49 protein-coding genes (2 of these 49 running past the window's edge) are annotated in these 57,671 nt (G+C 33.1%); 26 read left to right on the plus strand and 23 right to left on the minus strand.

What is annotated here, in order from left to right; translation table 11 throughout:
* Positions 1 to 573 carry the 5' portion of an efflux RND transporter periplasmic adaptor subunit gene (locus CXF54_RS13840; RefSeq protein ID WP_090837661.1) on the minus strand. 564 nt of this gene lie to the left of the window's left edge, so 573 of the gene's 1,137 nt are visible here — the first part of the coding sequence; its start codon is at positions 571 to 573; its stop codon lies beyond the left edge, outside the window.
* An 80-nt stretch (positions 574 to 653) separates the two neighbouring features.
* Complete coding sequence (locus CXF54_RS13845) at positions 654 to 2,558, minus strand: ABC-F family ATP-binding cassette domain-containing protein (protein WP_101203972.1); 1,905 nt, start codon at positions 2,556 to 2,558, stop codon at positions 654 to 656.
* 109 nt (positions 2,559 to 2,667) lie between these two features.
* On the opposite strand from CXF54_RS13845, the gene CXF54_RS13850 reads away from it, so the two are divergent.
* Positions 2,668 to 3,072 (plus strand): DUF983 domain-containing protein, encoded by a 405-nt coding sequence (locus CXF54_RS13850; RefSeq protein WP_090837664.1) that lies wholly within the window; start codon positions 2,668 to 2,670, stop codon positions 3,070 to 3,072.
* Here the strand turns inward: CXF54_RS13850 and CXF54_RS13855 are convergent.
* The 7 genes from CXF54_RS13855 to topA form a co-directional block, all read right to left on the minus strand.
* Positions 3,069 to 4,109, minus strand: coding sequence for an NAD(P)/FAD-dependent oxidoreductase (locus CXF54_RS13855; protein ID WP_101203973.1), 1,041 nt, complete (start codon positions 4,107 to 4,109; stop codon positions 3,069 to 3,071). The two genes, CXF54_RS13850 and CXF54_RS13855, sit on opposite strands and share 4 nt — an antisense overlap.
* Positions 4,110 to 4,215: 106 nt before the next feature.
* A complete protein-coding gene (gldN, locus tag CXF54_RS13860) occupies positions 4,216 to 5,115 on the minus strand; it encodes a gliding motility protein GldN (protein ID WP_090837668.1) in 900 nt (299 codons plus the stop codon).
* Positions 5,116 to 5,157: 42 nt separating this feature from the next.
* Complete coding sequence (gene gldM, locus CXF54_RS13865) at positions 5,158 to 6,696, minus strand: gliding motility protein GldM (protein ID WP_090837671.1); 1,539 nt, start codon at positions 6,694 to 6,696, stop codon at positions 5,158 to 5,160.
* Positions 6,697 to 6,742: 46 nt separating this feature from the next.
* Positions 6,743 to 7,375 (minus strand): gliding motility protein GldL, encoded by a 633-nt coding sequence (gldL, locus tag CXF54_RS13870; RefSeq protein WP_090837674.1) that lies wholly within the window; start codon positions 7,373 to 7,375, stop codon positions 6,743 to 6,745.
* 60 nt (positions 7,376 to 7,435) lie between these two features.
* The gene (gene gldK, locus CXF54_RS13875) at positions 7,436 to 8,803 is read right to left on the minus strand and encodes a gliding motility lipoprotein GldK (RefSeq protein ID WP_090838327.1); all 1,368 of its coding nucleotides are present in this window, start codon (positions 8,801 to 8,803) and stop codon (positions 7,436 to 7,438) included.
* Between the two features lie 162 nt (positions 8,804 to 8,965).
* Complete coding sequence (locus tag CXF54_RS13880; protein WP_101203974.1) at positions 8,966 to 10,132, minus strand: formimidoylglutamase; 1,167 nt, start codon at positions 10,130 to 10,132, stop codon at positions 8,966 to 8,968.
* Between the two features lie 5 nt (positions 10,133 to 10,137).
* Positions 10,138 to 12,696: a type I DNA topoisomerase gene (topA, locus tag CXF54_RS13885; RefSeq protein WP_101203975.1), complete on the minus strand. Its 2,559-nt coding sequence runs from the start codon at positions 12,694 to 12,696 to the stop codon at positions 10,138 to 10,140.
* A 155-nt stretch (positions 12,697 to 12,851) separates the two neighbouring features.
* Here topA and miaB point away from each other — a divergent pair, with 155 nt between their 5' ends.
* From miaB to groL, 8 genes are all read left to right on the plus strand, one after another.
* Entirely contained in the window at positions 12,852 to 14,300 is a 1,449-nt protein-coding gene (gene miaB / locus CXF54_RS13890; protein ID WP_090837679.1) for a tRNA (N6-isopentenyl adenosine(37)-C2)-methylthiotransferase MiaB, read from the plus strand.
* A gap of 5 nt (positions 14,301 to 14,305) precedes the next feature.
* A complete protein-coding gene (locus CXF54_RS13895; RefSeq protein ID WP_101203976.1) occupies positions 14,306 to 15,226 on the plus strand; it encodes a hypothetical protein in 921 nt (306 codons plus the stop codon).
* Between the two features lie 17 nt (positions 15,227 to 15,243).
* Complete coding sequence (locus tag CXF54_RS13900) at positions 15,244 to 16,515, plus strand: sigma-54 interaction domain-containing protein (RefSeq protein WP_090837682.1); 1,272 nt, start codon at positions 15,244 to 15,246, stop codon at positions 16,513 to 16,515.
* Between the two features lie 31 nt (positions 16,516 to 16,546).
* Positions 16,547 to 17,050, plus strand: coding sequence for an LptE family protein (locus CXF54_RS13905; protein WP_090837684.1), 504 nt, complete (start codon positions 16,547 to 16,549; stop codon positions 17,048 to 17,050).
* A 5-nt stretch (positions 17,051 to 17,055) separates the two neighbouring features.
* Positions 17,056 to 17,970 carry a hypothetical protein gene (locus CXF54_RS13910; protein ID WP_101203977.1) on the plus strand — a complete coding sequence of 305 codons (915 nt, stop codon included), beginning with the start codon at positions 17,056 to 17,058 and terminating at the stop codon, positions 17,968 to 17,970.
* 13 nt (positions 17,971 to 17,983) lie between these two features.
* Positions 17,984 to 18,337, plus strand: coding sequence for a preprotein translocase subunit SecG (gene secG, locus CXF54_RS13915; protein WP_101203978.1), 354 nt, complete (start codon positions 17,984 to 17,986; stop codon positions 18,335 to 18,337).
* A 144-nt stretch (positions 18,338 to 18,481) separates the two neighbouring features.
* Entirely contained in the window at positions 18,482 to 18,760 is a 279-nt protein-coding gene (gene groES, locus CXF54_RS13920; protein ID WP_090837690.1) for a co-chaperone GroES, read from the plus strand.
* Positions 18,761 to 18,863: 103 nt separating this feature from the next.
* Positions 18,864 to 20,498: a chaperonin GroEL gene (groL, locus tag CXF54_RS13925; protein WP_090837691.1), complete on the plus strand. Its 1,635-nt coding sequence runs from the start codon at positions 18,864 to 18,866 to the stop codon at positions 20,496 to 20,498.
* Between the two features lie 288 nt (positions 20,499 to 20,786).
* On the opposite strand, the gene CXF54_RS13930 is transcribed toward groL, so the two are convergent.
* The 3 genes from CXF54_RS13930 to xrtF all read right to left on the minus strand — a co-directional run bounded on the left by CXF54_RS13930 (position 20,787) and on the right by xrtF (position 25,894).
* Positions 20,787 to 24,722 (minus strand): LamG-like jellyroll fold domain-containing protein, encoded by a 3,936-nt coding sequence (locus CXF54_RS13930; RefSeq protein ID WP_101203979.1) that lies wholly within the window; start codon positions 24,720 to 24,722, stop codon positions 20,787 to 20,789.
* 200 nt (positions 24,723 to 24,922) lie between these two features.
* Positions 24,923 to 25,351, minus strand: coding sequence for an exosortase F system-associated membrane protein (locus CXF54_RS13935; RefSeq protein ID WP_101203980.1), 429 nt, complete (start codon positions 25,349 to 25,351; stop codon positions 24,923 to 24,925).
* Positions 25,352 to 25,894: an exosortase family protein XrtF gene (gene xrtF, locus CXF54_RS13940; protein WP_101203981.1), complete on the minus strand. Its 543-nt coding sequence runs from the start codon at positions 25,892 to 25,894 to the stop codon at positions 25,352 to 25,354.
* Positions 25,895 to 25,974: 80 nt separating this feature from the next.
* Between xrtF and CXF54_RS13945 the strand changes: the two genes are divergently transcribed.
* Positions 25,975 to 26,430, plus strand: a complete 456-nt coding sequence (locus tag CXF54_RS13945) for a GAF domain-containing protein (RefSeq protein ID WP_090837698.1) — start codon at positions 25,975 to 25,977, stop codon at positions 26,428 to 26,430.
* A 174-nt stretch (positions 26,431 to 26,604) separates the two neighbouring features.
* Positions 26,605 to 28,134: a bifunctional phosphoribosylaminoimidazolecarboxamide formyltransferase/IMP cyclohydrolase gene (purH, locus tag CXF54_RS13950; protein WP_101203982.1), complete on the plus strand. Its 1,530-nt coding sequence runs from the start codon at positions 26,605 to 26,607 to the stop codon at positions 28,132 to 28,134.
* Between the two features lie 68 nt (positions 28,135 to 28,202).
* Here purH and CXF54_RS13955 read toward each other — a convergent pair whose 3' ends face one another.
* The gene (locus tag CXF54_RS13955; RefSeq protein ID WP_101204214.1) at positions 28,203 to 28,904 is read right to left on the minus strand and encodes an SIMPL domain-containing protein; all 702 of its coding nucleotides are present in this window, start codon (positions 28,902 to 28,904) and stop codon (positions 28,203 to 28,205) included.
* Between the two features lie 271 nt (positions 28,905 to 29,175).
* Between CXF54_RS13955 and CXF54_RS13960 the strand changes: the two genes are divergently transcribed.
* Genes CXF54_RS13960 through rodA form a run of 5 tightly spaced genes read left to right on the plus strand, consistent with a single transcriptional unit; the run spans position 29,176 to position 34,766 of the window.
* Positions 29,176 to 30,204, plus strand: coding sequence for a rod shape-determining protein (locus CXF54_RS13960; RefSeq protein ID WP_090837702.1), 1,029 nt, complete (start codon positions 29,176 to 29,178; stop codon positions 30,202 to 30,204).
* Positions 30,205 to 30,217: 13 nt separating this feature from the next.
* Positions 30,218 to 31,033, plus strand: coding sequence for a rod shape-determining protein MreC (mreC, locus tag CXF54_RS13965; protein ID WP_101203983.1), 816 nt, complete (start codon positions 30,218 to 30,220; stop codon positions 31,031 to 31,033).
* Complete coding sequence (locus tag CXF54_RS13970; RefSeq protein WP_090837706.1) at positions 31,026 to 31,532, plus strand: rod shape-determining protein MreD; 507 nt, start codon at positions 31,026 to 31,028, stop codon at positions 31,530 to 31,532. Before mreC ends, CXF54_RS13970 begins: the two co-directional genes overlap by 8 nt.
* Positions 31,529 to 33,505 carry a penicillin-binding protein 2 gene (gene mrdA, locus CXF54_RS13975; protein ID WP_101203984.1) on the plus strand — a complete coding sequence of 659 codons (1,977 nt, stop codon included), beginning with the start codon at positions 31,529 to 31,531 and terminating at the stop codon, positions 33,503 to 33,505. Before CXF54_RS13970 ends, mrdA begins: the two co-directional genes overlap by 4 nt.
* Positions 33,492 to 34,766, plus strand: coding sequence for a rod shape-determining protein RodA (gene rodA, locus CXF54_RS13980; RefSeq protein WP_101203985.1), 1,275 nt, complete (start codon positions 33,492 to 33,494; stop codon positions 34,764 to 34,766). Before mrdA ends, rodA begins: the two co-directional genes overlap by 14 nt.
* Here the strand turns inward: rodA and CXF54_RS15735 are convergent.
* From CXF54_RS15735 to CXF54_RS13990, 3 genes are all read right to left on the minus strand, one after another.
* Complete coding sequence (locus tag CXF54_RS15735) at positions 34,753 to 34,917, minus strand: hypothetical protein (RefSeq protein WP_157823473.1); 165 nt, start codon at positions 34,915 to 34,917, stop codon at positions 34,753 to 34,755. The genes rodA and CXF54_RS15735 overlap by 14 nt on opposite strands.
* A gap of 139 nt (positions 34,918 to 35,056) precedes the next feature.
* Positions 35,057 to 37,801, minus strand: a complete 2,745-nt coding sequence (locus CXF54_RS13985) for a TonB-dependent receptor (protein WP_101203986.1) — start codon at positions 37,799 to 37,801, stop codon at positions 35,057 to 35,059.
* A gap of 37 nt (positions 37,802 to 37,838) precedes the next feature.
* The gene (locus tag CXF54_RS13990) at positions 37,839 to 38,753 is read right to left on the minus strand and encodes a GLPGLI family protein (RefSeq protein ID WP_101203987.1); all 915 of its coding nucleotides are present in this window, start codon (positions 38,751 to 38,753) and stop codon (positions 37,839 to 37,841) included.
* Positions 38,754 to 38,914: 161 nt separating this feature from the next.
* Between CXF54_RS13990 and CXF54_RS13995 the strand changes: the two genes are divergently transcribed.
* Positions 38,915 to 39,694, plus strand: coding sequence for a hypothetical protein (locus CXF54_RS13995; protein WP_101203988.1), 780 nt, complete (start codon positions 38,915 to 38,917; stop codon positions 39,692 to 39,694).
* 2 nt (positions 39,695 to 39,696) lie between these two features.
* Positions 39,697 to 40,311: a deoxynucleoside kinase gene (locus tag CXF54_RS14000; RefSeq protein WP_090837716.1), complete on the plus strand. Its 615-nt coding sequence runs from the start codon at positions 39,697 to 39,699 to the stop codon at positions 40,309 to 40,311.
* A gap of 101 nt (positions 40,312 to 40,412) precedes the next feature.
* Here CXF54_RS14000 and CXF54_RS14005 read toward each other — a convergent pair whose 3' ends face one another.
* From CXF54_RS14005 to CXF54_RS14030, 6 genes are all read right to left on the minus strand, one after another.
* Positions 40,413 to 41,417 (minus strand): App1 family protein, encoded by a 1,005-nt coding sequence (locus CXF54_RS14005; protein ID WP_090837718.1) that lies wholly within the window; start codon positions 41,415 to 41,417, stop codon positions 40,413 to 40,415.
* Between the two features lie 70 nt (positions 41,418 to 41,487).
* Positions 41,488 to 43,908 carry a sodium-translocating pyrophosphatase gene (locus tag CXF54_RS14010; protein WP_101203989.1) on the minus strand — a complete coding sequence of 807 codons (2,421 nt, stop codon included), beginning with the start codon at positions 43,906 to 43,908 and terminating at the stop codon, positions 41,488 to 41,490.
* 246 nt (positions 43,909 to 44,154) lie between these two features.
* Positions 44,155 to 44,682: an inorganic diphosphatase gene (locus CXF54_RS14015; protein WP_101203990.1), complete on the minus strand. Its 528-nt coding sequence runs from the start codon at positions 44,680 to 44,682 to the stop codon at positions 44,155 to 44,157.
* A gap of 168 nt (positions 44,683 to 44,850) precedes the next feature.
* Complete coding sequence (locus CXF54_RS14020; RefSeq protein WP_317042594.1) at positions 44,851 to 45,945, minus strand: methyltransferase; 1,095 nt, start codon at positions 45,943 to 45,945, stop codon at positions 44,851 to 44,853.
* Between the two features lie 82 nt (positions 45,946 to 46,027).
* Positions 46,028 to 48,529 carry a DUF5686 family protein gene (locus CXF54_RS14025; RefSeq protein ID WP_101203991.1) on the minus strand — a complete coding sequence of 834 codons (2,502 nt, stop codon included), beginning with the start codon at positions 48,527 to 48,529 and terminating at the stop codon, positions 46,028 to 46,030.
* Positions 48,530 to 48,606: 77 nt separating this feature from the next.
* Complete coding sequence (locus CXF54_RS14030; RefSeq protein ID WP_090837726.1) at positions 48,607 to 49,584, minus strand: pyruvate dehydrogenase complex E1 component subunit beta; 978 nt, start codon at positions 49,582 to 49,584, stop codon at positions 48,607 to 48,609.
* A 241-nt stretch (positions 49,585 to 49,825) separates the two neighbouring features.
* Between CXF54_RS14030 and CXF54_RS14035 the strand changes: the two genes are divergently transcribed.
* The 5 genes from CXF54_RS14035 to CXF54_RS14055 all read left to right on the plus strand — a co-directional run bounded on the left by CXF54_RS14035 (position 49,826) and on the right by CXF54_RS14055 (position 55,228).
* On the plus strand, positions 49,826 to 50,572 hold the full coding sequence (locus CXF54_RS14035; RefSeq protein WP_101203992.1) for an electron transfer flavoprotein subunit beta/FixA family protein: 747 nt from the start codon (positions 49,826 to 49,828) through the stop codon (positions 50,570 to 50,572).
* Between the two features lie 81 nt (positions 50,573 to 50,653).
* A complete protein-coding gene (locus tag CXF54_RS14040) occupies positions 50,654 to 51,616 on the plus strand; it encodes an electron transfer flavoprotein subunit alpha/FixB family protein (protein ID WP_101203993.1) in 963 nt (320 codons plus the stop codon).
* 114 nt (positions 51,617 to 51,730) lie between these two features.
* Entirely contained in the window at positions 51,731 to 52,339 is a 609-nt protein-coding gene (locus CXF54_RS14045) for a bifunctional nuclease family protein (RefSeq protein WP_090837732.1), read from the plus strand.
* 502 nt (positions 52,340 to 52,841) lie between these two features.
* A complete protein-coding gene (locus CXF54_RS14050; RefSeq protein ID WP_232782625.1) occupies positions 52,842 to 54,173 on the plus strand; it encodes a NupC/NupG family nucleoside CNT transporter in 1,332 nt (443 codons plus the stop codon).
* 230 nt (positions 54,174 to 54,403) lie between these two features.
* Positions 54,404 to 55,228, plus strand: coding sequence for a thymidylate synthase (locus tag CXF54_RS14055; protein WP_101203994.1), 825 nt, complete (start codon positions 54,404 to 54,406; stop codon positions 55,226 to 55,228).
* A gap of 62 nt (positions 55,229 to 55,290) precedes the next feature.
* Here CXF54_RS14055 and CXF54_RS14060 read toward each other — a convergent pair whose 3' ends face one another.
* On the minus strand, positions 55,291 to 55,587 hold the full coding sequence (locus tag CXF54_RS14060) for an isoamylase early set domain-containing protein (protein WP_090837738.1): 297 nt from the start codon (positions 55,585 to 55,587) through the stop codon (positions 55,291 to 55,293).
* A gap of 262 nt (positions 55,588 to 55,849) precedes the next feature.
* On the opposite strand from CXF54_RS14060, the gene CXF54_RS14065 reads away from it, so the two are divergent.
* From CXF54_RS14065 to CXF54_RS14075, 3 genes are all read left to right on the plus strand, one after another.
* Positions 55,850 to 56,761 carry a dihydrofolate reductase gene (locus tag CXF54_RS14065; protein ID WP_101203995.1) on the plus strand — a complete coding sequence of 304 codons (912 nt, stop codon included), beginning with the start codon at positions 55,850 to 55,852 and terminating at the stop codon, positions 56,759 to 56,761.
* A 101-nt stretch (positions 56,762 to 56,862) separates the two neighbouring features.
* Positions 56,863 to 57,465 (plus strand): TetR/AcrR family transcriptional regulator, encoded by a 603-nt coding sequence (locus CXF54_RS14070; protein ID WP_101203996.1) that lies wholly within the window; start codon positions 56,863 to 56,865, stop codon positions 57,463 to 57,465.
* Positions 57,466 to 57,514: 49 nt separating this feature from the next.
* Positions 57,515 to 57,671 carry the 5' end (the start) of a haloacid dehalogenase type II gene (locus CXF54_RS14075; RefSeq protein ID WP_090837743.1) on the plus strand. 644 nt of this gene lie beyond the right edge of the window, so only the first 157 of its 801 coding nucleotides appear in the window; its start codon is at positions 57,515 to 57,517; its stop codon lies beyond the right edge, outside the window.

Raw genomic sequence — 57,671 nt, forward strand, 5'->3', positions numbered from 1 at the left:
AGAAATAGTGTACTTAGATAAACGTTGTTCTAGATTTTTTACATTGTAATAATTGGTAACAATACCACGACCAGTAATAAAATAGTTTTCTTTATCAGAAGTCATTTCTGGTAACTTTGGTGTGGTTTTATTTAAATCGAAACCACTTAAGTAAGATTGCCATTTTTGAAACACATCTGGAAAATCCAAACGTAAATCAGGCATTATAGCTGCTATAGAATTATATAAATTACTTTTTGAAGATTGTACACTGGCATAATACTCTGATGCATCCACACGAATTAAAGTCTGTCCTTGACGATAATTTTGACCAGGTTTAAATAAGTAACTACCACTTCTAAATATCCCTTGTACCTCAGAATATAACTCTACACGTTGCTTTGCGGTAAGATTACCATTTGATGCTATAACAATAGGAACTGTTGTGTTTTGAACAGTATCTGTAAACACTGTTTTTATAACTTTAGAAGCTACTGGTTTAGGTTTCTTTTTATTTGCTATTAAATTTTGAGCAATATAAAAGGAAGCAATAATAAATAAAACACCTAAAATAGATAGTATAATTTTGCGCATGAACTTGGTTTTGATAGTATGACCGCAAAATTAGACTTTAGTTTAGAGGGTAAACGTTAAAAAAAACCTAAAAGAACCGATTAAAACGCCTCTAACTGTGTCGTTATGTCTTCCCAATCTTCCATTAACTTAACTAATTGATCCTTTTTAGCTTGATAGTTTTCAAAAAAGTTGGGTTTGGCTACAACTTCATCATAGTTAGCTGCCATTTCTGCATCTATAGTTTTAATCTCTTTTTCAATTTGACCAATCTTAGATTCGCAATTACTTAATCTGTTATTTAAAGATTTTTGTTTTTTCTGGTCTTCGTATGATTGCTTAGGAGATTCTTTAGGTTGGCTTTTTATTACAGTACGTTTTTCTACCTCACGTAAATTCTCAACATTACGTTGCTCTAGGTAATAATCCACATCTCCTAAATACTTTTTAATGTTTCCATCTTTGAATTCAAAAACAGTATTAGTTAACCCTTTTAAAAAGTCTCTATCATGCGACACCAATATTAACGTCCCTTCAAAACGCTCTAAAGCATCTTTTAATACGTTTTTAGATTTAATATCTAAGTGATTTGTCGGCTCATCCATTATTAGAACATTAAAAGGTTGCAACATTAATTTAGCAAGCGCTAAACGGTTACGTTCTCCTCCAGATAATACTCTAACGTACTTCTCTGCTTCTTCACCTCTAAATAAAAACGACCCTAGTATGTCTCTAACTTTACTTCTGTTAGTTTCATTTGCAGCATCAATCATTGTATCTAACACGGTTTTACTACCGTCTAGATATTCGGCTTGATTCTGCGCGAAATAACCAATCTGTACATTATGCCCTAGCTTTAATTGGCCATCATGCTTTAAGTCTCCCACCAATATTTTAGCTAAAGTTGACTTACCTTGTCCATTTTGTCCAACAAATGCTGTTTTAACATCACGCTCAATTAATAAATCAACACCAGATAATACTTGATTCTCTCCATAGTTTTTAGAAACATCTTTAGCCTCTACTACTATTTTTCCTGGCGTAATTGAAACCGGAAAATTTAAAGTCATCACGCTATTATCATCTTCATCAACCTCAATACGATCAATTTTGTCTAATTTTTTCATTAAAGACTGCGCCATTGTTGCTTTACTGGCTTTAGCTCTAAACTTTTCGATTAACTTTTCAGTCTGCTCAATTTGTTTTTGCTGGTTTTTTTGAGACGCTAATTGTTGTGTTCTAATTTCTTCTCTTAACACTAAATATTGGGTATAAGGTTTTGGATAGTCATAAATACGACCCAAACTAATCTCGATAGTACGATTTGTAACGTTATCCAAAAACATCTTATCATGCGATACAATTGCTACCGCTCCAGCATAATTTCTTAAAAAACCTTCTAACCAAATAATAGATTCTATATCCAAGTGATTGGTCGGCTCATCCAGAAGCAATACATCATTATTCTGTAATAACAATTTTGCTAATTCAATACGCATTCGCCATCCACCAGAAAAAGTATCGGTCAATTTCTCAAAATCTTCACGTTTAAAACCTAAACCTTGTAGTATTTTTTCAGTTTCACCTTGGTAATTATAACCACCAAGGATCTCATATTGATGTTGGATATCACTAACCTCCACCATTAAATCATGATAGGCTTCACTTTCGTAATCCATACGTTCTGTTAACTGCGTATTGATATATTCAATTTTAGCTTCAATCTCCTTTATCTCCGTAAATGCTTGATATGACTCCTCAAGTACAGTTCTTCCTAATACAAAATCAATATCCTGCTTTAAAAATCCTATTTTAAGTGTTTTATCTGCAGCAATTTGACCCGAATCTGGCTCAAGCTCTTTAGATAAAATTTTAAGCATAGTAGATTTACCTGCACCATTTTTACCGATAAGCCCTACTCTATCTCCATTTCCTAATTTAAATGTGATATCTTCAAAAAGGTATTCTCCTTGAAATGAAATTGATAAATTATGAATATTTAGCATGAATTGTGACTTATGTTACTTAAAATTGAAAGAATAAAACTTAATTTTGTTATTGAAGTGACTTACTTCAACACTGATTTTTTTTGAATTGCAAAAGTACACATTTATTATGTTTAAAAAAGGCTCTAGATTATACTCAATTTTTACAGGCGTTTGTCCGAAGTGTCATGAGGAATCTATGTATACCGATACCAACCCATATCACGTTAGTCAACTTTTTAGTATGCACGAGCGTTGTAGCCATTGTAATACTAAATATAAGATTGAACCCTCTTTCTTTTACGGCTCTATGTATGTTAGTTATGGCGTAGGTATTGCGTTTGCAGTTGCTGCTTTTATTATTAGTTATTTCTTTTTGGGAAGTACACCTAATATTGCATTTATTGCCATTGTTGTCACATTAATTGTATTCTATCCGATAATAGTAAGACTTTCTAGAAATATTTGGATTAATATTTTTATGAGCTATGACAAAGTATTGGCTGCTAAAGCGAAGAAGAAAACTACTAATTAGAAAAAACGGCTACAATCAATTTCTTGATCAAGTGGTACATTTTTTTCTATAAAATCAAATAACTGATTGGCCACAAACGGAGCAATCATAACGCCTCTTGATCCTAAACCATTAAACAAATACACATTTTGATTGCTTTGATGTCTTCCTACTAAAGGTTTTCTATCTTTTACTGTTGGTCTGACACCCGCTACTTGACTAACCACTTGGAAATCGCAATCTACAAATGTTTTTAGCTTGTCTAACAGCATATCCTTAGCCTCCTGAGTAATTGTATTTGTTTTGTCTTTTTGCTCGTAAGTAGAACCTACTCGATACATATCATCACCTAAAGGAATAACAAATACACTTGATTTTAATACGTAGTCTAGTTTTAAATCTGGCGCATGGATAGTTAAGAGTTGCCCTTTTGTACCACCTAAAGGTAAATCTTTAAAAAAGGGGTTTTGTTTTATACCAAATCCTTCTGCAAAAACAATATGTTTAGCAGTAATAGTTTTGTAAATAACACTGCTATCTTCGATAACTAAGTCTGCATAATTAAAGCTATCTGTTACTAATAAATTATGTTCTAAAAGGTAACCTTTATAGCTTTCGCTTAATTGTTTTGTATCTAATCTTCCTGTTTGCAAAACTTCACCTAATTTAAAATCTGCATTAATTTTAGGATTAGCATTGTCAAATAAAGACGTGTTTAAAAATGGTTTTAACCCCACTTTATCTGAAGCTGCAAACCAATTATTCTGTTCTTCTAAAGAGGTAAATCTACGTTTGACAGGTATTTTATAATCAAGACTAACACCTAACTTATCTTCCAATTTTTTATAAACTGGTAAAGCAACTTCTAATTGTGTTTCACTTTTCCAAACTGGCGTAAAACGTTTTAGCGTTACAGGGTTATATAATCCACCTGCAACAATTGACGACTGCTGCGAACTATCATCAAAAACAACAAATGTTTTATCTTGTTCTTTAAGTTTTTCACAAAAAGAAATACCCGCTAAACCACAACCTACAATTATATAATCTACATTCATATTACAAAAATATACTATCTAAACGGATATTTCATTACTGTAATAAAACAAAAAAAACGCTCACTATAATAGTGAGCGTTTTTTAAATATTTTAAACTTGATTCTTTTAGTAAGACCACATGTCTAACTCAAAGTTTCTAATTTTTTCTTTAATTCTTTCAGACTCCATTAACTGCATTAATGCATTTTCTGCCACATACTCTTCAACCTTACGATCTCCAAATACATTTTCCTCTTTATAGATAACACTATTAAAACGTCTAGAGTTTAAAATGTGATCAAATGAGAATGGCATAGCACTATTCTTAGCATTAAACGCTTTTGCTTCATGCAATACATCTCTTGCGTCTGGAAAGAAAATCCAGAATAAAGGAATAGGCTCTTTGTTTGCTTCATCATTAGAGTTAACATAGTTAACATCTGGTGCAGCAGGAGCTAAACCTAATAACCTGTACTTTAATTCCCCTTGGCGCTTATCAAAATACCAAAGACCTTTAATTAAATAAGCAGAAACATCGTAAGACGAAATAGTTGTAGTTGTAATATATTCTGGATCTACATATCCATCAGCATTTAACTGATCATATCCAATATCCATAGTATCTACAGCTGTTCTAATTTGAGCTAATTCACTTTTAGTACGTCTTCCAGTAAAATAAGAATCGTTATAAACGTTTTCAATCTTACCTTCATCAATAGCCTTAGTCAATACATCAAATAAAGAACGTCTTTCGCTTCCAATATTATTTGTATCCACAGGATAGTATAAAGGAAAGTTTACACGCTCGTCCAAAATAACTTTTTCCCAAGTCATTTTAGCAAACATAATATCTCTATCATCAACATAACCATATTCTAAAGGTTTGTCATTATCCAACGCTTTTTGTTCTGCTGTTCTAACACCTATCTCTGATGGAGATTTAGCATTAAGAATATTAGATTGCGCAACTGATTGAGAAGCAAAACACACTCCGAATACAACTGCTAATAAAGATTTATAATTCATCTGAAAATTGTTTTTTAATATTTTATTAATCAAATAATTTGATTAGTTAGCTACTTCAATAGCTATTGGACTTGCTGGCTTAATTCTTGGTCCTCCTGAAGACTTCGATTTAATATCAAATATTTGAACAGCATCTCCACGTCTTGCTTTTCTTAAAGCAGCTTTAGCTTGACCATTTAATTTGTTACCAGATACGTTAACAGTTGCCTGTCCAGGTATCTTGATTTTAAATGATGTTACTGTTAATGGTAAATCAAAATCAAAATCTTCTAATTCTGCTTTAATTGTTCCAATTTCAATGTTATTTCTAGGTAAAGATCCTTCAGACTTCCCAGCAATAGTACCAGAAGGTTTTGGAATATCTTTAATTCTAAACTTAGCATTGTCTGACACTTTAGAACCATCAGGTAATGTTCCTGTAACGTTAATAGTTACTTCTTTACCTGTTCCAGGTGTCATTGTATACTTACCACCACCTCTAGATGTTAATCCAGAACCTGATGCATTTACTTTATTATCCGGTACACCTGCAAAAGAGATAGTCATTGGGTTAGAAACCCCTCTGTATACTACATTCATTTTGTCTGCAGAAATAGTTGCTGCATTAGGCTTAGGAATTACTGCATAAGAACTTGAGAATGGTAATGTAATGATAGAATCTCCTTCTTTAAATTGAAACTCTCCAGAAATTTTTTGCTCACCAACTCTACCTGCAGGAAACTTTAAAAGTGTTTCTCCAGCTTTCATTGCATCAGCACCTAATTCCTTACCATTTACAATTACTTTATCAGCACGTAATGTTTCATCTTTTTTTCCTAAAACAATCTTACCCGTAAACTGCTCTCCGTTAAAGAAAGCTGTTTTATCAGCTACTACAATTGCTTCAAAGTTTGTTAAAGATGCTTCTACTTTAAGCTTTCCAGCTAACATAGAAGATAACATCTCTGCTTCTGTTGTTTTAATATCAGACTGTAATTGCGTCATTTTAGTCATAGAAGCTACTAAAGGATAACCTTTATAGTGGTAATCTATCCATTCTAGATTTTTACCATCATTGTTAGTTACTTTATCTGTAGCAAATTTCTTTTCAACATCTGCTGCAATATCTTTAAGATCTGGATTATTTGCTAATACCGCTTTAACACCATTTCTATAATCTGCAATTTTTGCTACAAACTCATTTCCTGCTGGAGTAATTTTATCTCCATTAAAGAATTTTTGATCTAACCAAGCTGTACCATCCATAGTTTGATAGTTACTTGGATCTTTTACAGTAGACATCATTTCACCTTTTAAACCTTCTAAGTAAGTACTTAGATTAGATCCCAAAGTAGTAATTTGATCTGCTTGATCTTTTAAAGGTTTATACTTTGCTGGTTGTTCAGACACTTTATCTGCTAAACCTTGCATAAATTGTGCATTACGCACATCTGCTGATTGGTTGTTGTCTATTAACTTTGCATTCATTAAACCGAATGCTGATAATACTTCTTTTGACATATTCATTGCAATCATTGCAATAAATACTAAGTACATCAAGTTAATCATTTTTTGTCTTGCGGACTGTTTTCCTCCTGCCATTTCTAATTAGTTTTAGTTGTTAATATTAGTTGATATTAATCACTAATTAGTTTTTGTTCATTGCAGATAACATTCCACCATATACTCCATTTAAAGAAGATAAGTTAGACGCTAAAGATTGCATTTGCTCTTTTAATTTACCTGCATTTTCAACAGCTTCTTCGTTAATTGATGCTTGACGACTAGCGCTTTCCATCTGTACTTTATAAAGACTATTTAAAGACTCCATTTGAGCAGCAGCTAATGTCATTTCTTCACCATATTTTTTAGTTGCAGCCATAGAATCTACAGTAGGAGAAATTCCTTTTGCAGCTCCTTCGAAGTTTTTAATGCTTTCGCCTAAGCTAGCCATTAATTCACCATCTATTTTTGCGTCTTTTAATAAGTTGTCTAATTTTTTAGATAATAAACCTTCAGCATCTTTTGGCTCTTCTTTAGATTTTTTAGCTCCTAAAGAAGCACCTCCTGCTAATTCAGGATACACTAATGACCAATCTAAATCGCCGCCTTGCTTTTCGAAAGCTGAAATCATAAATACAATTGCTTCTACGATCATACCAAGAGTTAAAATTTCAGAACCATAAGGCCAGTGTTGAATTTTAAATAAAGCTCCAATAATTACAATTGCTGCTCCAATTCCATACACCATGTTCATTGTTGAAAATTTCTTTTGTGCCATAATTTCTAAGTTTTAGTTGTTAAGTTTTTTTTGTTAGTTAGGTTAATAGTATTGTTAGGATTATTGTCTTGCGTTAGCAGTAACATCTGTTCCCATATAATCTTGTACTGTTCTGAAACCAATATAGCTTCTTGCAGAATCTGAATATTCGTAATCTCTTGAACTTACTTGTAAGTAATAAGCAACATCTTTCCAAGAACCACCACGAACAACTTTACGTTTGTTACTAGGATCGTTTACACTTGGGTTAATTGTTGATGCATACTCATAAGATGCCGGATCGTAAGAAGAGTCTACCCATTCTGAAACGTTTCCTGCCATGTTATATAAGTTAAAATCGTTTGGCTCATAAGCATCAGCTTCTACAGTATATAAAGACTGATCTGCGGCATAATCTCCACGTAAAGGTTTGAAGTTAGCCATAAAACATCCTCTGTCGTTTTTAGCATATGGTCCACCCCAAGGGAAAGTTGCAGCTTGCAAACCTCCTCTAGCAGCATACTCCCACTGTGCTTCAGATGGTAATCTATAACGACCTACGTTATGGATTTTTCTAGATCTTCTGTAATCATTATGATATTTTGTTCTCCACTCACAAAACGCTTTAGCTTGTTGCCAAGACACACCAACTACTGGATAGTCACTGTAAGCATCATGCCAGAAATAATCGTTATGCATTGGCTCGTTATAAGAATAAGCAAAATCTCTAATCCAAGCTGTAGTATCTGGATAAATCTCTACTTCTTCTCTAACTATAACATCTTTACGTCTTAAGTTTTTGTTTTTTGCTGCTTTAGAAATATCCATGTATGTATACTGGAACTTGAATTTAGTTACATCCCAAGTACGTTGTCCATTATAAGATTCTTCTAAAGGTAAATACATCGTATCCATAACCTCAACATAGTATTCATCTGGGTATTCTGAGGTATCAAAAAGTAACTCAGCTTCGTAATTAAGCTTTCTACCTTCGTAACCTGTTTCACCTAAACCACTATAGTTATCAATCATGTACTTTTCGTAAGCAGACATATTGGTAGTATCTGCATCCTTAAATGCAAACTCTCCAACACCACCATCAGCAGGTGTCATCCCTACCTCATCAGCTAAAATTGCTAACTTAGTACGAATTGTTGAATCTCTTACCCATTCTACAAACTGACGGTACTCACTATTCGTGATTTCCGTTTCATCCATGTAAAAAGATGCGACAGTAACTGTTTTTGCTGGAGCGTCTTGGATTCCTGCTAAATCATCATCTGCTTTACCCATGATAAACGCACCACCAGGGACTAATGTCATCCCGTAAGGTTTTTCTGGGTGCCATTTTTTTCCTTTAGCACCTACTAGCTGACCTTTGTCTTTTGATCCACAACTTACTAATAGTGCGAAAACCGCTGTTAATAATACAAACTTCTTCATATTCATTGAAAACTCGAGGTTAATTTGAACTCTTAAATTATTTAAGAGCGTAAACATATTTATATATTTTTTAAAAAACAACTTTTTAATCAAAAATAAACCCATTTAATCGTAAAAATTTAACATTTTAACGATTTAAAATGTACTTTATCTATTCGTCTATAACGATTACACACTGTTTTTTTGATACGCCTTATACCATCTTTCTGGGATAATATCATTACAAGCATCCAAATAATCTTGATGGGTGCATGGTAATAACGTATGTTTTTTTAATTTATTATTAACATTTGCTAAAAATGGTATTTCTATCCACCAACGTCCTGTTTTTGTACTCTTATAAAATATTAATTCATGCGACTCCGCTAATGTAATAAATTTTTGATGATTTTCTGACTTAGAAAAATCATCATCATTAACTCTACAATTAACACCTTCTATAAAATACCAAATCATTTGTGATACTAACATTGCTGTTATCTCATCATCCTGAGATGGTTTGTATTCATAGATACCGAATGAACTAACCTTATTACTTATCCCTGCGTAACGCGCTACTGCACATATCTCTTTTCCATCCAATCCATTTGGAGACACCTTTTGCCTTAAACTAACTTCGGACGCCTTTAAAGCACCCAAATCAACGGTAACAATATTAGCATCTCGCATTACCGGCTCTACCAACGTAATGTCATTAGACACCTCTCCCAATCTATAAGATTCGAAATATAGGCGTTCCATTAAATCTATTTCCTCTTGGCTATTAAAATAAGTCTGATATCCGACTATCGAATAATTAAATAGGTTGTACGGCTGATCTAGTACAATTTTTCCTACAAAACTAGTGTTGTTTATCGGCTTAGACGTATCGCCTAAATCAAAGGATTTATCGACATTAACAATGTTTACCATTGGTATCAAACTATCATAAGCACGATAAGCAGAGTATGTAAGATCTTGACTACCTCCTATAATAATTGGAATAATTCTATTCTCAACCAATAACGTCAATGTCTCTTTTAATGCAAAATAAGTATCTTCTGCAGTCTCTCCCTTTTCAATATCACCTAAATCTACAATATTTGTACCCCAATTACCAGGATACAATGTGTACAGCGATTTTCTAATTTCGTTTAAATTAAAATCCTCACCGATGTAATTAATATCATTTCTGTTTTCTAAAACTCCTAGAATAACAATCTTAACGTTATTTAAATCTGGAATCCCCTGTTGCTCAGAATGAATTTTAATTTTTTGACCTAAACATAAAGGTGACAATAATTGATTATGCGCTAAAACAGTATCTGAAACTGGAGATAGAAAATTAAAATTCATTTATATTACTTCTTTTTTGCTGTAGTTTTTTTCTTTGCTGCCGGCTTCTTGGTAGCCGTCTTTTTAGTTGCTGCCTTCTTTTTAGCTGGTGCTTTCTTCTTTGCAGCTGCTTTCTTTTTAGGTGCTTTCTTTTCTATAATATCTTGTACTTCTTCCAAAGTTAAAGCTGCTGCATCAACTGTCTTAGCCAATTCTATCTTAACTTTTCCTTTTAGGATATTATGTCTTCCCCAACGTGCTTTTTCAACACGGATTCCTTCTTCTTCCCAATTATGGACAACCTTATCTATTTCTTTTTGAATTTTAGCATCTACTAACTCTTCAATCTCTTCATTAGTTAAAGTATCCCAATCGTATTTTTTATTAACGTTGATAAACAAACCGTTCCATTTAATAAATGGTCCAAAACGCCCTTTTCCTTTAGTTACACCATGATCTTTGTAATGGTATACTGGCGCGTCTGCAATTTCTTTTTCTTTAATCAACTCAATAGCATCTTTAAGCTCGATACTTATTGGATCTTGACCTGGAGCTAAAGACACAAACTTTTTACCATATTTTACATAAGGTCCAAAACGTCCATTATTCACCTCAATATCTTCATCTTCATACTGACCTAAAGTTCTAGGTAGTTTAAATAAGTCCATTGCTTCTTCATAGGTAATACTACCTAATTGCTGATCAGGACTTAAACTTGCAAATGTTGGTTTTTCTTCATCATCTACCGTTCCCATCTGTACCATAGGACCAAATTTACCAAGACGCACACTAACTTGCTTTCCTGTTTTTGGATCTTTACCTAAAATACGCTCGCCAGATTCTCTATCTGCATTTTCCTGAACATCTACAACTACTGGATGAAACTTCTTATAGAATGTTTTCATCATTTTTTTCCAGTCTTCTTTACCTTCGGCAATATCATCAAACTGACTTTCTACCTTTGCGGTAAAATTATAATCTAAAATACTTTCAAAATGGTTAACTAAAAAGTCTGTAACAATCATACCAATATCTGTTGGTACTAACTTACCTTTATCTGAACCTACTTTTTCCGAAAGCATGTTATCCTTTACTGTTCTTTCTTCTAATACTAATTGTGTATACTCGCGCTCCACACCATCTATAGCACCTTTTTCTACATAATTCCTATTTTGAATTGTCGAAATTGTTGGTGCATAAGTAGACGGACGTCCAATACCTAACTCTTCTAGTTTCTTTACTAAAGAAGCTTCCGTGTATCTGTAAGGCGCACGACTGTAACGCTCCGTTGCTGTAATATATTTATTTAGTAAGGTCTCATTAGTCTTCATTGCAGGAAGCATTCCTTCTTGCTCTAGATCCTCATCATCTGTCCCTTCTAAATAAACTTTTAAAAATCCATCAAATTTAATAACCTCTCCATTTGCTGTAAACGTTTGGTTATGCGTGTTTGCTTCAATTTTTACGTTTGTACGCTCTAATTGAGCTTCACTCATTTGCGATGCGATGGCGCGTTTCCAAATTAAATCATATAAACGTGCTTGATCGTAATCTATATCAACACTGTGTGTTTTAAAGTCTGTTGGTCTAATCGCTTCGTGAGCCTCTTGTGCCCCTTTAGACTTTCCTTTAAAATTACGCTCCTTACTATATTCTTTACCGTAAGCCGCTACAATTTCTTTCTCTGCTCCTTTTCTAGCTTCATCAGATAAATTAACACTATCTGTTCTCATATAAGTAATCAAACCGGCTTCGTATAAACGTTGTGCCATGGTCATGGTTTTACTAACAGAAAAATATAATTTACGTGATGCTTCTTGTTGTAATGTTGACGTAGTAAATGGTGCTGCAGGAGATTTTTTAGCTGGCTTTTTAGTTAAATCTGCTACTTTAAAATCTGCGCTTGCGTTACTTTCTAAGAAATCTAATGCTTCTTTTTTAGTCGAAAATGTTTTTGGTAATTTAGCTTTAAAAGACTGTCCTGCTTCATTTGAAAATTCAGCATCCACTCTATAAGACGCTTCTGGTGTAAAATTTTGAATGTCGCGTTCACGCTCTACAATTAATCTAACAGATACTGATTGTACACGACCTGCAGACAAACCTCCTTTTACTTTACGCCATAATACCGGAGACAACTCATAACCTACAATTCTATCTAATACACGACGGGCTTGTTGTGCATCTACTAAATCGTAATCAATTTGTCTTGGGTTTTCAACTGCTTTCTGGATTGCAGCTTTAGTAATCTCATGAAAAACAATACGTTTTGTTTTATCTTTATCTAAGTCTAGAGATTCTGCTAAATGCCATGCAATAGCCTCTCCTTCCCTATCTTCATCACTTGCTAGCCAAACCATTTCGGCTTTCTTGGCAAGTTGTTTTAATTTTTTTACTAGTGCTTTTTTATCTGAAGAGACTTCATATTTTGGATCAAAATCTCCTTCTACATCTACTCCTAATTCTTTAGATGGTAAGTCAGAAATATGCCCAAAACTGGATTCGACTTTAAAGTCTTTTCCTAAAAATTTTTCAATTGTTTTTGCTTTTGCAGGTGACTCAACTATTACTAAATTCTTCGCCATTCTTCGATTTTTATGAGTGCAAAGGTATATCAAAAAAAATTTATCATCCTAATTTAATAAGTATTAGCTAAAATTTTAGGTCTGTCAGATTGTCATAATTTTAAAATAATCCTATCTTTGCGTGCTTATTGGAGATGAGTGATTTCAATATATTTATGGAAAAGACAATAGACGAAAACAAACAAGGCGAAACATTAGTAATAGCTAAAAACGAAGAAAACACAAAAAAGCTTTTTATTGAAAGTTATGGTTGTGCAATGAATTTTAGTGATAGCGAAATAGTAGCCTCTATACTGCAAAACGAAGGTTATAATACAACACAAAATCTAGAAGAAGCAGACTTAGTACTAGTTAATACTTGCTCTATTAGAGACAAGGCAGAAGTAACTGTACGTAAACGCTTAGAAAAATATAATGCTGTAAAACGAGATATCAACCCTAACATGAAGGTTGGTGTTTTAGGGTGTATGGCAGAACGTTTAAAAAGTAAATTTTTAGAAGAAGAAAAAATTGTAGACTTAGTTGTTGGACCTGATGCATATAAGGACTTACCTAATTTAATTGCAGAAGTTGAAGACGGACACGATGCAATAAACGTGGTACTATCCAAAGAAGAAACGTATGGAGACATCAGCCCTGTCCGTTTAAACACCAATGGTGTTACTGCCTTAGTATCTATAACTAGAGGTTGTGATAATATGTGCACGTTTTGCGTAGTTCCTTTTACAAGAGGAAGAGAACGTAGTCGTGATCCACAAAGTATTATAGAAGAAATTAATGATCTTTGGAGTAAAGGCTATAAAGAAATAACACTTTTAGGTCAAAATGTAGACAGCTACCTTTGGTATGGTGGTGGCATGAAAAAAGATTTTGACAAAGCTTCTGATCTAGAAAAAGCTACAGCAACAGACTTCTCTAAACTTTTAGAGCTATGTGCTACTGCACAACCAAAGATGAGAATCCGTTTTAGCACATCTAATCCGCAAGACATGCATCTTGAGGTAATAAAAATGATGGCAAAATATGATAATATTTGTAATCACATACATTTACCTGTACAAAGTGGAAGTGATCGTATTTTAAAAGCAATGAATCGTCTGCACACAAGACAAGAATATTTTACGTTAATTGATAATATCAAAAAAATAATTCCGAATTGTGTTATAAGTCATGATATGATAACTGGTTTTCCAACAGAAACTGAAGAAGACCACCAAGATACATTAAGCCTAATGGAGTATGTAAAATATAATTTTGGTTATATGTTTACGTATTCTGAAAGACCAGGAACCTTAGCAGAACGTAAATTTGAAGATGATGTTCCTGAAAAAACTAAGAGTAGACGACTTAGCGAAATTATAGCACTACAACTTAAGCATAGCGAGTTTAGAACTAAACAGTTTATAAATACAACCGTTGAAGTGTTAGTAGAAAAAGAATCTAAAAAATCTAACCAAGAATGGTCTGGACGCACACAACAGAACATTGTTGCTGTTTTTCCTAAAGGCGAGTATAAAATTGGAGATTTTGTAAACGTAACTGTAACAGATTGTACAAAAGCAACACTAATAGGTGAAGCTATTGGAAAATCAAATAATAATTAAGAATCATGAAAAAAGTATTAGTTTTATTATTATCGTTAAGCGTATTCACAGCTTGTAATGACGAGCCTGTTGAAGGTTACTTCGCTGCTCTTGATAGCGATGAAGGTACAATTCCTGGAAACACTACGGACGAACTAAAATTAGCAAGCTACACCTATGATGTTGAGACAGAAGCTCCGTTTATCGGGCCACTTATTCTTAACTCAGACTTTAATTTTAATGATGACAATAAGGTAAACACTTTAAACGTCGAAACTATTGCATTTGGCTTTCCTTTTACTACTACTGGAACTGTAATAAGAGATACAGATGGTAAAATTACAGCAATACAGACTTTTGACGGTAGCGCATTAGTAAGTCAAACAGACATCTTTTACTCTGCAGGCAATACAATTTCTCAAATAACACATGACGATTTTGATGATAACGCAGAGGATTACACATTTAATTTTACGACATTAAATAATCAAATTACAAAAACAGAACCTGGCAACCCTGTCACTACTGTATATACTGCGGATGGATCTGGTAAATTAATAGACAAATCTTCTTTTGAAGCTGGAGAACTTATTCAATCAGAAATATTAACTTATGATGCTAATGACAATTGTATTTCTGTAGTTTCAACTGGAGAATTTAACAATACAACAACATACGGATTTGATAGTTTTTCAAATCCATTAAAAGATGGATTCAGCGATCAGTATTGGTTATCAATTTTAGACGATGATTACGAAGACGAAGCTGGGCCAGCAATAGTTCAATTTCATGGTAGTAACAACTGGAACTCTGTATCATCAGAAGGTACAACCGTTACTTTAATGATTAATTACGATAGCACTAACAGAATTACATCTAGAAGTGGTGTGTTTTCTTTAAGTGGTATTGAAATAGTACAAGAAGAAGCCTTTAATTACGTTAACTAAACACTTTCTGAGTTTACATGGAATCAATACAATCTATAAAACAACGTTTCGGGATTATAGGAAACAGTCCAACTTTAAATCGCTCTATTGAAAAAGCGATGCAAGTTGCACCAACAGACATCTCTGTTTTAGTAACCGGAGAAAGTGGTGTTGGAAAGGAGAGTATTCCAAAAATAATCCATCAACTCTCTCACAGAAAACATGGTAAATATATTGCTGTAAACTGTGGTGCAATACCAGAAGGAACTATTGACAGTGAGCTTTTTGGCCATGAAAAAGGAGCCTTTACTGGTGCAACAGCAACTAGAAATGGTTATTTTGAAGTAGCCGATGGTGGAACTATTTTTTTAGATGAAGTTGGAGAACTGCCCTTAACTACGCAAGTACGTTTACTAAGAGTTTTAGAAAACGGCGAATTTATTAAGGTTGGATCTAGTAAAGTACAAAAAACAAATGTGCGTATTGTTGCAGCTACAAACGTGCACATGTTTGACGCTATTAAAAAAGAAAAATTTAGAGAAGACCTATTTTACCGATTAAGCACGGTTGACATTAACCTACCGCCTTTAAGAGAGCGTCAAGAAGACATTCATATATTATTCAGAAAATTTGCTAGTGACTTTGCATTAAAGTACAAAATGCCTACTATAAAATTAACTGATGACGCAGTACAATTATTAATAAAATATCGCTGGAGCGGAAATATTAGACAGCTACGTAACGTTGCAGAACAGGTTTCGGTATTAGAACAAAACAGAACCATTAGCGCAAGCACACTTCATAGTTATTTACCTGTTGGTAGTAATTTACCTGCTGTAATTAACACTACCAAATCAGAAAGCGATTTTGGAAGTGAACGTGAGATTTTATACAAAGTGTTATTTGACATGAAAGCTGATTTAAACGATCTAAAAAAGCTAACCATGGAATTAATGAAAACTGGTAACGCTAAAGAAGTACAGAAAGAAAACGAAGGTTTAATTCAGAAAATCTATGGTGAGAACGATAGCGATACTGAGTTTGATGAGCATGTAGAAGACATGGAAGTGTTGTCAATATCTCAAAATGCAATGCAACCACCTAGCACAATAGAAACTGAGAATACACAAGACAAGTACCATTTTGCTGAAGAAATTGAGGAAGAAGAAACGCTATCGTTACATGACAAAGAGTTAGAATTAATCAAAAAATCTTTAGAGCGTCATAAAGGCAAAAGGAAGCTAGCTGCCGAAGAATTAGGAATTAGCGAACGTACACTTTATAGAAAAATTAAGCAATTTGATTTATAATATCACGTTGTAATTCTAAACAAAAACTAAAATGAAACAGTTTAAATATATATTATTACTATTAATATCATTTACCATATTTGGTTGTGGCGCGTATTCTTTTACTGGAGCAGATATTGGTACCGCAAAAACATTTCAAGTTAATTATTTTAAAAACACAGCCAATTTAATAGATCCAGGATTGGACCTAGACTTTACAAGAGCATTACAAGATTTAATACAAGATCAAACCAGTCTAAGTCTAGTTAATTCTAGTGCCGATTTAGTTTATGAAGGTGATATTACAAATTATAGAATCTCTCCTACTACTGCTACCGCTAATAGTACAGCTGCTCAAAACCGCTTAACCATAGGTGTAAAAGTAAGATTTTACAATAAAAAGGATAGTGAAAAGGATTTTGAAAAATCTTTTTCATTCTTTTATGATTATACAGGAAGCGAATTATTATCTGGTACAACAAAAACATTGGCTTACGAAGAGATTTTTGAACGTTTGACACAAGATATTTTTAACGCATCACTTGCAAACTGGTAAACCTAATGACTAGCCAAGAATTAACAAACGTATTACAACTACCACAAGTAGTAACTGCAGAGCAGACCGCTATGTTGGGTTCCATATTGGAAGAATTTCCTTATTTCCAATCAGCACGTGCCGTTTTTCTTAAAGGCTTAAAAAACAAAGAGAGTTTTAAATACAATCAAGCATTAAGAGTTACAGCTGCTTATACAGCAGACAGAAGTATATTGTTTGATTTTATTACAAGCGACACCTTTAATCAAAATGAAATTTCGGAGTATATTAAACAAAACGCTGACTATATTAATAGTTTAGATGTTTTTGTAGAAGATATTTCTGTAAATAACACAACATCTACAGACCCAACCTTAAAGCAGCAACTTGAGGAGACCAGAAGTATACTTGATCCTGATTTATTTCAACCTAAAACAGAAACACAACCTGTCATTAGCTCAAATTTAATTAAAGATGAGACTACCAAAACAGAAAATGATGCGTCACTAAATTCAAGTAAAAAAGAAATTGAAGACTTTTTAAACATTGGAAAACCACTTCAATTTGAAAAAGACGAAACTCATAGTTTTAATGAATGGTTGAATATTGCTAAATTCAAACCAATACAACGCGAACCAGAAGACCCTTTAAAGGAAGAAGCAAATTTAGAACGCGCTAAAAAGTTTGATTTAATAGATCAGTTTATTATCAAAAATCCTAAGCTTGAAGCTAAAAAAGCAAAGGTGTCGACACATAACATTGCGCAAGCGCAGATGATACAGTCAGACGAATTAATGACAGAAACATTGGCTCGTATTTATGTCGAACAAAAAAACTATAAAAAAGCGATTCAATCTTATAAAATTTTAAGTTTGAAATATCCAGAAAAAAGTGGTTTCTTTGCAGACCAAATTAAAGCAATAGAAAAATTACAAGAATAAATAACAAATTATAATGAGCACATTTGCAATCTTTTTGATCTTAATAGTAATAGTAGCATTTCTACTAATAGTTGTAATTATGGTACAAAACCCAAAAGGTGGAGGTTTATCTTCTTCATTTGGTGGCGGTGGTACACAACAACTAGGTGGTGTTAAAAAAACAACAGACTTTTTAGATAAAAGTACTTGGACATTAGCTACTATCTTACTAGCATTAATATTAGCCTCTAGCTTAGGTATTGACAAAAATGGTCAATCTGCAGAATCTAAAATTTTAGAAAGCGACAGTATTGATTTACCAACACCAACTGCTACACCTGCAACAGATGATGCTGCTAAAGTAATAGACCCAGTAGTTACTGAGTAATAAGCTATCACTAAAACATAACAAAAAATGCCAACTTTATAAGTTGGCATTTTTTGTTTCTGCAAGTTTGTCAGTTGTACTCTATTGGCACATTTTTAGCTTATTATTAAGCACTATAATTATAATTAATTAAACATATATATTATGAGTAAATTAAACATTAAACCACTTGCAGATCGTGTGCTAGTAGAAGCACTACCTGCCGAAACACAAACAGCTTCTGGTTTATACATACCAGATACAGCACAAGAAAAGCAACATAAAGGAACAATCGTTGCAGTAGGTAACGGTAAAAAAGACGAACCTTTAACGGTAAAAGTTGGAGATACTGTACTTTACGGAAAGTATTCTGGGTCTGAAATCAAATTAGAAGGAAAAGAATACCTAATGATGCGCGAAGAAGACATCTTGGCAATTATCTAGTCTGAAATTTCAAAAACTAAAAACTAATTTAAATATTTTAATTGATCTTCAATGGGCAACCATAAGTTAGAAATAACAATTAAAATCTCAAAATAATCTTATTATGGCAAAAGACATAAAATTTGATGTAGAAGCACGTGACGGTTTAAAACGTGGTGTAGATGCATTAGCAAACGCAGTAAAAGTAACTTTAGGACCAAAAGGAAGAAATGTAATTATTGGACGTTCATTTGGAGCCCCAATAGTAACTAAAGATGGTGTGAGTGTTGCAAAAGAAATAGAATTAGAAGACCCATTAGAAAATATGGGGGCGCAAATGGTAAAAGAAGTTGCTTCTAAAACTAATGATTTAGCTGGAGATGGAACAACTACTGCAACTGTATTAGCTCAAGCAATAGTTAAGGAAGGTTTAAAAAACGTTGCTGCGGGTGCAAATCCAATGGATTTAAAACGTGGTATTGATAAAGCTGTAGAGGCTATTGTTGCTGATTTAGCAAAACAATCTAAAGAAGTAGGTAACTCTTCTGAAAAGATTAAGCAAGTGGCTTCAATTTCTGCTAACAATGATGACGTTATTGGTGATTTAATCGCTAAAGCATTTGGTAAAGTTGGTAAAGAAGGAGTTATTACTGTTGAAGAGGCTAAAGGAACTGAAACATACGTAGATATCGTTGAAGGAATGCAATTTGACAGAGGGTATTTATCGCCTTATTTTGTAACTAACAGTGACAAAATGGTAACTGATTTAGAGAATCCTTACATTTTATTGTATGATAAAAAAGTATCTACAATGAAGGATTTACTTCCTATTTTAGAACCTGTTGCACAATCAGGAAAACCATTATTAATTATTGCTGAAGATGTTGATGGAGAAGCATTAGCAACATTAGTAGTTAATAAATTACGTGGTTCTCTTAAGATTGCAGCTGTAAAAGCGCCAGGATTTGGAGATCGTAGAAAAGCAATGTTAGAAGATATTGCTATTTTAACTGGAGGTACTGTAATATCTGAAGAAAGAGGTTTTACACTTGAAAACACGACTTTAGAGATGCTTGGTACGGCAGAACGTGTAACTATTGATAAAGACAATACAACTGTTGTAAACGGTGCAGGAGACAAGAGCTTAATCAAGAATAGAGTTAACCAAATTAAAGCTCAGATCGAAACTACAACTAGTGATTACGATAAAGAAAAACTACAAGAACGTCTTGCTAAATTAGCAGGTGGTGTTGCTGTACTTTATGTAGGTGCTGCTAGTGAAGTAGAAATGAAAGAAAAGAAAGACCGTGTTGATGATGCTTTACATGCTACTCGTGCTGCAGTAGAAGAAGGTATTGTTGCCGGTGGAGGTGTTGCTTTAGTTAGAGCAAAATCTGTATTGAATGATATTACAACTGAAAACTTAGACGAAACTACAGGAATACAAATCGTAGCACGTGCTATTGAAGCACCGTTACGTACTATTGTTGAAAACGCAGGTGGAGAAGGTAGTGTTGTTGTTTCTAAGGTTATGGAAGGTAAAAATGACTTTGGTTATGATGCAAAAACTGAAACTTACGTAGACATGCTTAAAGCGGGTATTATCGATCCTAAAAAAGTAACAAGAATAGCATTAGAAAATGCTGCTTCTGTGGCAGGAATGATATTAACTACAGAGTGTGCTTTAGTAGATATTAAAGAAGCTGCTCCAGCTGGAGGCGGAATGCCAATGGGTGGAGGTATGCCAGGAATGATGTAATAAAAACATCATCTATAAATACAAAAAAAGGCCTCAACTAATGTTGAGGCCTTTTTATTTGGATTCTGATTTATATGACTTAAAACTATTTTATAGTAACGAGATTCAAATTACCATGAATATGATATTAATTACTGATATCAATTAGAAAGTTACTCTTATTACATACAACTCGAATAAACTAGTCTTCAAATTGTAATTAGCTAACTTTTAGATATTAGATATATTACCATAAAAAAAAAGCCTCAACATAAAATATGTTGAGGCTTTTATAATCTTTTACTCTATTTAATTAATGGTTACTTTTTTAGAAAGTACACGACCATCTTTTAATGTTACATCTACGATATAAACACCTGTACTCAAATTATTCAATTTCACTCCTGAACTCGCTTGAGTAGCGTTTACATTAGACAAACGCATTACATTCTGACCTAACATATTAATTAAATTCAACCCTTTTATATCTTGATCTAATCCTTTAATGTGTAATTGATTTAGGTTATTATTCACAAATATTGAAACATTGTTTGTTGCTTCAAAATCCTCATTAGATAATGACTGCTCCATTTGAAAAACAATTTTTAAACGATCCGAATCGTCACCAGCTTGAGCAGTAAAATTATAATCTCCTGATCGTAAATCGTGATAAACACCTTCCAAACTATCATATATATAAATCTCTTGAGAAGCATCTATATTTTTAGTTTCTGTCATTTTTATAGTATACATCGCTACTGATTCACTTTTCAATCTTAAAGCAACTTCCTTGTCAGATTGAATAGTAGAATACCCTTGAATAATATAATCCTCTCCATCTAAAGTAGATAATAAATCATTTGCAAAAACCTCACTAGCTTTAGCATCATACCCATAATCAAAAATATCATCATTACTATCCTCTCCAAAGCCAAATAACAATTCTCGACTTAGGTCATTAGACGTTACAAACTCTAATCTTATAATCTGAAGTTCGGATGCATTAGTCTCTTGGTCCATAACAGCAGCTGTTCTTAAAAATTCTGATTCTCCCGAAGCTTCTGTCTTAAAAACTCTTTGACTATTATTAAATTCCACATTACCACTTCCAACAATTTCCGCCATAAAACCCTGTGCTACTGGGATATATCTTTCAGGTGTTTTAAGACCCGCTAAACCACCAGTAGTCGCTCCATCTAAACCTACAAATTGATACGCTTTTGTACCTCCAATTTTATTTAAAGTAGCATATCCTGCTTGGTATTGACTTAACACATGACTTTCTCCAGCCCATTGCTCCCAGAAATAAACAGCTCCATCAATAATTCCTGCGTTATCATCTATAAATGCATGAACATCTAATGCTGAAGCATAAGGATTACCTAATAAATATTCAGTTTTACTTGTACCTCCTACAGAACCTGGACCTCCTGTATCACTTACACTTACTAAAATTTCTCCATTATTTGGCTTACCTTCAAATATGTATTGAAAATCACCACTTCCAACACCTGTTCCTTTTTGCGTATACCCCACACCTGGTTCTATTGGAGACGATTCATTTAAACCAGCCCAATCATAATACGTTACTCCATTTTTAAAAGTATATAACCAATATGTACTTAATGTCGCTGGCGTTGTTACTGCAGGTGAATATCCAGACGTGAACTGAATATCTCCATTAGCATCCTTTAACATATCCACAGAAAAATCGGTATTATTACTAGCTATACTCTGCACTCCTACTGGCGAGCTCCAATAATTATATCTAAATAAATTACTAGTCCCTTCTTGACGTCTCATTATTTTACCAGCACTAGTTACTGCTAATTCACTATCAACCGTTTGAATTAATTGTGATTCGTTATTTAAATCCATCACACCATCAAGCTCTAGATACCATCTGTTATTAATTTCGTTATCACCATTAACTGTTAATGACATTTCATCATCAATAAACAAACCTAAATTAGTATGAGATCCAGAAGTTGTTACTTTACTCTTGATATGTACAATAGACCAATCTTTATTTGGTAAATTTTCAATATCCCATACATCTCCATGTACCCATGTCGCTTCTGTTGTCCAATTTCCATCCGTTGCACTAACATATGGCATTGGTGCTGTTTGTTCTTGTACAGTTGTAATATTATTTAATTTCAAAATACGAGAATTATTAGACTCATCATAAGTTACACCATTAACAATATTTGTCATTGGGTAATACGCTTCTAATGCAGCCCACGGTACAGTAGCTCTTGATGTAAAATCAATAATATCTTTATCTATTATAGTTCCTCTAATAGTCCCTGCATTGTTTTCAATTTCTTGATATACCATACTCTGTAATTGATCTGATGTTAAAGCTTCTTTAAAAACTCTAACTTCATCAATATTACCATCCAAATGTCCAAAATCAGAAGTCTGTGTTGGATATTTCCCTACTGTGAAATCTCTGGTAGAATATATATGATTTGAACCATTAAAGTTTTTAGTTAATAAAACTGAATTTAATAAAGGATTAGTTTCTGTACCTACCAATTCTCCGTTAACATATAACTTCACTGAATTAGTTGAAGCATCAAAAACCCCGGCAATATGATACCAAACATTGCTTTCTATTTTCAAATTAAGCGCAGGATCTGGTAACGCCGTAAAACTAACATCAGGATAATTGTCTGATGCTGTTACTTGATCTTGAGTATATACAAGAAAACCAGGCACTCTACCATTACTAATATACAAACGCATATTTTCTTGACCCGCAATACTAAATAAATTAGGCAAAGCATTATTATCTCCTTCTATTTTAACCCAAGCCATCATTGTTGCTTTAGACCAATCACTAATAAAATTAGGCGCATCTAAATAATCATCAACACCATCAAAATCGATAGTACTAGAACCTATTATTGCTGTATTGTCATCTCTATAATCTAAATCTCCTCCGGTAGCCGCATCCGCATCAAAATCACCAAAAGAACTAACCAAATCTGGCACATCTCCAGTTGTTACTTCATCATTAGAATCATAAACTGCAGTAATAACATCAAAGTTATCATCCAATCCATCTGTATCAGAATCTGTATTAGCTACAGTGTTAGCATGTCCATTTTCATTAATATCTAAAATACCATCATTATCAGTATCTGTATCTAAGTAGTCAGGTAAATCTGTACCATCCGTATTTACAGGCGTAAATCCTGAACCGTAATTTGTATATAATCCATTAGAACCTACAACTCCACTTGGCGCTAAATAACCGGTAGTAGTTTGAGCTTCTACATTATCAGGTATTCCATCCTCATCAACATCAATATCTATTTGTGGCTGACATAAAAAACTGTATGCAAATCCATCTAAACCATGAGGATCGTGTGTACTAGCACCTAATTGACCAGAGACTACAATATGTCTGATAGCGACATGACTTACTAGATCACTAGTAACAAAACCTATAGTGTTTTCAATGTTTTGTCCAGCTAAAACAGAGCCTTTTAATGTGCCATTAGCATCATATAAATTAATGTTTCCTGTAGCATCATCACCAATATATGCATTACTGAAGTAAGCGATTAAGTTTCCGTCCGCATATACTTCATAATTTATAACCTCAGTGTTAGTAGAAGTATCATAAGCATCTACAAAATCAAAACTAAAAGACGCTACAGGCTCTGTAAAATTAATATTTACTGTATAATAATCACCTGTTTGATTACCAACTTCTGGATATACATATAGCCCATTAGAAGGTCCACTACCTGAAGTAAACCCTGTAGATGTAGTAGTTCTAAACTGATGAATTGGAGTTGGTCGATAAATATAATTATGTTCAAAATCTAAAGTACCATTAGCAAAAGTACCTAATGTAGTTGTAGCCGTACCTGCTGCTGTTTGTGTGAAAGAAAAATCAGAAGCACCATTAAGTACTGTTAAAGGTTGCCCTCTACTAAATACTTCTTCTTGGTATCCAGACTCTTGATATCCTAACCCGTTGGTATTAGCTCCTATCGTAAAAACTTTAAATTGATTAAGCTCCCAAGATATTTGATCTGTTTGCGGACTAGCAGCCCCTGCAATAACAGGACACTCAACAGTATCAAGTATACCATCATTATCATCGTCAACATCTAGTCGATCAACAATACCGTCATTGTCAAAATCTGATTCTTGTGCTTGTGTTGTAAAAGAGACACATAACATGGCGCATAAAAGCACACTGAAAAACAAAGTAGTTTTCTTCATAGGTTAAAATTTTAGATTTGAGGGATAAATCATTCTCTCGGGCAAAGAAAACGATTATGACACAAAAGTAACTTTTAACAATGCTCAAAAAAAACTAATACGCTTAAACGCAATAATAACCGCTAAAACACATAAACATGCATAAATAATCGCCAAAAAACACCACTAAGTAGTTGTTAATCAATCAAAAAAACATTTAACTACTGATTAAGTCTATTGTAATAAAATGCAGGCAATAACAACAACAATAAGATGGGCTGAATCAAAAAGCGTCTGATATTAAAAAAGAGATAATAGTTTTCTTGTTTAGGATCTAGCACGTAAAAAAGAAACAAGGGAATTAGAATACAAAAAGAAATACCATACACTAACGCAGAAAACTTAATAATACTAATATCTTTAAAAAAGAGGTACAAAACTAATAAAGACAACCCTGTATTTACAAAAAATCTAAGAGCCGTACTAGCAACTAACTTTAATGTTTCTTGCCTAGGAGAATCCATATATAGATAGTCATTCTGAAAAAACAACAAATACGGATCATAAAACAATTCGTTTTCAAACCATCTTACCAATGCAAGTAACAAAAACACAAACGATATCCCTATATATTTAGAATACTTACCCATTTACTTATTTATATGAGAAAAACGATTAACCCAAAACATCCAAAGCAAAAATACCATACCATATATCATCGCAGGAAAAATGACACTATGTAATATCTCCTCTCTCCAAGGGTAATGATACAAGCCTATTGATAAAATAACAATTCTAATTAAGTTAACTACATACAATAGCACACTACCAGTAAGAATATAAATAAAAGTAGTTTTAAATCTACCAGCAAAAGCAATTATAAAAGCAATAAATAAAATAATAATACTTAGACCATTACAACCTTCTATAACTCTGGCCACATATTTACCCTCAACAATCACTTTTACAGAAGGCTCATCCGGATGTGGCATCATTTGTGTTTTATACCCAACAACCTCTAGTAAGTTTTGAGATTGCTCCGCGACCAAACTGGTAAATAAATCAGGATAATAGGCACCGCCTTTAGAAAAATCTAAGTAATAACTATAAGCTAAACTTAGCACGCCGTAAACCAATAAAAAGGTTAAGATAAATTTTATAACGGGCTTATATTTTAAGAGCAATGCTTTCAATTAAAAAAGAATAAATTTTAAGATTTTTTAGGAGTTGAAATTACGCCTTTTTAAATACTTTTACCAAAATTTTCAAATAAATGACATTCGAAACTTTAAAACCTCAAATTGAAACTATTGTTTCTAACACAACAACTACTACTGATGATAAATTATTACAAATTTGTCAGTTATTAGACCAAAACATCTCGTATTACAACTGGGTTGGTTTCTATTTTAAAAATGGAGATAAAAACGAACTTAAACTTGGACCTTACGTTGGCGCTCCAACAGACCATACCATTATTCCTTTTGGAAAAGGTATCTGTGGTCAAGTTGCTGTTAGTAATGAAAACTTTGTAGTACCTGACGTCGCTGCACAAGACAATTATATAGCTTGTAGTATTACTGTAAAAGCAGAAATAGTGATTCCTATATTTGTTAATGGCGAAAATTTAGGTCAAATAGATATAGACTCAAATACTCCAGATCCATTTACGGAAGCTGATGAGCGCTTTTTAGAATTTGTTTGCCAAAAGGTAGCAACATTATTATAACATATATAATTACAAATTCCGGAAGCTACTAATTATTACAATTAACAGCTTCCGGAATTTGATATTTACTACTGCTTGTTAACAACTTAGTGTTTTAGTTGAAAAACCACTATTTATTTTCAACTATACCAATTTACTTTTACTTAAATTTGCTTGCTTATTAACACAACTATAATGAGCAACAAAACAATTAAATCTGCATTAATTTCAGTATTTAGCAAAGACGGTCTAGAACCTATTGTTAAAAAATTACACAAACAAGGTGTCACCATATATTCTACTGGAGGAACCGAAACTTTTATTAAAAATCTTGGTATAGATGTTGTTCCCGTAGAGGACGTAACGTCGTACCCTTCTATTTTAGGTGGACGTGTAAAAACATTACACCCTAAAGTTTTTGGTGGTATTTTAAACCGTCAAAACCATGATGGAGATGTAAAAGAAATGAAAGATTTTGACATCCCTCAAATAGATGTTGTAATTGTAGATTTATACCCATTTGAAAAGACAGTAGCTTCTGGAGCTTCAAATCAAGATATTATTGAAAAAATAGACATTGGAGGTATTTCTTTAATACGTGCTGCTGCTAAAAACTATGCGGATGTAATCTGTGTCTCTTCTGTAGATGATTATGCCGAGTTTTTAGAGTTAATTACAGATAAAAAAGGTGATTTATCTGAAGCGGATAGAAAAGCATTTGCTGCCAAAGCATTTAATGTCTCTTCTCATTACGATTCTGCAATTTTCAATTACTTTAATGCAAACCATGCTATTCCTGCTTTAAAAATAAGCGAAACTAATGGTAAAGTATTACGTTACGGAGAAAACCCACATCAAAAAGGTTTTTTCTTCGGAAATTTTGACACACTTTTTACTAAATTACATGGTAAAGAATTAAGCTACAATAACCTTTTAGACGTTGATGCTGCTGTAAATTTAATTCAAGAATTTAAAGGCGAAAAACCAACATTTGCTATTTTAAAACATAACAATGCTTGTGGATTTGCTCAACGCGAAACAGTATCTCAAGCCTATACAGATGCGTTAGCAGGAGACCCTGTTTCTGCTTTTGGTGGTGTTTTAATTAGCAATACAGAAATAGACGCAGCAACAGCGACAGATATTCATAATTTATTTTGCGAGGTCGTAATTGCACCTTCTTTTTCAGCTGAAGCTGAAAGCATTTTAAAAGGTAAGAAAAACAGAATCCTATTAGTTTTAAAAGACACCGACTTTGCAGAAACAACTGTTAGAACATGTCTAAATGGCGTTTTAGTACAAGACAAAAATAATAAAACGGATACTGTAGAAGACTTAAAGTATGTTACAGAAAGTAAACCTTCAAGTGCTGCAATTGACGATTTAATTTTTGCTTCAAAAATATGTAAGCATACAAAATCAAATACAATTGTTTTAGTTAAAAACAAACAACTTTGCGCTAGTGGAACTGGGCAAACTAGTCGTGTGGATGCTTTAAATCAAGCCATACATAAAGCACAATCTTTTAATTTTGATTTAAAAGACAGTGTTATGGCTAGTGATGCATTTTTCCCTTTCCCTGACTGTGTAGAAATTGCAGGTAACGTTGGAATAACTAGTGTCATCCAACCAGGAGGCTCTATTAAAGACCAATTAAGTATTGATTACTGTAATGCTAATAATATAGCAATGGTAATGACTGGTACACGTCATTTTAAGCACTAAGTCTACTCTTAGAATAAAGCGACTTAAATAACATCTAAAAGCTTCGGTTTAATTACCGAAGCTTTTTTTTATTTCAATTCAAAATTAACAATTACTCTACTTTCTATTTTAATCTTTTCAAAATCTATATTGACGGGATTAAAAGAACTGTAACCTTGAGATGAGGATATACCTCTTATCTTAATACCAGCTGCTCGCCCACTAAGTGCTGCTGTAACTAAAGTTTGGGAATCAGAAATATAAATTGCTTTTCCAATGGTTTGCCCCAATGCTTCAATCATCACTTCAGCTTGCTTTTTAGCTTTTAGCACTCCCTGCTTTTTAAGTTCTAATTTTAATGTTTCTAATTTAGAATATTCTGTTTTCAATAAAAAAACATTAGAGATACCAACTGTTTCCAAAGCAACAATAACCCGACCTGCTGTTTCTGCATCATAAAGCAGAAGTTGATATGTTTTATTTTTTAGAATATCTTTACTCCTTAAAAAATATTTTCTAAAGCTTGAAGACATATCAGAAAGTGACAACTGTTGAGCGGTATTAATACCCAGTGACTTTAATTGAACTTCCATCTTTACCTCCAACTCCTCAACAGACTGCTTACCTTTAGTATCATTTTCTGTTATCAAAATTGAAAAATATATTCGATCAGGAACAACCAAACTATCTGTTACAACTGTCGTTTCTAAGAAACCAGAATTATAACTTTTAGATTGAGAGTGACTGCTTAAAGTCACACATACGAATAAAATAAGCCAATAGTATTTCATGTTTTTATTATTTATTTGTTCAAACTTATAAATTAGAAAATGAGCAAAAAACAACAAATGAGTAAAACCTAGGCTCCAATGAGTAAACTATCATTTTTATCCCATCTAACTAAATTTCTGCGTAAGCAAAACATCTAAAACTTTGTTTTAAACGTATCTTTTATTCATACGTCGATTAATAAAAATTGTGAGGCATTAAATCCTTATATTACCATACTTTTATTACTTTTACAGCATCTTTTTAATAACGCCTTATAATTACAAATAACACATGGGATTTTTTGATTTCCTGACAGAAGAAATCGCTATAGATTTAGGTACTGCCAACACATTAATTATTCATAACGACAAGGTTGTTGTTGATGCTCCATCCATAGTGGCTAGAGACAGGATTTCGGGCAAAATTATTGCAGTTGGTCAAGAAGCCAATATGATGCAAGGTAAAACCCATGAAAACATTAAAACTATTAGACCATTAAAAGATGGTGTAATTGCAGATTTTGATGCTTCTGAACAAATGATAAGTTTGTTTATTAAAAATATTCCCGCTTTAAAAAAGAAATTATTTACCCCAGCTTTACGTATGGTAGTTTGTATCCCTTCTGGGATTACAGAAGTAGAAATGCGTGCAGTAAAGGAATCTTGTGAGCGTGTTAATGGAAAAGAAGTTTATTTAATACACGAACCTATGGCTGCTGCTATTGGTATTGGTGTAGATATCATGCAACCAAAAGGAAACATGATTGTAGATATAGGTGGTGGTACTACAGAAATTGCAGTTATTGCACTTGGTGGTATTGTTTGTGACAAATCTGTAAAAATTGCAGGTGATGTTTTTACAAACGACATTATTTATTACATGCGTACACAACACAACTTATATGTTGGAGAACGTACTGCTGAAAAAATTAAAATACAAATAGGTGCTGCAACTGAAGATTTAGATCTTCCGCCAGAAGATATGAGTGTCCAAGGACGTGATTTATTAACTGGTAAGCCAAAGCAAGTACAAATTAGCTACAGAGAGATTGCTAAAGCTTTAGACAAATCTATTTTACGTATTGAAGACGCGGTGATGGAAACGTTATCACAAACACCTCCAGAATTAGCTGCCGATATATACAACACTGGTATTTATCTTGCTGGTGGTGGATCTATGTTACGTGGTTTAGACAAGCGTTTATCTCAAAAAACAGACTTACCTGTTTATATTGCTGAAGATCCGTTACGTGCTGTAGTTAGAGGTACGGGAATCACACTTAAAAATTTAGCGAAGTACAAAAGTGTATTGATAAAGTAGTAATAGAAACTAAATGCAACAAATTGTAAATTTTATACTTAGAAACAAATCTTTTTTGTTTTTCTTGTTGCTGTTATGTGTTTCGGTTGGACTTACTATACAATCACATTCTTATCATAAAAGCAAGTTTATAAACTCCGCTAACAGTATTACTGGCGGTGTTTATAATACAAGCAACTCCGTAAGTAGTTATTTTGGTTTAAAACAAGAAAACGATAAACTACACGAAGAAAACACACGATTAAGATCGTTACTTTTTAATCAAAATATTGATGCAAAAACGTTTATAGATTCGACTTCTTTTAAAGGTAGATATACTTTTACTACTGCAAAAATTATAAAAAATAGCTACTCGCTTCAAAATAATTATTTAACAATAAATAAAGGTAGTCGCGATAGCATAAAGCAAGATTTAGGTGTTATTTCTTCCAAAGGTATTATTGGTATTATTGATAATACAAATAGCAAATACGCAACAGTAATTTCAATTTTAAACACCACCAATAAAATTAGTGGTCAATTAAAAAAAACAAATCAATTCGGAACCCTAAGTTGGAATGGAAAATCGCCACGATTAATACAATTAACGGATATCCAGAAAAGCGCAAAATTAGTAAAAGGAGACACCATAGTTACTTCTGGACGTTCTGCTATATTCCCAAAAGGAATTTTAGTTGGTACTATTGAAGATTTTAAATTAGATGTCACTAAAAACTTTTTTGAAGTCAATGTGCTTTTATTTAATGACATGACAAATCTAGAGCACGTTAGTGTTATTGAAAACAAAGACAAACCACTAATAGACGACTTACAAAAAACTAATGAATAACCTATTATCCATACATACTGTTAGGTTTTTTGTGCTGATTTTACTTCAGGTATTATTATTTAATAAAATAAACTTTTTAGGCTACATAAACCCACATGTTTACATCCTGTTTATCATACTATTTCCAGTAAAAAATAACCGCATCTTATTTTTATTTCTAAGCTTTTTATTAGGCCTATGTGTGGACATTTTCATGGATTCCGGAGGGATTAATGCCTCAGCAGCTTTAGTGACTGCTTTTATAAGACCGGCAGTTTTAAAATTCAGTTTTGGTGCGGTTTACGAGCATCAAGCTCTTAAATTTAATAATATAGATTTTGGACAAAAATTAACTTACATCTCTATATTAACTTTTGCACACACACTAACCTATTTTCTATTTGAAATATTTAACGTTTCTAAAGTAATTTTTGTGTTACAAAATACGTTGTTTTCTAGTATATTCACTATTATACTATGCATCTTAATAACCTCTATTTTCAGCAAAAAATCTAAATGAGAAAACTTTTACTTCTTTTATCTGTCATAATTGTAGGCATCGTTTTTACAGGTAGATTACTATACCTTCAAGTATACAATGCAACCTCAACAGATTTATACAAGGATAACGCCATCAGAAAGGTATTTGACTACCCTAAACGTGGTTTTGTTTATGACCGTAATGGCAAACTATTAGTATCCAATCAACCGTCTTATGACGTCATGGTAATACCTAGAGAAGTAAAGCCTCTAGATACTTTAGAGTTTTGTAACTTATTAAAAATTGACAAGCCTACATTTATAAAAAAACTTACAAAAGCTAACAAGTATTCTCCAAGACTACCGTACGTTTTTGTGTCACACTTATCCAAAGAAGATTACGCCATTTTACAAGAAAAAATGCGTAAATATGAAGGTTTCTATATTCAAAAACGTAGTTTAAGAAAATACGAAACTACTATTGGCGCTAATGTTTTAGGAGATATTGGTGAAGTAAACGATAGAAACATTAAAAATGACAACTATTATCAATCAGGAGACTTAATTGGTAAAGCAGGTGTTGAGGCGTCTTATGAGTCTACTTTACGAGGACAAAAAGGTATTAAATTTATACAAAAAGACAGATTTAACAGAAACCTAGGACCTTACCAAGACGGGATACACGACACATTACCAGAAGCTGGAAAAGATATAAAAATAACCATTGATGCAGACCTACAAGCGTACGGTGAGCTATTAATGACCAATAAACGTGGTGGTATTATTGCTATAGACCCAAAATCAGGCGAAATTCTAGCATTAGTATCTGGACCAAGTTATGACCCTAATATTTTAGTAGGTAGAGATCGCTCAAAAAATTTCACAAAATTATATAATGACTCCATAGCAAATCCAACATTTGACAGAGGACTACAAGCGCAATATGCACCTGGATCTCCTTTTAAAGTTATAAATGCCTTAATTGGTTTACAAGAAGGCGTGGTAACTACTTCAGAACAGTTTACTTGTAGAATGGGATATTATTACAACGGTAGAAAACTACACGGTTGTCATAGCCATAGAAGTCCTGTTAATATGAATTTAGGTATTTACGAATCCTGTAATGCCTACTTTGTTAATGTCTATAGACGAATTTTAGAAAAATACCCAACCTCAGCTGAAGGTATGGATGTTTGGAGTAATCATGCCAAGAGTTTTGGATTAGGTGATTATTTAGGATATGATTTAGTGGTTGGAAGAAAAGGACGCATTCCAGACAGTAAATTTTACGACAAATGGTATGGAAAAAACAGATGGAGTTCTACATTTATGACCTCTAACGCGATTGGACAAGGAGAAGTTGAAGCAACTCCTATACAATTAGCAAACATGGTTGCAGCTATTGCCAACAGAGGTTACTTTATAACACCACACATTATAAAAAGTATTGAAGGCGAAACTATTGACGAAAAATACACAACACCAAGATACACAACTGTAGACCGCAAACATTTTGAACCCGTGGTAGAAGGAATGTACGATGTATTTAATAAAGGTACTGCAGAAAACTTACAAGTTGAAGGAATAGAAATTTGCGGAAAAACAGGGACTGCAGAAAACTATGCTAAAATTGACGGTGTACAAACGCAATTAACAGACCACTCCATTTTTGTTGCATTTGCACCTAAAGACAATCCTAAAATAGCCATTGCTGTATTTGTTGAAAATGGGTATTGGGGAAGTCGTTTTGCTGGAAAGATTTCTACTTTAATGATTGAACAATATTTAAACGGAAGTATTAGTCGTACAGATTTAGAAAAATGGATTTTAACCCATAGTTTAGAAAACGAATATGCTAAACAATATTCTGGAGAGCCTTTTAAGATTAACAGAGAAACACAGTTACAAATTGTACCTGCTCCGAATAAAAACGACATAAACGCAACACCAAAAACAAACTTAGAAAAACAGCAAATACAAGCTACCCCAATACACGTAAATGAGGCAAACTGATAGACATTTTAAATTTGATTGGTTAACCATACTACTATATTTTATACTAGTTATGTTTGGTTGGGTAAACATTATATCTGCTTCACATTCTGGAGAAGCTTTAGAGTTTTCTAATTTCTCGCATTTTTACAGCAAGCAATTAGTGTTTATTGGACTGTCTGTACTATTAATAATCCTTATTCTATCCATAGAAGCCAAGTTTTACGAACGCTTTTCTAGTGTTATTTACATCATTGCCCTCCTGTCTTTAGCGGGTCTATTTGTCTTTGGAAAAAATATAAATGGTGCCACATCTTGGTATCCAATTGGTAGTTTCACGTTTCAACCAGGAGAGTTTGCTAAGGTTGCCACTGCTCTAGCTGTTGCCAAATATATAAGCGATTTGAACACAGATATAAATCGTTTTAATGATCAGCTTAAAACCTTTGCTATAATTGTTATCCCTGCTCTATTAGTGCTATTACAACCTGATGCAGGAAGCGCCATTGTTTACGGTGCTTTTTTCTTTGTTTTATACAGAGAAGGTCTACCACACATTTACTTAATTGTAGGTGTCCTTTTAATACTACTTTCCATATTCGCATTAAAATTTGGAGTAGTCAGCACGTTGTTAATTACATCTATAGTTGTATTAACTTATTACTTTACAAGAAAGAAAAGACCATCCATTATACAACCTATTACTGTTATATTATTGTGCACGTCATTAGCATTTAGTGTGCGCTTTTTTTATGATAATATTCTTCCTGCGCATCAAAAAGACCGCATTACAATTTGGTTGAGTCTTGAAAAAGATCCAGACAAATTGGAGCGCATGAAAAAGACCGTTGCCTACAACTTAAATGAATCTGAAAAAGCCATTAGTAGTGGTGGATTTAAAGGAAAAGGATTTTTAGAAGGTACACGTACCACAGGTAATTTTGTGCCAGAACAACACACTGATTATATTTTTAGTACTGTTGGAGAAGAATGGGGTTTTATTGGTAGCTTTTTAACGGTAGTTGTTTTTCTTTTGCTAATTATTAGGATACTTATACTTGCCGAACGACAGAAAACACAATTTAGCAGAATGTATGGTTATGCTGTAGGCGCCATTCTCTTTTTACACTTTATGATTAATATTGGTATGGTCATGGGATTAATACCAACCATTGGTATACCACTACCCTTCTTTAGCTACGGTGGCTCTGGTCTTTGGGGTTTTACAATCTTAGTATTTATCTTTATTAAGCTAGATTCTAATCGTATTAATGAGTGGTAGTGCTTTTGTCTTTTGTCTTTTGTCTTTTGCCTTTTGCCTTTTGCCTTTTGCCTTTTGCCTTTTGCCTTTTGCCTTTTGCCTTTTGCCTTTTGCCTTTTGCCTTTTGCCTTTTGCCTTTTGCCTTTTGCCTTTTGCCTTTTGCCTTTTGCAAAGTTGAACATTCATTTATATATAAATAACTCCTTTTCACAACTTGATTACAACTAGTTGTTTCGGTTTAAAATAACACATAAAAAAAATCCCTTTCAACTTGACGTTAAAAGGGATTTGAAATTTTATTTTATTTCATCTTAAAGATTATAAATAAATCGAGCTGTAACAAATCTAGGTTGAATAAAATACTCACTAGTGCTTACAGAAAAAGCATCGTTACTATTTTGCACTCTAGAATCTGTATCTAATAAATTTGTAGCTTTAAGCTCATATTCCCATTTACTATCACTACTTTTTCTATACGCTAAATTAGCATTCCATAATCCAAAACTATTACTATTACCTTCTAGCGTTTGACGGTTGTATGTATAGTCTGTTTTAAAGGTGAATTTTTTAAATATTAACGCATCAAATTCTGCTGATGGTGCATTGGTATATATTTTAGTACGCCTTGTCCCTTGGTCATTATCACTTAAACCATACGTATATCGTAATTTAAAATTTGGAGCTTCTCTAAAATTAGATCTAAACTCAGCTGTATAACTTTGACTATAGTTTTCGTTAACCGAAACTTGACTATTAATAAACTGATTAAATTTAGAGTAGTTAAATGTTCCTCTAACACTAGCTTGTAATTTTCCAAAACGTCTTTGAAAACGTCCGCTTGCACTTAAACTCTCATCATCTAAACCAGAATTATAAGGTGTACTTGTTCTAATAACAGATCCCGGCTGAAACTCTGATACGTTTCTAATATTATCAATGTTTTTAGAGTAGTTGATAAACGCAAACACGTTAGTATAATTAAACATGTTAAAACTAAAGTAACTTAAGTTTATATTATGTGCTAAAGAGCTTTCTAAATCAGGATTACCTCTAAACGTAGAATTATAATTATTTAAAACTAAACCTTGGGCAAACTGATTAACATCCGTAAACTGCGTTTGCATCTTATAAGATAAATTTAAAGTTTCTGTCCCCTTTAATTGAATACGCACATTTAAATCTGGCAATACTCTAAAAAAGTTATCCGTTGTCTTAGTACTAAACTGATCGTTAACAGCACTATAAGCATGTGCAGAAACCCCAGGACTAATTGTAAACTTACCAGTTTTAAAACGGTAATGCGCTCCTAGATACAAATCACTAAACGTGTACTTAATATCATTAACATCAGACAAACCTGTTATTGTGGTATTGGTGTCTAACTCTGAACCATCATCCAAGGTTTGAAAAATATTAGAATCAAATTGCTGATTGCTATAAATAGTTCCAACTGTAAAGTTTATGTCACTCTTTTTATTTAGAATATTCCAATAATCTACTTTAGCATCTACTTGGTTAGTTTTAACACGTTTTTGCTGATTAACATCATAACTAACCTGAGTCCCGTCTAAACCTAAACCTTGAGCAGTGTCATCAAAAGGATCCCTATTATTTGGATCAGCATCAGTATTATTACTTGGATCATTTTGCAATAAAGCATTGTAAAATGGATCTTCATCTTGCAATAAATGTTGTATTGATAATGCAAAAATATTATCCTCATCCATTGTGTAATAATAATTTAAATTTTGATTTATCTTGTATGGATTGGTTTCTTCATTTTGATCAATTGGTCCAATCACGTTAGAGAACGTTCCGTTTAATTGTTCGTCTTTAGACACGCGTCCTAAAATATCATAATCCAATTGATTACTCGCATTTGGTTTGTATTTAGCACTAAACTTAACCAACCCTAAATCACTTTTTTGTTGCGTATTGCTCTGTGTGTTTTCATCAGGAATACCTAACGTCTGATCTGTATATAATACCGCACTGTTTTCCTGCAACTCTATTCTGCTACTTGCAAAAATGGCAAATCCACTAACATCTAAAGTACTTTTTGGAGAGTAGCTAAAATTAGCAGCACCAAACTTAGTATTAATACTTTTTGCTTGATTGTTTTGAAGTTGTCTAAAACCTAAGTCATTACTACCTAAACTAATGTTAGTTCCACTTTGCTGACTTGGTTGTTGGAAGCCTCCTGAGAAATTAAAAATATCACGACGCGACAATGCTAATTCGCCAATATTATTTAAATCACCAATAAAGTTAATACTCTTTTTAGGGCTATAATAAAATAATTTAGGCTGTGCTAAATACAGCTCACCACTACTAGAATCTCCCGCTCCAGCAGTAATAGTACCAAACCAAAAGTTTTTCTTTCCTTCTTTTAATTTAATATTAATGGCAATATTATCTTGGTTATTAGTCACACCACTTAATTGACCAACTTCAGAATAATTTTTTAAAACCTGAACTTTATCAATAGCATTTGCTGGGATATTTTTTGTTGCCAATTTAGTATCACCATCAAAAAACTCTTTACCATCAATCATAACTTTACCAACCTTCTTTCCTTCAATCTCTACCTCTCCATCGTCATTAATCTCTACACCTGGCATTTTTTCTAGTACATCACCAAGTTTACGTTCCGTTCCGTTTTTAAAAGAATCTGCGTTGTATGTAATTGTATCTCCGCTTATAGTCACTGGCATTTCATAAGTAATTTCAACTTCATCCAAACTATTATCAATAGTCATTATGTAGTCTTTAGTAATACCTACTTCTTTAGTATTAACAGTCTCAGAAATTTGTTGCATTCCAATATAACTTACCTTAATACTATAGGTAGAATTAATATCTAAATTAAGCTTATAACGTCCTTTATCGTTAGTTATAGCGTAAGACTCTAATATTTTAGTCTCTTGGTTTATAGCGATTACATTAGCTAACTCTAATGCAACACCTGTGCTATCTTTTACTACACCTTCAAATTTGACTTGGGCAAACGAGGTGCTAGCCACTAATAAAAGCAGCGTGGTTAAAATATGTTTCATTTGTATTATTTAATTGGTTGGGTTATGTACTAAAAAATTAATTACGACGTCCTCCGCCTCTTCCTCCACGTGATCTAAACATCTCGCGCATCTCTTCCATTTTTTTCTTTACAATGTCTTGATACGCTTCCATAGTAACTTCTTTACCTTTAGTAGGTTTTTTGATTTCGTTTTTATCAGAAGGATTCATGACTATTTTAGTACATAAAATGGTAGTTCTACCAGAATTAACCTCCAAGATTAAGCCAGGAAGCCCCCAATATTCTCCAGGACCAGCGCTTACAGGGATATCCATAGTATACCAAGCAACAACCTCAACTTCTTTAGGGATTTCTATATCTTCAAAAGGATCTTTTGGCGCATCTGCTTTTGTGCTATCACTTTTAACCTCTGCAGTTTCTTTTTTATCAGCCTCTTTTTTTCCTCTATCACCACCTCTTCTTCTCATGTTGGTCCAATCGGCAGCATCAACCTTTTTAGTCGCAGTAGCCTTAAAACAAGTATACTTACCAATTTGCTTAGACTCGCCAGTCATTTTCCAATCTAACTTGACTAAACTATCTTTAATTAAAAACTGCTTACCAAAAAACTCTTGATCTTGCAATAATTGATTGTCTTTAACATTTTTATATACCGTTCCTGCAGACATACCACCCATATTAAATCCACCTCTACCTCCACTTGGTGCCTCTAAAGCTTCGTCTTCTTTATACATAGATTCTGTTTTATTAAAATCTAGAATAAATGTTTTTTCAAGCATACTCTTCATACGCTCCATAATAGACTTCTTACGTTCAGGGCTCATCTCACGTCCACCAAAACTATCCATATCAACAGTTGTCTTTGACATATAAATAGCTTGACCTTGAAAACCATCTTGTGCAAACGCATTTGATGACATAATCATGACCACTAGAATAGCCAGATTTTTAATAGTAGTTTTTAGTTTCATTGTAATAGATTTTAAATTTATAAGGGTAATACGTCCATTAGACCTCAAAAAAAGATAATGGTTTAATCTAAAAGTGTTAAAAATTAAATTAGCAAAAACAATAGTCCTCTAAATATGTTTTCTGATACACATTTGGTTTAGTTTTTGTACATTGGTAGTCCATGAAGGCAATACTAATATTATTCTGTATTTTATCATTTCCCTTATACGCTCAAGATGCGATAAGCACGACTTTAGTCCAAAAGGACAGTCTAGATGCCGATCAATTTATTTCTAAAAATAATTTTGAAAGCCTCTATTACATAAAGGACAATACGCTTATAAAAAGCCAAGATGGCAATACTATAAACTACAGTAATTTTCAGTTAGGCAAAATAACCACCGCACACACTTTTAATCCGTTAAAAATAAACGTGTTTTATGCAGACCTAAACACTGTAATTATATTAGATAATAGATTAGCCGAAGTCTCTAAAATAGACTTTAACGCATTACAAGACTACAAAAACGTATCGCATGTAACTACCGGTTTTGATAATACTGTTTGGTTATTTAACCAAGATTTTCAGTATTTAGAATTATACGATTACAAAACACAAACCACACGTTATAAAACCATACCCGTAGCCTCAAAGGTTTTAGACATAACAAGTAATTACAATTACTGCTGGTTATTGACAGAAAACAACCTGTATTGTTATAATTATTTTGGAAGTGTTGTTTACAAAATCAAAAACGATGGCTATTCAAGCATCAAAGCCTCCAACGAAAACCTAATAATTAAAAACCAAAACGGTTTAATTTTTTATAATCACAAAACCAAAACACTGATACCTATTAAATTACCAAATATGTTAATAAGTCAGTTTTTTGTAACCAATCAAATCCTGTATATTTACAATCGTAAATCACTATTTCAATACCAACTTAAAACAGACTAACTATGCACGTTGCCATAGCAGGAAACATAGGCGCAGGAAAAACGACGCTTACTAAATTATTAGCCAAACACTTTAACTGGGAGGCGCAATTAGAAGACGTTGTAGACAACCCGTACCTTGACGATTTTTATAATCAGATGGAACGTTGGAGTTTTAACCTGCAAGTTTACTTTTTAAACAGTCGTTTTAGACAGGTTTCTCAAATTCACGAAAGTGGAAAAGACATCATACAAGACAGGACTATTTATGAGGATGCACACATATTTGCTCCTAACCTGCACGCTATGGGTTTAATGACCAATCGTGATTTTGAAAACTACAAATCCCTTTTTGATCTAATGGAAGGTTTTGTTGCCAGTCCTGATTTATTAATTTACTTACGCAGTTCTATCCCAAATTTGGTGTCTCAAATACACAAACGTGGACGTGATTACGAAAACTCAATAAGCATAGATTACCTAAGCAGACTTAACGAGCGTTACGAGGCTTGGATACATGGTTACACAAAAGGTAATTTATTAGTTATTGATGTAGACAATATGGACTTTGTTGCAAATCCTGAAGACTTAGGTATTATTATCAATAAAATAGACGCAGAAATAAACGGTTTATTCTAGATCGTTTTGGGCGTTACCACAAGGGTCGCGCTGTACATTATATCTTTTTTTGCCATTTGTGGCAGCAAAAAAAGGATGCCATTTCCATCGCTAACGCGGGCTTATTTAATAAGACCATGACTTCTAGCATGGACTATAGCCTCTTTACTAGAATTTACCAATAACACTGGAGTTTGCTTATAATGACTAAGTAAACTTTTTACCCGCTTGGTTTTCTTCTTATCATTAACACTTCTTAAATATACTGCTTTAATACGGTCAGGATAAGCATTTACAAGTTGTAGATAAATATCAGGATCATGCTCTCCACTATCACCTATTAGAATAATAGATAACTTAGGATACGTCTTTAAAATATTTTCAATCTCTAACTGTTTTTCAGGCTTACTATCAGGCGTTTTCTTTTTAAAAATAGTACTAAAACCCCTCAATAAAATTGGGCCTTTAGGAAAATTATTAGTTCTTAAAAAAAACTCTAAATAACGGTATAAATTCCATGGACTATGGCTTACGTAAAAAATAGGATTCGCCTTTTTATTAGTAGGCCCTTTATGCAATTTATGGTAAAAATCTGCTGCACCTTCTAACGGAATTCTATTTTGAGCATGTTTAAAAAATGTATTATACAACACACGCCATTTTAAAACAGACACCACACCAGTGTGCAAAATAGTATCATCAATATCGCTAATAACACCAAAGTCAGAATCCTGATTAGGTATCAACAACTCTGCTCGGAATCTATTCTGGCTTTGTATTGTTCGTTTTAAAGACGCATCATCATAAGACACCTCAAAATTTAACCAACCTTCCGTGTTTATAAAATCACCAAAATCAGAAATAGCTTCATCTATTTTATAATAGCCATCCTTATCCGTTTCAGTGTAAAATACTTGATTATTAGGAAGTGTAATTTTAAGTCTTGTATGTTTTATTTCGTCGGTTTCAAATCGTTTCCACGTATTCAAAACAAGATTAAACATACTTTTTTGGTCTAAGTCAATAGTTTCGTCTTCCAACGCACGACCGCGATGGTACAAATGGCTGGGCGTACCATAACTCAAAAACGAAATAATTTGTAAGGGATCTTTCTTAAACCAACTCATTACTCAAATATAGCATAAAAAAAACCTGCTAATGTTATTAGCAGGCGTAAAATTTATAATTTTAATACAGTTAGCCCTTTTTGACATTTACCGATTTAATAATTTTCTTATCCGCCTCAATACGTGCATTATTATCGGCTTCAAACGCTTTTATTTTAGTTTCGACGTCAGTCTTAACACCCTTAAAGGTTTCCGTTTTAACAACCGTTGCTCCATTAACCACAATAGTATATGTTATAACAGCTTCAGCCACATTACTGTCTGCAACCATTTGTTTTTCAATAGTAACGTCTTCCGCATGCGCTACACCTGTATCAGCATGACCACCTAAAATTGGTGCAATCACCAACCCAATTAAACACGTTAGTTTTATTAAAATATTCATCGAAGGTCCAGACGTATCTTTAAACGGATCACCAACTGTATCTCCAGTAACAGCAGCTTTATGTGCATCACTTCCTTTATAAGTCATTTCTCCATTAATCTCTACACCAGCCTCAAAAGACTTTTTTGCATTATCCCAAGCACCACCAGCATTGTTTTGAAAAATAGCCCATAAAACACCGCTAACAGTAACACCTGCCATATAACCTCCTAACATTTCGGCAACAGCCAAATGATGCATTCCAAAAAGCAATGGCACAAAAGCTATCACCAACGGAAATCCAATAGTTAATAACCCCGGTAACATCATTTCTTTTAAAGACGCTTTAGTAGATATAGCCACACATTTATCATATTCTGGCTTTCCAGTACCTTCCATAATACCAGGGATTTCTATAAATTGGCGTCGTACTTCTTCTACCATTTCCATAGCTGCTTTACCAACCGCATTCATGGCTAAAGCCGAAAACACAACAGGCACCATTCCTCCAACAAATAACATTGCTAAAACCGGTGCTTTAAAAATATTTATACCGTCAATTCCTGTAAACGTTACATAAGCAGCAAACAACGCTAACGATGTTAATGCTGCGGATGCGATAGCAAACCCTTTTCCTGTTGCAGCTGTTGTGTTACCGACCGAGTCTAATATGTCTGTACGCTCTCTTACAATTGGATCTTGCTCACTCATTTCTGCAATACCTCCGGCATTATCAGATATTGGACCAAAAGCATCAATTGCTAATTGCATAGCTGTTGTAGCCATCATAGCAGAGGCAGCTAAAGCAACACCATAAAATCCTGCTAATGCATAAGACGACCAAATGGCTGCTGCAAATAATAATACCGATGGAAATGTAGAAATCATTCCCGTAGCTAAACCTGCAATTATATTTGTTCCTGCTCCAGTACTTGATTGCTGTACAATTTTTAAAATCGGCTTTTTGCCTAATCCTGTATAATACTCCGTTACAGATGATATTACCGCACCAACAAATAGCCCAACTAATGTCGCATAAAATACACGCATAGAGGACACTTCTATAGTACCTTCTCCAAAAAAGTTCATTTGCATAGTTTCTGGTAACATCCAAGTTACTAATCCATAACAAGCTGCTGCTACTAATGCAATAGATACCCAATTACCACGATTTAAAGCGCCCATTACTTCGGACTCCTTAGCCTCATTACTATTTATTTTAACTAATAAAGTTCCTATAATAGAAATAATAATTCCGACACCAGCAATAGACATTGGTAATAAAATTGGTCCAATACCTCCAAAAGCATCATCTATATTTCCTCCCATATCTTTAATCACATAATTACCCAATACCATTGCTGCTAGTACTGTTGCAACATAAGATCCAAATAAATCAGCTCCCATACCTGCTACATCTCCAACATTGTCACCAACATTATCTGCAATAGTTGCTGGATTACGAGGATCATCTTCTGGTATACCAGCTTCTACCTTACCAACTAAATCAGCACCAACATCGGCTGCTTTAGTATAAATACCGCCACCAACACGAGCAAACAAAGCAATTGACTCTGCACCTAAAGAAAACCCTGCTAAAGTCTCTAATACAAGCGTCATATCATCTGTATTGGTCCAGCCATCTGGCATAAATACAAATTTGTAAAATATTATAAAAAAGGCAGTCAACCCTAAAACAGCTAATCCTGCAACACCAAGTCCCATTACTGTACCGCCTCCAAAAGATATTTTTAAAGCATTTGGTAGACTTGTTTTTGCTGCCTGAGTTGTTCTAACGTTAGTTTTGGTTGCGATCTTCATACCTATATTTCCCGCAAAAGCAGAAAAAATAGCCCCGCAGATAAAAGCAATTACTATTAAATAACTAGTAGTGGGTACAAAATACGCAACTACAGCAAGTAAGACACTTACTATAACCACAAAAATTGAAAGCAATCTATACTCGGCATTTAAAAAAGCTAAAGCCCCTTGGTAGATGTGATCCGAAATCTCTTTCATCTTGCCATCTCCGGCATCTTGCTTCATTACCCAAGATTGTTTAATAATCATGTAAATTAAGCCCAAAATTGCCATAGCAATAGGCATATATATCATCATTGATTCCATATAAGTTTGTTTATTAGGTTGTTAAGTATTGCTAAAGTAACAAATCAAACAGAAACAAAAATATTAAAATGATAATTTTTTAACATTAAAATTATATTATCAATAATTTAAAAACCAATTAAACATCAAAAACATGAAATAAATTGACTTTATATTATCAGATTACTAATACAAATACTTGTACAAAACAAAAACCCCTTTTACTTTGCAGTAAAAGGGGTTTAATATTTTGGATAAATTTACGTCTTAGATAGTAAAATTACCATTTGTCTTATGCTCGCTATTCTCATAACGCTCAACACATTTATTTAAAATCTCATAGGCTTCTTTTGCATCACCCCATGCTCCGATATCTACTTTTTTCATTTCTAAGTCCTTATATACTTGAAAAAAGTGAGTGATTTCTTTAACTCTGTGAGGATTTAAATCGTCAATATCGTTGTAGCTATTCCAAATTGGATCTGTAGTTGGTACACAAATAATTTTTTCGTCTGGTCCTTTTTCATCAGCCATGTGGAATACACCAATTGGCTTAACCTCCATTACACAACCTGGAAAAGTTGGCTCAGTTCCCATAACTAAAACATCTAATGGATCACCATCTAATGCTAATGTTTCTGGAATAAAACCGTAATCTCCTGGATACATCATTGAAGAAAATAACATACGGTCAAAACGGATTTTATTTAATTCAAAATCGTATTCGTATTTATTTCTGCTTCCTTTTGGTATCTCTATTAATACATCAAATGTTAATTTTCCTCCTGGACTCATATTCTTTATTTTTAGTTTCCGTCAAGCGGAATTTAAATATTAATTTTTACTTTTTCGGGATGCGAAAGTACGAGATTATTTAGGTATTGGCAAGAGAAACGTTTTGATTTTTGCCAACAACACTATTTTTATCCTATTTTCAATTTAGACTAAGTCAAAAACAACCAGTTATATAGGCTTTAAAACCCACAGTTCTACTTCTTCTAAAGCACGCCAATGTTGATCTCTTTTTGTTTTATCAGAAGCCAATTTAACTTTACGTTTTAAACATTTTTCTAACTCAAAGCGTCCACCTTCTGCTAATTCCTTTTCTATAGGGTGTGCTTTAGTTACTTCTGTTATCTGAGCCAGGTTTGAAAACAATAAGACTAACTTACCGTCTGGCAATAAACGTTGTTTTGCACTTTCAAAAAAGTCAGGAAACAAACTTTCGTTATAATATATAGCTTCGTCTAACCTATTTAAACGACTAGACGTTGGTAACCACGGTGGGTTAAAAACAATCAGCTCCGTTTGCTTTTCATGTGTTCCAAAAAGATTAGCGTATTCCAACGTAATTTTTCTAGACAACTTGGTATCCTTAATAGATTCGTTTAATCCAAAAATAGCATTAGGATTAGTATCCGTACCATGTACTTTTTGAAAACCGTGTTTTACCATTTGCAGTGATAACACACCACTTCCAATTCCCACATCAATTGCGGATTTTTTTGGTCCTTCATAACGCTTTAACCAATTGTCAAATAAAATTAAATGATCATAACGCGTTGGAAAGTACGTCCCAAAATAAGGATGTATTTTATTACGTAACACAGGAATGTTTACACCATTTTCATACCATTGCCATGCACTGTTAAGTCCTTGGACTTGTACAAAAGGCAATAAAAAACGACTAGCTTCTGGATATAATTTTTCTAACCAACCAATAGCTGGTGCTTTTTTGACTGCTAATTTATAATCAACAATTTCGATCAAAATTAAGCTAGACAATTTTTTATATTGCGCTCTGTATTCGCGTTGCTCTTTAAAAGACTTATTAGGCAACTTTTTATGTAAGTAAACTTTTAACTCCTTTAATAGTGTTAATCCATTACTATAAAATGCTGTTATTAATACAGGATGACCAGCTTCTAATGTTTTTATTGTTAATCTAACATCTGTTCCTTTACTAAATAACATTAACTGTTTATCTGAAACAATTATTTCTGGCTTATTTAGAGTTAACTCTGACATGCCATTTACTTCTGCTTTTGATACAGCCATATATATTTTAAATTGAAACGTTTTGCAAACTACAACAGCACGCAAGACGTAAGATTGAAATCAATAATTTACTATTTGGTTTTTAGAAGTAGAAACCAAAACTACCGGTAATACCAAATTTTCTAGCATCTGGATTAGTTACTGGATCCAAATAGTTACCTCTAAAATTAAAGTCTATTCTAAAGACTTTAAAAATATTACCTACACCAACGCTATACTCATAATACGCTTCAGTCTTTGGTGCTCTATAAACTAAACCTGACGCATTAATATCTCTATTTTCCTGAGAAACATCTCCAATAACGCCTCTTGCTCCAACAATAGCTCTTAAATTATACTTTTTAAGAAATGGAATACGAGAAAATAAACGTCCGTTAAAGTTATGCTCAATATGCAATGTTGCATATTCATCCGTAACAAACTCGTAAAAATCTAAGTTTGAAAACGTATTATATATTGAAAAATAACTTTGATTACCTGGCACAACGCTAAGTAATCCTAATGGCACTTCCCCAAATGTTTTTCCTGCTTCAATAGTAGTATATAAACGACCATAACCTCCTAAAGCCCATGGTTGGGTGTAAGAAAATTGTAATCTTGTATAATCAAAATCACTATTTAAAACACTTTTATCTCCAACAGTTACTTGAGCAAATAGCCTTGCAAAATCATCGTTTTTAGTACGACGCTCTACTCCATACCCTGTCATTTCACGTTTTGGAAAATAAGACATAGAAAAGGCTGTTTCGTATTGCTTAACTTCAGATTTAGTTGCTGTTTGTGTGGCATCTGTAAAATAATCTAAACTAAATGTTTGAGAGGCAGATTCCAAAGTTCTATAACTTCCGCTTAAGCGAGTAATTACATTTCTAAAAGGCTCAGCTTCGATAGATAATGTACTTAAATTTAAGTTAGTTAATTTATCATTTGTCCCTGTCCCAACTACGGAGCTACTGGCTAAACTTCGCCCTAAAACATCAGTACTAGTGGTTAAACTAGCTCCAATTTGCTCCACATCACGACGGTTACCTCCAGAGATAATTAAACGACTACGCTTATCAAGTAACCATTTACCTGATAGACCATATTTAAACTTATTATCTCTAAACCCGTAGGCTGTAAATCCTTCAATACGCCATAAATCGTTTTGCCCAAAATAAGTACGTCCGCCTGCTCTTAACCTTACTCCTTCCACTTCATTATAACCAAATGTTGAAAAGATCGGACCATAATCTAAATTAAGCTGAGGAAACTCTACATAACCCGAAGCTAGTATACTTCCTAAGTTATATAGGCGTTTAAATTTTTGAGTGTTTTTTAAAGAGTCCAACATGACGTATACGCCTTTTTCGTCCTTACTTAAGGTTTCCATTCGGTTTTGGTCCCAAAAACTATCGTTTTGATTATAGATATCTTCATCAAAACTGAATACTTTTTCTTTATAAAACTTAGTGTCTTTTTCTTGATCAAACTTATAGTTATCGTACAATGTAGTACGCTTACCATAAATACCTTTTGATTTTTCTTTTTTATTAAAAGCAAAATCACTCATAAAGTAATCACGCTTTATTAAAAACACCGAGTCGTTTAAGACCTCAAACTCTTGTTCTATATAAATTTCTTTTACCCAGTTTATGTTGGCACTTTTAGAAGCCTGCATATTAATTTCCTTAATTGCAAAGGTGGTATCTGCAACCCAAAAATCGCCTTTAAAAGTTAATTCGTTTTTACGTCTTGGATAATAAATAATATTATAACACCATTTATTATCTATATAACTACTATCTGCTAATACGTAGTTATAGGTCTGAATTCCTGTTCTGGAAATTGGACTAGTAAAACTTTTATCAAAAAACTTAAGGTAATTATCATACACATCGTATTCTGAATATAAGTCATCCACAAAGTCAATAATAATTTGATTATTACTAAACCCTGAGTTTTTATTTCCTTTTAAAATATCACGCTTTGCCTTGGTTATATTATCTCCATAGACCTCGCTAGACGACTCGTTAATAAACATTGGTAAATACGTTTTACCTGTAACTTTAGACGTATCCACTTGATCAAAAACAAACTCCATACCTCTAAACAGTTTACTTTCCATTAAGGTGCTGTCCACTGTATTAAGGTCAAACTCTACTTTCTCGTACTTATCATACTGGTATTGTTTGTACTTTTTTAAACCGTTACTACGTTTATTAGCCCAGATTTTTCTAAGAATATCAATTGCTGGGTTATTTTTTTTAGACTGCTTACCTGATACAATAAAGACTTCGTCAAGTGCAGCAACTTCTTCTTTTAGAATAAACTTTAAATCGTAATTAACTTTTTTCTCAAGCTTAATTTCTTGTGTTTCAAAACTAATAAAAGAGACTACAATGGTATCCCATGTGTTTTCGTCTTCAAGATAAAAACGACCTTCCTCATTGGTAATAACACCAACAGACGATCCTTTAAAAACGACATTTGCAAAAGATATTGGCTGATCAAACTCGTCAAAAACAACACCACTGACCTTAGTTTGTGCGATTGCAAAAAGACTTCCGAAGATAAAAAAGAGGCAAAAAAGTTTACTATTCATATTTAGGCATTTAATACAAAAAGCTTCATCAACAATCGTGCTAATGAAGCTTTTAATAAATAGAAAATACTATTTTTTTATTTATACATTACTTTTTTAACAGCAGTAATAACATCTGTATGGTCCGGTAACCATTCTGCTAATAATACTGGAGAGTAAGGTGCAGGTGTATCTGCAGTGTTTATTTTTATAATTGGAGCATCTAAATAATCAAATGCTTCACTTTGTACCAAATAAGTAATTTCAGTCGCAACGTTTCCAAATGGCCATGCTTCTTCTAAAATTATTAAGCGGTTTGTTTTCTTTACAGATTTAACAATGGCTTCTCTATCCATTGGACGTACTGTACGTAAATCGATAATCTCACAAGAAATACCATCTTTAGCTAATTGCTCTGCTGCGATGTAAGCCTCTTTAATAATCTTACCAAAAGATACGATTGTTACATCTGTACCTTCTCTTTTTATCTCAGCAACTCCTAATGGGATTGTGTATTCTCCTTCTGGCACTTCTCCTTTATCACCATACATTTGCTCACTTTCCATGAAGATCACAGGATCGTTATCACGAATTGCAGATTTTAATAAACCTTTAGCATCATACGGATTTGAAGGTACTACTACCTTTAGACCTGGTGTATTTGCAAACCAGTTTTCAAAAGCCTGAGAGTGTGTTGCACCTAATTGTCCTGCACTTCCTGTAGGACCTCTAAATACAATAGGACAATTAAATTGTCCACCAGACATTTGTCTAATTTTAGCAGCGTTATTTATAATTTGATCAATACCAACTAACGAAAAGTTAAACGTCATGTATTCTACAATTGGTCTGTTACCTGTCATGGTAGAACCTATAGCAATACCAGCAAATCCAAGCTCGGCAATCGGTGTATCAATAACACGTTTTGCACCAAACTCATCTAACATCCCTTTTGATGCTTTATATGCACCATTATATTCTGCTACTTCTTCTCCCATTAAGTAAATGCTTTCATCTCTGCGCATTTCTTCACTCATGGCTTCACATATAGCTTCTCTAAATTGAATTGTCTTCATCTAAATAATAATTTGAAAAGCAAAAATAACAATAAATGAAAAACTTTTAACTACAGAATTATTTAAAATTTACTATGCACGCATAGTATTTTTTCGAAATAAAATAATTATCTTCGTGTCCGTAAGATTTAAGCGGATTTTTAAAGACTTAAATTTATCAAAAATTAAATAAAAGTTAGACAAACTATATCGTTATAGTTGATTGCATCTAACGTAACAGAACTCATAAAACAAAAATAATATGAAAATTTTAGTGTGTATTAGTCATGTACCAGATACGACATCAAAAATTAATTTTACAGATGGAGATTCAAAATTTGACACAACTGGAGTACAATTTGTAATTAATCCAAACGACGAATTTGGTTTAACACGTGCTATGTGGTTTAAAGAAAAACAAGGTGCATCTGTAGATGTTATAAATGTTGGAGGACCAGAAACTGAACCTACTTTACGTAAAGCTTTAGCTATTGGTGCAGATACTGCCATTAGAGTTAATACGGAAGCTAAAGATGGGTACCAAGTTGCTAAAGAAATTGCTAACGTAGTAAAAGAAGGTGGTTACGACTTAGTAATTGCTGGTCGTGAGTCTATTGATTATAACGGTGGAATGGTACCTGGTATGATCGCAGAAATGATTGACGCAAATTTTGTAACAAACTGTATTAGCTTAGATGTGGATGGCACAACTGCTAAAGCTGTAAGAGAAATTGATGGTGGTAAAGAAACGGTTGCTACTGCATTACCTTTAGTTATTGGTGGTCAAAAAGGTTTAGTTGAAGAAAGTGATTTACGTATCCCAAACATGAGAGGGATTATGATGGCAAGAAAAAAACCATTAACTGTTGTTGAACCAGTTGGCGCGTCTGTTGAAACGTCTTCTGTTAAATTTGAAAAACCTACTCCAAAAGGTGCGGTAACTTTAGTTGCTGCTGATAATTTAGATGAGTTAGTTAACTTACTTCACAACGAAGCTAAAGTAATATAAATCCAATATTAAAATTCCGTATTCCAAGAAATCAAACTTTGGAATATAGCTTTGGAGTTTTAATTTTTAAAATAAAAAATTATGTCAGTTTTAGTATATACAGAATCAGAAAACGGAGCCTTTAAAAAAACAGCTCTAGAAGTAGCATCTTATGCAAAAGCAGTTGCCGACCAAATGGGAACAACTGTAACAGCTGTAACAGTTAATGCAAATGATGTTTCAGAATTAGGACAATACGGAGTAGATAAGGTATTAAAAATATCAGATGCTTCTTTAAACAACTTTAATGCAAAATCTTATGCTTCTGCAATTGCACAAGCAGCAAAAAACGAAGATGCTAAAGTTGTAATAGTAAGTCAAAGTGCAGATAGCAAGTATTTAGCACCTATATTATCAGTAGCTTTAGAAGCTGGTTACGCCTCTAATGTTATGGAAGCGCCATCATCTACCGCTCCTTTTACAGTAAAGCGTACAGCATTTACAAACAAAGCGTTTAATTTAACTACAATTGATACAGATGTAAAAATTGTTGGTGTTTCTAATAACTCTTTTGGATTAGTAGAAAAAAGTGCTAGCGCTGCTGCGGAAGATTTTGCACCAAGCTTACCTGCTACAGGAGTAACTGTAGAGTCTGTAGATAAAGCAACAGACAAAGTAACTATTGCTGATGCTGAAATAGTAGTATCTGCAGGACGTGGAATGAAAGGACCAGAAAACTGGGGAATGATTGAAGAGTTAGCAGATGTTTTAGGAGCAGCAACAGCATGTTCTAAACCCGTATCTGACTTAGGATGGAGACCACACAGTGAGCACGTTGGACAAACAGGAAAACCAGTAGCATCAAACTTATATATTGCAATCGGAATCTCTGGTGCAATACAACATTTAGCAGGTATTAATGCCTCTAAAGTAAAAGTGGTTATTAACACAGATCCAGAAGCACCTTTCTTTAAAGCAGCAGATTATGGAGTTGTTGGAGATGCTTTTGAAGTGGTACCACAATTAATAGAAAAGTTAAAAGCATTTAAGGCAGCAAACGCCTAAGTTTTTATAAAATTAAGTTCTTATTAACAAAGGACTGTTTAAATTATGTACAAAAACTACTTATCGTAGTTTGGTAAAGTCCTAATTTAAACGGTTCTTTGTTTTTTATACACTATGAGTTTAGTCCGATTAAATATAAAAGGTATTTCTTACAGCCAAACACAAAATGGTGCGTATGCACTTATTTTAAACGAAGTTGATGGCGATCGTAAATTACCAATTGTTATTGGTGCTTTTGAAGCGCAGTCTATTGCTATAGCATTAGAAAAAGAAATTAGACCACCAAGACCACTCACCCACGACCTATTTAAAAACTTTGCAGATCGTTTTGATATTGTGGTTAAACAAGTTATTATTCATAAATTAGTAGATGGTGTATTTTACTCCTCTTTAATTTGCGAGCGCGATAAAATCGAAGAAATTATTGATGCTAGAACTAGCGATGCTATTGCATTAGCCTTACGTTTTAAAGCGCCAATTTTTACATATAAAAACATACTGGACAAAGCCGGAATATACCTAAAGGTTGACCCTACACAAGAAAATGATCCAGATAACATCCTTGTTGAAGATATAATAAACGAAGAGTTTGAATTAGAAGACGAACAAGACGATTATTTTTCTAAAACAACAGAAGAACTACACAACCTTTTAGACGAAGCTGTAACTAATGAAGATTACGAAAAAGCAGCTAAAATCAGAGATGAAATCTCTAAACGATAATCCCTTTACAATGAAATATTTTTTTATAACAGTTATTTCTGTTTTTTTTAGTTTACATACTATTTCAGCTCAAGAACAACTAAAAGAAACAACAACCCTAGATTCATTGAATCTTAGCACAGGATCAATAATAACAACTGAAAATCTTCAAAACGTAAAAAAAGACCATAAATTACAAGCTTGGCAGTTAACGAGTCATGTTATTTATGAAAACTTAAATAAATTTCCAGATAAAATACAATCAAATATTACTTTCACAAAAGGTAAAGAGTTTATCGAGTTTTTTGATAGTGGAGACTATATATCAATATTAAATAATAGCTTTAATAAGGGATATTATTTACAAAATAATAAACTTCTTGTTTTTAAACAAAAAGTACCAACTACGGTTGACGTTTATTATACTATTTTAGAAATCTCTGAAACCGATTTAAAATTAAAAAAAGGAGACAACGAAGTACTAACATTTGTTTCCAAAACACATCCAAACTTTTTACAACAAATCACTAGTCAAGATACTATAATAAAAAGTACAGGATACACTTTTACTAGTATTTGGAAGGGTATCTTAGGGATGTTCTCTCTGATAGCTGTCGCTTTTTTATTTAGTAGCAACCGAAGAGGTATAAATTGGAAAGTTGTTGGTATTGGTTTAACCTTTCAACTATTAATCGCTGTTTGCGTTTTAAAAATAGGTTTTGTAAAAGACATCTTTGAAGCTATAGGAAAAGTCTTTGTTAATATATTAGATTTTACAAGAGCAGGAAGCGAGTTTCTATTTGGTGGTGTTATTGACATCAATTCTTATGGTTTTATTTTCGCCTTTCAAGTACTTCCAACTATTCTGTTTTTCTCTGCTTTAACGTCTCTTTTATTCTACTTAGGGGTAATTCAAAAAGTGGTTAAAGCTATGGCTTGGTTATTATCTAAAGCGCTTAAAATTTCTGGAGCAGAAAGTTTAAGTGTTGCAGGAAATATCTTTTTAGGACAAACCGAAGCACCTCTTCTAATAAAGGCTTATCTCGAGAAAATGAATAAGTCAGAAATGCTTTTAGTTATGATTGGAGGTATGGCAACAGTAGCAGGAGCTGTACTAGCTGCTTACATAGGTTTCTTAGGTGGTGATGATGAAGCTTTAAGATTATTTTACGCAAAACACTTATTAGCAGCTTCTGTTATGGCAGCTCCGGGTGCTATCGTAATTTCAAAAATACTTTTTCCACAAACTGAAGATGTCAATACAGATGTAGAGGTGTCGCAAGATAAAATAGGATCTAATATTTTAGATGCTATAGCAAATGGAACAACTGAAGGTTTAAAATTAGCGGTTAACGTTGGTGCAATGCTATTAGTATTCGTTGCATTTATAGCTATGTTTAACGGTATTTTAGGGTGGGTAGGAGCAGTTACATCTTTAAACACTTGGATTGCAGAAAACACAGCATATAGCGCACTATCTCTTGAATTAATTCTTGGTTACATGTTCGCTCCTTTAATGTGGCTAATTGGTGTAGCTTATGAAGATATGGCGCTTATGGGGCAACTATTAGGTATAAAATTAGCAGCAAGTGAATTTATTGGATATATCCAACTAGCAGATTTAAAAAACGCAGCCAATTCAACACATTTAATGTACGAAAAATCGATAATTATGGCAACTTATATGCTTTGTGGTTTTGCTAACTTTGCCTCTATTGGAATTCAAATTGGAGGTATTGGGTCTTTAGCGCCAGGACAACGTAAAACTTTGTCTAAATTCGGGATGAAAGCACTACTTGGAGGTACTATAGCATCACTAATATCTGCAACTATTGCAGGTATGATTATTGGATAATAATCACTAGAATTTCAGATATTTTATTTTAACAAAAAAATACTTAAAAGCTCATATTAAACAAATAATATGAGCTTTTAAATTTTAAAATATCAAAAACAAACTTCAATATATTTCGAGCAATCCAAAATTAAAATTGTTTTTATTAATTTTGCTGAAATAGTTTATAGTAAAAATTATAGTAACTAACACTTAATTAAAAACATTCTGCCATCACAGAACTACACTATATGAAACAATATCACGACTTAGTTAAGCACATATTAGAACATGGAAACGAAAAAGGAGACCGTACAGGCACTGGAACAAAAAGCGTTTTTGGTTATCAAATGCGTTTTGACTTAAGTAAAGGTTTCCCGATGGTAACAACCAAGAAACTACACTTAAAATCTATTATTTATGAGTTACTTTGGTTTTTAAAAGGAGATACAAACATCAACTACCTTACTGAAAATGGCGTTAAAATATGGAATTCTTGGGCTGATGAAAATGGTGATTTAGGACCTGTTTACGGACACCAATGGAGAAATTGGAATAGTGATGAGATTGACCAAATTAAAGACGTTATAGACACCTTAAAAAACAATCCTAATAGTAGACGTATGTTAGTGTCTGCATGGAACCCGTCTGTTTTACCAGACAATTCCAAAAGTTTTTCTGAGAATGTTGCTAATGGAAAAGCTGCATTACCACCGTGTCATGCCTTTTTCCAGTTTTACGTAGCAGATGGCAAATTATCTTGTCAACTATACCAACGTAGTGCAGACACCTTTTTAGGAGTCCCTTTTAATATTGCTTCTTATGCCTTGTTTACTATGATGATTGCACAAGTTTGTGGTTATGAAGCTGGTGATTTTATACACACTTTTGGAGATGCACATATTTATAGCAACCATTTTGAGCAACTGGAATTACAACTATCTAGAGAGGTAAGACCATTACCAACAATGACAATTAATCCTGATGTAAAGGATATTTTTGATTTTAAATTTGAAGATTTCAAATTAGAAAACTATAACCCACATCCGCATATCAAAGGTGCTGTGGCAGTTTAAACAGTATCCTTTTAATTACAAAAACAAATAGAGCGCTTAATAATTAAGCGCTCTATTTGTTTTTATAAGTTTATCACACTATTATCTGCAGCAGCATAATCATTCCAAGCATACCCATCTGCTTCCACGTCATTCTGCCATTGTCCATCAACAACATATTTAAACTCGTAAGCCTGACCTGCTTCTAGGTTTACAGTCCCTTTAAAGGTTCCGTTTTTTAACTTTTTTAATGGTTCTGCTTCAGTATTCCATTCATTCCAATTACCTGCAACAGTAACTTGCTTTGCTTCTGCTGCCGGAACAGTAAAAGTTACTTTACAAACTGGTTTACTTTTCAAAAATTGTTTCTTAATAGCCATAATATAAGTGTTTTAAAGGTTCAAAATTAGATAAGATTTTTTCAGCCATCAAAATAAAAAATAACTAATTTTAAACTTTTATGAGATTACTAAAATTACTGCCTAAAAACATCTATTTCGTTAATTTAACGGCAATAAATTGTTAATATTATTAACACAAAAACAGTTGTAAACAATTGATAATCAAACTATATCGATTTCGTCTACAAATATTAAAAGCAAATCTCATAAATTCATTAACTTTACATAATAATAGCGACCTATGTTCGGAATAAAGAAAAAAGAAAAACCTCAAATAGATAAAGAGCAATTAGAATTAATTAAAAATGCTCAGCGTAGAATTAAGCAAAAAAAGCGTTTGTATGCGCATTTTGTAATCTTCTTAATTGGTGCTGTATTTTTAATAGTAGCAAACACCGTTTTAGGAATAGGAAAAGAAACCAAATTTTTTGGAATTGATTGGTTTGTATTTGCTATTATGGCTTGGCTGTTTTTCTTTTTATATCATTTATTTAGTGTCTTTGTAACTTCAAAATTTATGAGTAAAGAATGGGAAGAACAACAATTAGCAAAACTAGTCACTAAGCAGAAGGTCAGAATTGAAAAATTAAAACTACAAGTGGAGAAAGAAGATTTAACACTTGCAAAAAGTGAAGTTTTTAAAGCGCAACAAACTAAAGCGATTAACAATCTAACCATGATTGTTGCTGCAGGTGAGAATAATGAAATTGGTAAAAACAACGATTTAATTTGGCATTTACGTGATGATTTAAAGCGCTTTAAAGCATTAACTTCTGGTCATCATATAATCATGGGGCGCAAGACATTTGAGAGCTTTCCAAAGCCATTACCTAACCGTACACATATTGTAATTTCAAGACAGTCTGACTATAAAGTACCTGAAGGTGTTATTGTAGTAAACAATATAGAAGCTGCTATTGCCTTAGCTAAAGATGATGCTCAACCATTTATTATTGGGGGTGGAGAAATTTACAAACTAGCTATGCCCTATGCTTCTAAACTTGAATTAACTCGTGTACATTCAAATTTTGATGCAGACACATTCTTTCCGGAGATTGATCTATCTGTTTGGAAAGAAACTGCAAATACCTTTCATACCAAAGACGAAAACCATGACTTTGAGTTTTCATTTGTAACTTATCAAAGAGATTAATTCACTCTAAAATTTAATTAAAAAAAAGGGTAATCTAACTTTAGTTTAAATTTAACACCAAAAACATACCTCTTAGTATCTTTTAAATATACATTTGTAACATGTTGCAAAACGAAAAATCAGAACTTACCAAACAAATAATCTTAGACAAGTCGTTTACATTATTTTACGAAAATGGTTTTAAAACCACTAGCGTAGATAAGATAATGAAAGCAACAAAGTTGACTAAAGGTGCTTTTTATCATCATTACAAAAACAAAAAAGAACTTGGGCTAGCAGTCATAAGTCTAAAAGTGCAACAACGTGTTTACAATGGTATGATTACACCATTGTACCAATCTGGTAATGCTTTACAGATTTTAGAGACTACGTTTTTATACCGCCTAAAATCCTTTCCAGTTTACGACAAACAGCATGGTTGTCCCATGAATAATTTTATAAATGAAGTTGGTGATCTTGAAGTTGCCTACCAATTAGCTTTACGACGTATTATTGAGGATTGGAAAGCGGCATTAATAACCTTAATAGATAGAGGGCAAAAAGAAAACACCATTAGTAAAACACTGTCAAGTAAAGCTATAGCCGTGTATTTAATAAGTGCTTTTGAAGGGATACGTGGCATCAGAAAGCTGTATGATACTGATGATATTCTAGACCAATATATCGATGGATTATCCTTATACCTAAAACAAATTAAAGCGTAATTTTTTTTAAAACAAAACATACCATGTAGTATGTTTTAAATAATTATATATGAAGAAAGAACAAAACAAAAGACGAGATTTTATTAAAAAGGCAGCATTAGCAAGTTTAGTAGCGCCCCACCTAGCCTTCTCAACATCAACTAAAAATACACAAGACACTATAACAATAGCCCAAAGACCTAAAGTTTTATTTTTTGATGTCAACG

It is taken from the genome of Olleya sp. 1-3 (assembly GCF_002836085.1).
Classification (GTDB): Bacteria; Bacteroidota; Bacteroidia; order Flavobacteriales; family Flavobacteriaceae; genus Olleya; species Olleya namhaensis.

Coding starts and splice junctions, on each gene's coding strand:
- CXF54_RS13845 (WP_101203972.1), bottom strand. CDS start 2,558: ATGCTAAATATTCATAATTTATCAATTTCATTTCAAGGAGAATACCTT.
- CXF54_RS13850 (WP_090837664.1), top strand. CDS start 2,668: ATGTTTAAAAAAGGCTCTAGATTATACTCAATTTTTACAGGCGTTTGT.
- CXF54_RS13855 (WP_101203973.1), bottom strand. CDS start 4,109: ATGAATGTAGATTATATAATTGTAGGTTGTGGTTTAGCGGGTATTTCT.
- gldN (WP_090837668.1), bottom strand. CDS start 5,115: ATGAATTATAAATCTTTATTAGCAGTTGTATTCGGAGTGTGTTTTGCT.
- gldM (WP_090837671.1), bottom strand. CDS start 6,696: ATGGCAGGAGGAAAACAGTCCGCAAGACAAAAAATGATTAACTTGATG.
- gldL (WP_090837674.1), bottom strand. CDS start 7,375: ATGGCACAAAAGAAATTTTCAACAATGAACATGGTGTATGGAATTGGA.
- gldK (WP_090838327.1), bottom strand. CDS start 8,803: ATGAATATGAAGAAGTTTGTATTATTAACAGCGGTTTTCGCACTATTA.
- CXF54_RS13880 (WP_101203974.1), bottom strand. CDS start 10,132: ATGAATTTTAATTTTCTATCTCCAGTTTCAGATACTGTTTTAGCGCAT.
- topA (WP_101203975.1), bottom strand. CDS start 12,696: ATGGCGAAGAATTTAGTAATAGTTGAGTCACCTGCAAAAGCAAAAACA.
- miaB (WP_090837679.1), top strand. CDS start 12,852: ATGGAAAAGACAATAGACGAAAACAAACAAGGCGAAACATTAGTAATA.
- CXF54_RS13895 (WP_101203976.1), top strand. CDS start 14,306: ATGAAAAAAGTATTAGTTTTATTATTATCGTTAAGCGTATTCACAGCT.
- CXF54_RS13900 (WP_090837682.1), top strand. CDS start 15,244: ATGGAATCAATACAATCTATAAAACAACGTTTCGGGATTATAGGAAAC.
- CXF54_RS13905 (WP_090837684.1), top strand. CDS start 16,547: ATGAAACAGTTTAAATATATATTATTACTATTAATATCATTTACCATA.
- CXF54_RS13910 (WP_101203977.1), top strand. CDS start 17,056: ATGACTAGCCAAGAATTAACAAACGTATTACAACTACCACAAGTAGTA.
- secG (WP_101203978.1), top strand. CDS start 17,984: ATGAGCACATTTGCAATCTTTTTGATCTTAATAGTAATAGTAGCATTT.
- groES (WP_090837690.1), top strand. CDS start 18,482: ATGAGTAAATTAAACATTAAACCACTTGCAGATCGTGTGCTAGTAGAA.
- groL (WP_090837691.1), top strand. CDS start 18,864: ATGGCAAAAGACATAAAATTTGATGTAGAAGCACGTGACGGTTTAAAA.
- CXF54_RS13930 (WP_101203979.1), bottom strand. CDS start 24,722: ATGAAGAAAACTACTTTGTTTTTCAGTGTGCTTTTATGCGCCATGTTA.
- CXF54_RS13935 (WP_101203980.1), bottom strand. CDS start 25,351: ATGGGTAAGTATTCTAAATATATAGGGATATCGTTTGTGTTTTTGTTA.
- CXF54_RS13945 (WP_090837698.1), top strand. CDS start 25,975: ATGACATTCGAAACTTTAAAACCTCAAATTGAAACTATTGTTTCTAAC.
- purH (WP_101203982.1), top strand. CDS start 26,605: ATGAGCAACAAAACAATTAAATCTGCATTAATTTCAGTATTTAGCAAA.
- CXF54_RS13955 (WP_101204214.1), bottom strand. CDS start 28,904: ATGAAATACTATTGGCTTATTTTATTCGTATGTGTGACTTTAAGCAGT.
- CXF54_RS13960 (WP_090837702.1), top strand. CDS start 29,176: ATGGGATTTTTTGATTTCCTGACAGAAGAAATCGCTATAGATTTAGGT.
- mreC (WP_101203983.1), top strand. CDS start 30,218: ATGCAACAAATTGTAAATTTTATACTTAGAAACAAATCTTTTTTGTTT.
- CXF54_RS13970 (WP_090837706.1), top strand. CDS start 31,026: ATGAATAACCTATTATCCATACATACTGTTAGGTTTTTTGTGCTGATT.
- mrdA (WP_101203984.1), top strand. CDS start 31,529: ATGAGAAAACTTTTACTTCTTTTATCTGTCATAATTGTAGGCATCGTT.
- rodA (WP_101203985.1), top strand. CDS start 33,492: ATGAGGCAAACTGATAGACATTTTAAATTTGATTGGTTAACCATACTA.
- CXF54_RS13985 (WP_101203986.1), bottom strand. CDS start 37,801: ATGAAACATATTTTAACCACGCTGCTTTTATTAGTGGCTAGCACCTCG.
- CXF54_RS13990 (WP_101203987.1), bottom strand. CDS start 38,753: ATGAAACTAAAAACTACTATTAAAAATCTGGCTATTCTAGTGGTCATG.
- CXF54_RS13995 (WP_101203988.1), top strand. CDS start 38,915: ATGAAGGCAATACTAATATTATTCTGTATTTTATCATTTCCCTTATAC.
- CXF54_RS14000 (WP_090837716.1), top strand. CDS start 39,697: ATGCACGTTGCCATAGCAGGAAACATAGGCGCAGGAAAAACGACGCTT.
- CXF54_RS14005 (WP_090837718.1), bottom strand. CDS start 41,417: ATGAGTTGGTTTAAGAAAGATCCCTTACAAATTATTTCGTTTTTGAGT.
- CXF54_RS14010 (WP_101203989.1), bottom strand. CDS start 43,908: ATGGAATCAATGATGATATATATGCCTATTGCTATGGCAATTTTGGGC.
- CXF54_RS14015 (WP_101203990.1), bottom strand. CDS start 44,682: ATGAGTCCAGGAGGAAAATTAACATTTGATGTATTAATAGAGATACCA.
- CXF54_RS14020 (WP_317042594.1), bottom strand. CDS start 45,945: ATGGCTGTATCAAAAGCAGAAGTAAATGGCATGTCAGAGTTAACTCTA.
- CXF54_RS14025 (WP_101203991.1), bottom strand. CDS start 48,529: ATGAATAGTAAACTTTTTTGCCTCTTTTTTATCTTCGGAAGTCTTTTT.
- CXF54_RS14030 (WP_090837726.1), bottom strand. CDS start 49,584: ATGAAGACAATTCAATTTAGAGAAGCTATATGTGAAGCCATGAGTGAA.
- CXF54_RS14035 (WP_101203992.1), top strand. CDS start 49,826: ATGAAAATTTTAGTGTGTATTAGTCATGTACCAGATACGACATCAAAA.
- CXF54_RS14040 (WP_101203993.1), top strand. CDS start 50,654: ATGTCAGTTTTAGTATATACAGAATCAGAAAACGGAGCCTTTAAAAAA.
- CXF54_RS14045 (WP_090837732.1), top strand. CDS start 51,731: ATGAGTTTAGTCCGATTAAATATAAAAGGTATTTCTTACAGCCAAACA.
- CXF54_RS14055 (WP_101203994.1), top strand. CDS start 54,404: ATGAAACAATATCACGACTTAGTTAAGCACATATTAGAACATGGAAAC.
- CXF54_RS14060 (WP_090837738.1), bottom strand. CDS start 55,587: ATGGCTATTAAGAAACAATTTTTGAAAAGTAAACCAGTTTGTAAAGTA.
- CXF54_RS14065 (WP_101203995.1), top strand. CDS start 55,850: ATGTTCGGAATAAAGAAAAAAGAAAAACCTCAAATAGATAAAGAGCAA.
- CXF54_RS14070 (WP_101203996.1), top strand. CDS start 56,863: ATGTTGCAAAACGAAAAATCAGAACTTACCAAACAAATAATCTTAGAC.